The 44514-nt window shown below is 64.8% G+C and carries 34 protein-coding genes and 1 pseudogene (1 of these 35 cut by a window edge); 20 read left to right on the top strand and 15 right to left on the bottom strand.

The features are described from left to right. The first annotated feature begins 80 nt into the window (after window positions 1-80). The 3 genes from PARJ55_RS0113255 (at window position 81) to PARJ55_RS24770 (ending at window position 2709) form a co-directional block, all read left to right on the top strand. Entirely contained in the window at window positions 81-1109 is a 1029-nt protein-coding gene (locus tag PARJ55_RS0113255; RefSeq protein WP_028710856.1) for an IS110 family transposase, read from the top strand. Window positions 1110-1423: 314 nt separating this feature from the next. Beyond that, entirely contained in the window at window positions 1424-2356 is a 933-nt protein-coding gene (locus PARJ55_RS0113250) for an IS5-like element ISPpa8 family transposase (RefSeq protein WP_028713484.1), read from the top strand. Further along, complete coding sequence (locus PARJ55_RS24770) at window positions 2353-2709, top strand: fumarylacetoacetate hydrolase family protein (RefSeq protein WP_256380869.1); 357 nt, start codon at window positions 2353-2355, stop codon at window positions 2707-2709. The genes PARJ55_RS0113250 and PARJ55_RS24770 overlap by 4 nt, the downstream gene beginning before the upstream one ends. Window positions 2710-3058: 349 nt before the next feature. Here PARJ55_RS24770 and PARJ55_RS0113245 read toward each other — a convergent pair whose 3' ends face one another. Further along, on the bottom strand, window positions 3059-4918 hold the full coding sequence (locus PARJ55_RS0113245) for a DUF927 domain-containing protein (RefSeq protein ID WP_232215707.1): 1860 nt from the start codon (window positions 4916-4918) through the stop codon (window positions 3059-3061). 825 nt (window positions 4919-5743) lie between these two features. Then, window positions 5744-5923 (bottom strand): ribbon-helix-helix domain-containing protein, encoded by a 180-nt coding sequence (locus PARJ55_RS23365; protein ID WP_081614940.1) that lies wholly within the window; start codon window positions 5921-5923, stop codon window positions 5744-5746. 115 nt (window positions 5924-6038) lie between these two features. Between PARJ55_RS23365 and PARJ55_RS22065 the strand changes: the two genes are divergently transcribed. The 6 genes and pseudogenes from PARJ55_RS22065 to PARJ55_RS22060 form a co-directional block, all read left to right on the top strand. Continuing rightward, entirely contained in the window at window positions 6039-6575 is a 537-nt protein-coding gene (locus PARJ55_RS22065) for a hypothetical protein (RefSeq protein ID WP_051416271.1), read from the top strand. Window positions 6576-6733: 158 nt separating this feature from the next. Then, window positions 6734-7900 (top strand): hypothetical protein, encoded by a 1167-nt coding sequence (locus PARJ55_RS23360; protein WP_084637859.1) that lies wholly within the window; start codon window positions 6734-6736, stop codon window positions 7898-7900. Window positions 7901-8233: 333 nt separating this feature from the next. Beyond that, on the top strand, window positions 8234-10498 hold the full coding sequence (locus PARJ55_RS0113230; protein WP_232215706.1) for an AAA family ATPase: 2265 nt from the start codon (window positions 8234-8236) through the stop codon (window positions 10496-10498). A 442-nt stretch (window positions 10499-10940) separates the two neighbouring features. After that, window positions 10941-11819, top strand: a complete 879-nt coding sequence (locus tag PARJ55_RS0113225) for a hypothetical protein (RefSeq protein WP_232215705.1) — start codon at window positions 10941-10943, stop codon at window positions 11817-11819. Between the two features lie 608 nt (window positions 11820-12427). Beyond that, complete coding sequence (locus PARJ55_RS0113220) at window positions 12428-14125, top strand: recombinase family protein (RefSeq protein WP_028713479.1); 1698 nt, start codon at window positions 12428-12430, stop codon at window positions 14123-14125. Window positions 14126-14325: 200 nt separating this feature from the next. Then, window positions 14326-14787: pseudogene (locus PARJ55_RS22060) on the top strand (integrase core domain-containing protein); the annotation flags it as partial. A gap of 302 nt (window positions 14788-15089) precedes the next feature. Here the strand turns inward: PARJ55_RS22060 and PARJ55_RS0113205 are convergent. From PARJ55_RS0113205 to dctP, 3 genes are all read right to left on the bottom strand, one after another. Then, a complete protein-coding gene (locus tag PARJ55_RS0113205; protein ID WP_028713478.1) occupies window positions 15090-16286 on the bottom strand; it encodes a DcaP family trimeric outer membrane transporter in 1197 nt (398 codons plus the stop codon). A gap of 461 nt (window positions 16287-16747) precedes the next feature. After that, complete coding sequence (locus tag PARJ55_RS0113200) at window positions 16748-17977, bottom strand: NAD(P)/FAD-dependent oxidoreductase (RefSeq protein WP_028713477.1); 1230 nt, start codon at window positions 17975-17977, stop codon at window positions 16748-16750. Window positions 17978-18067: 90 nt separating this feature from the next. Further along, window positions 18068-19105 carry a TRAP transporter substrate-binding protein DctP gene (gene dctP, locus PARJ55_RS0113195; RefSeq protein WP_028713476.1) on the bottom strand — a complete coding sequence of 346 codons (1038 nt, stop codon included), beginning with the start codon at window positions 19103-19105 and terminating at the stop codon, window positions 18068-18070. Between the two features lie 228 nt (window positions 19106-19333). On the opposite strand from dctP, the gene fdxA reads away from it, so the two are divergent. Further along, on the top strand, window positions 19334-19672 hold the full coding sequence (fdxA, locus tag PARJ55_RS0113190; protein ID WP_028713475.1) for a ferredoxin FdxA: 339 nt from the start codon (window positions 19334-19336) through the stop codon (window positions 19670-19672). Window positions 19673-19689: 17 nt separating this feature from the next. On the opposite strand, the gene PARJ55_RS0113185 is transcribed toward fdxA, so the two are convergent. Both PARJ55_RS0113185 and PARJ55_RS0113180 read right to left on the bottom strand, forming a co-directional pair. Further along, complete coding sequence (locus PARJ55_RS0113185) at window positions 19690-21000, bottom strand: TRAP transporter large permease (protein ID WP_028713474.1); 1311 nt, start codon at window positions 20998-21000, stop codon at window positions 19690-19692. Window positions 21001-21054: 54 nt separating this feature from the next. Beyond that, the gene (locus tag PARJ55_RS0113180) at window positions 21055-21609 is read right to left on the bottom strand and encodes a TRAP transporter small permease (RefSeq protein ID WP_028713473.1); all 555 of its coding nucleotides are present in this window, start codon (window positions 21607-21609) and stop codon (window positions 21055-21057) included. Between the two features lie 366 nt (window positions 21610-21975). Here PARJ55_RS0113180 and PARJ55_RS0113175 point away from each other — a divergent pair, with 366 nt between their 5' ends. Then, window positions 21976-22746 (top strand): FadR/GntR family transcriptional regulator, encoded by a 771-nt coding sequence (locus tag PARJ55_RS0113175; protein WP_028713472.1) that lies wholly within the window; start codon window positions 21976-21978, stop codon window positions 22744-22746. 179 nt (window positions 22747-22925) lie between these two features. On the opposite strand, the gene PARJ55_RS22055 is transcribed toward PARJ55_RS0113175, so the two are convergent. After that, window positions 22926-23942: a nitronate monooxygenase family protein gene (locus PARJ55_RS22055; protein WP_330950223.1), complete on the bottom strand. Its 1017-nt coding sequence runs from the start codon at window positions 23940-23942 to the stop codon at window positions 22926-22928. A 137-nt stretch (window positions 23943-24079) separates the two neighbouring features. On the opposite strand from PARJ55_RS22055, the gene PARJ55_RS0113165 reads away from it, so the two are divergent. Further along, window positions 24080-25591 carry a class I adenylate-forming enzyme family protein gene (locus PARJ55_RS0113165; RefSeq protein WP_036714137.1) on the top strand — a complete coding sequence of 504 codons (1512 nt, stop codon included), beginning with the start codon at window positions 24080-24082 and terminating at the stop codon, window positions 25589-25591. A 204-nt stretch (window positions 25592-25795) separates the two neighbouring features. Here the strand turns inward: PARJ55_RS0113165 and PARJ55_RS22050 are convergent, their stop codons facing one another. Continuing rightward, window positions 25796-26581, bottom strand: coding sequence for an SDR family oxidoreductase (locus tag PARJ55_RS22050; RefSeq protein WP_084637857.1), 786 nt, complete (start codon window positions 26579-26581; stop codon window positions 25796-25798). Between the two features lie 193 nt (window positions 26582-26774). Between PARJ55_RS22050 and PARJ55_RS0113155 the strand changes: the two genes are divergently transcribed. Together PARJ55_RS0113155 and PARJ55_RS0113150 are read left to right on the top strand one after the other, a co-directional pair. Further along, window positions 26775-27824, top strand: a complete 1050-nt coding sequence (locus PARJ55_RS0113155) for a phosphotransferase family protein (RefSeq protein ID WP_051416268.1) — start codon at window positions 26775-26777, stop codon at window positions 27822-27824. A 23-nt stretch (window positions 27825-27847) separates the two neighbouring features. After that, window positions 27848-29149 (top strand): acyl-CoA dehydrogenase family protein, encoded by a 1302-nt coding sequence (locus PARJ55_RS0113150; RefSeq protein WP_028713469.1) that lies wholly within the window; start codon window positions 27848-27850, stop codon window positions 29147-29149. An 84-nt stretch (window positions 29150-29233) separates the two neighbouring features. Here PARJ55_RS0113150 and PARJ55_RS0113145 read toward each other — a convergent pair whose 3' ends face one another. Beyond that, the gene (locus tag PARJ55_RS0113145; protein ID WP_028713468.1) at window positions 29234-30739 is read right to left on the bottom strand and encodes a tripartite tricarboxylate transporter permease; all 1506 of its coding nucleotides are present in this window, start codon (window positions 30737-30739) and stop codon (window positions 29234-29236) included. A gap of 3 nt (window positions 30740-30742) precedes the next feature. Further along, entirely contained in the window at window positions 30743-31147 is a 405-nt protein-coding gene (locus PARJ55_RS22045; RefSeq protein WP_051416267.1) for a tripartite tricarboxylate transporter TctB family protein, read from the bottom strand. Between the two features lie 323 nt (window positions 31148-31470). On the opposite strand from PARJ55_RS22045, the gene PARJ55_RS22040 reads away from it, so the two are divergent. After that, on the top strand, window positions 31471-33654 hold the full coding sequence (locus PARJ55_RS22040) for an acetate--CoA ligase family protein (RefSeq protein WP_051416266.1): 2184 nt from the start codon (window positions 31471-31473) through the stop codon (window positions 33652-33654). Here the strand turns inward: PARJ55_RS22040 and PARJ55_RS0113130 are convergent. Continuing rightward, a complete protein-coding gene (locus tag PARJ55_RS0113130) occupies window positions 33649-35244 on the bottom strand; it encodes an AMP-binding protein (RefSeq protein ID WP_028713467.1) in 1596 nt (531 codons plus the stop codon). The two genes, PARJ55_RS22040 and PARJ55_RS0113130, sit on opposite strands and share 6 nt — an antisense overlap. A gap of 257 nt (window positions 35245-35501) precedes the next feature. On the opposite strand from PARJ55_RS0113130, the gene PARJ55_RS22035 reads away from it, so the two are divergent. From PARJ55_RS22035 to PARJ55_RS0113115, 3 genes are read left to right on the top strand one after another with little or no spacing between them, the layout of a single operon-like run. After that, window positions 35502-36488: a tripartite tricarboxylate transporter substrate binding protein gene (locus tag PARJ55_RS22035; RefSeq protein WP_156929481.1), complete on the top strand. Its 987-nt coding sequence runs from the start codon at window positions 35502-35504 to the stop codon at window positions 36486-36488. A 4-nt stretch (window positions 36489-36492) separates the two neighbouring features. After that, complete coding sequence (locus tag PARJ55_RS0113120; protein ID WP_028713466.1) at window positions 36493-37257, top strand: enoyl-CoA hydratase/isomerase family protein; 765 nt, start codon at window positions 36493-36495, stop codon at window positions 37255-37257. Between the two features lie 26 nt (window positions 37258-37283). Next, window positions 37284-38240 carry a tripartite tricarboxylate transporter substrate binding protein gene (locus PARJ55_RS0113115; RefSeq protein ID WP_028713465.1) on the top strand — a complete coding sequence of 319 codons (957 nt, stop codon included), beginning with the start codon at window positions 37284-37286 and terminating at the stop codon, window positions 38238-38240. Window positions 38241-38379: 139 nt separating this feature from the next. Here PARJ55_RS0113115 and PARJ55_RS0113110 read toward each other — a convergent pair whose 3' ends face one another. From PARJ55_RS0113110 to PARJ55_RS0113100, 3 genes are all read right to left on the bottom strand, one after another. Continuing rightward, window positions 38380-39543, bottom strand: a complete 1164-nt coding sequence (locus PARJ55_RS0113110) for an acyl-CoA dehydrogenase family protein (protein WP_028713464.1) — start codon at window positions 39541-39543, stop codon at window positions 38380-38382. Between the two features lie 28 nt (window positions 39544-39571). After that, on the bottom strand, window positions 39572-41173 hold the full coding sequence (locus PARJ55_RS0113105; protein ID WP_036714132.1) for an AMP-binding protein: 1602 nt from the start codon (window positions 41171-41173) through the stop codon (window positions 39572-39574). Window positions 41174-41392: 219 nt separating this feature from the next. Then, a complete protein-coding gene (locus PARJ55_RS0113100; RefSeq protein WP_028713462.1) occupies window positions 41393-42619 on the bottom strand; it encodes a cytochrome P450 in 1227 nt (408 codons plus the stop codon). 267 nt (window positions 42620-42886) lie between these two features. Here PARJ55_RS0113100 and PARJ55_RS0113095 point away from each other — a divergent pair, with 267 nt between their 5' ends. Both PARJ55_RS0113095 and PARJ55_RS0113090 read left to right on the top strand, forming a co-directional pair. Beyond that, window positions 42887-44461, top strand: coding sequence for a CoA transferase (locus PARJ55_RS0113095; protein ID WP_028713461.1), 1575 nt, complete (start codon window positions 42887-42889; stop codon window positions 44459-44461). Window positions 44462-44485: 24 nt separating this feature from the next. Further along, window positions 44486-44514 carry the start of a hypothetical protein gene (locus PARJ55_RS0113090; protein ID WP_028713460.1) on the top strand. 1090 nt of this gene lie beyond the right edge of the window, so only the first 29 of its 1119 coding nucleotides appear in the window; its start codon is at window positions 44486-44488; its stop codon lies beyond the right edge, outside the window.

Here is a 44514-nt window from a genome sequence, read left to right as displayed (position 1 = left end):
CGGCTCTGATGCTGTAACCGCCCCCCGACGGCATCGACGTGCCAAGGTGGGATCGCAACAATCCGTATTGGGAGGCGGTCATGTCGGAGATTATCACGGTCGGACTGGATCTGGCGAAGAATGTGTTCCAGGTCCACGGTGCTGACAGCAAAGGCAGTGCTGTCTTACGCAAGAAGCTCAGACGGGCTCAGGTGTTTGAGTTCTTCGCCAAGTTGCCGCCCTGCCTGGTGGCGATGGAGGCCTGCGGTGGCGCGCATTTCTGGGGTCGGGAGCTGGCCAAGCTCGGCCACGACATCAAGCTCATCCCGCCCGCCTATGTGAAGCCCTTCATCAAGCGGCAAAAAAATGATGCGGCGGATGCCGAGGCGATCTGCGAGGCGGCGCAAAGACCGAACATGCGCTTTGTTCCCGTGAAGAGCGAGGAAACGCAAGGAGCGGCCAGCGTCTTCCGCGTCCGGGAGTTGCTCATCCGGCAGCGTACCCAGGCCATCAACGCGCTCCGCGGACATCTCACCGAGTATGGCTGGGTGGTGCCACAGGGTGCGACGAATGCCCGGCGCCTGGTTGCCCTCGTCGCGGATGAAGAATCGGGCCTGCCCGCCACGGCGCGGGCATCCCTGACGGTCCTGACTGAAACGCTTGTCCAGCTCGACGGTCAGATCGAGACCTTGGATGCCGAGATCGACCGGCGCGCCAAGACCGATGAAGTCGCCCGGCGCCTAATGACGATCCCGGGCATCGGCCCGTTGATCGCCACGGCCATCGCCACACTGGCTCCGCCGCTGGAAGCGTTCCGGAAGGGCCGAGACTTCGCGGCATGGCTTGGGCTCACGCCCAGGCAGCATTCGACGGGCGGAAAGCAACGGCTGGGAGCCACGACGAAGATGGGTGAGCGTTCCCTACGCCGGTTGCTGATCATCGGCGCCAACAGTGTCATCATCAAGCGCCATAGTCATGCGTCAGCGCGCGCCGGCACCTGGCTGGCAAGGATGCTGGAGCGCAAGCCGCCGATGCTGGTGCGCGTGGCCTTGGCCAACAAGATGGCGCGGATCGTCTGGGCGTTGATGAAGAGCGGAGAGGTCTACCGGGCTCCGGCCATGGCGGCGTAAAGTCCGTCAGCGGTCGCGAGGTCGTCGGAGCGGAGGAGGGCTGAGAGCAACTTGGCGCAACGGTCGCAAGACAAGGTCGGAAAACCAGAGCGCAACAGAGTGCCATCGAGCACGCGGCTTTGATTTGGTTCCGACCCGCGAACACCATGCGGGCCCGCGGCATGACTATGGCCGCATCACGAGGCCGGATACATGTCAGCACCCGACACCGCGCCAAATTGCTCCAAAACCCTCTTGCGCAAGGGGCGGTTATACATGTTGCACAAATCCTGTGAGGGATTCATCTTGTGAATCCAGTATGGTAGCTGGAGGGCATGAGCAGACCCACACCCCCCGCATACAAGACCAGGAACTGGCCCACATATAACGAAGCGCTCAAGCGCCGCGGCTCGCTGACGATCTGGTTTGATCCCTCCATGATCTGGGAGGCTGCGCCGACCGGCAAACGGGGGCGACAGCCCGACTACAGTGACGCAGCCATCCAAACCTGCCTGACGATGAAGGTGTTGTTCGGGATGGCGCTGCGGCAGACGACTGGGTTCGTCGAGAGCTTGCTTCGACTGATCGACCTGAACTGGGCTGTGCCGAACTTCAGCACCCTCAGCCGCCGCCAGAAGACCCTGAAGGTCAACATCCCGTTTCGCGGATCACAAGGGCCGCTGCACCTCTTGATCGACAGCACCGGGATCAAGGTCGAGGGCGAAGGGGAGTGGAACGCGCGCAAGCACGGCGGCACCAAACGCCGCGTCTGGCGCAAGATCCACATCGGAATTGACGAGCAAACGCTGGAAATTAGGGCGGCGGAGTTCACGACCAGCGATGTGGGCGATGCGCCCATGCTGCCCGAATTGCTCGACCAGATTCCGCCTGATCAAGAGATCGCCAGCGTCACCGCTGATGGCGCCTTCGACACGCGCAAATGCCATGACGCCATCGCCGCCCGGGGTGCCGCTGCAATCATTCCACCCCGCAAAAACGCCAAGCCATGGAAGCCCGACTCTGCCGGAGCAATCGCACGGAACGAAGCCCTGCGCGCATCGAAGCGCTTCGGTAGGACGATCTGGCGACGATGGAGCGGCTATCACCGCCGAAGCCGCGTCGAAACGAAGATGCACTGTGTGAAACTGCTGGGTCAGCGCCTCATGGCGCGGGACTTCGACCGCCAGGTCGCGGAGTTCCAGATCCGTGTCGCCGTCCTGAACGGCTTCACCGCACTCGGCATACCCGAAACTCAAGCCGTGGGATGACTCCGTCGGGGGAAAGGGGAACTCTGACCGTCAGTCAATTTGTGCAACAGAGTCTCTGCGTATCACCGAGGGAGAATTCATCTGTATCGTCGGTCCTTCGCATCCAGCAAGGATCAACCTCCGACATGCTGTGGCCGGTCGCGGAACTGATCGCGCATATGTCGGACTATATGGCGCTGGAACCCGGAGACGTGATCCAGACCGGAACTCCCGCCGGCATTGGTGTCGCGCAGAAACCACCGTGCTTTCTGCGCGAAGACAATCTGGTCAGTTTGGGCGGGACCGGGCTTGGGGCGCAGAGGTGCAGGGTGGTGCGGGCATCGTCACCCGACCAACGCTGCCATCGAAGCTGAGATGCGAGGTCAAAAGTGGCTCCTTGAATGGCGGCGCCCTCAAAATCATCGCCTGCCGTAGGTCAGATCAGAACTCAACTGCCTGACTTCGTGTTGCTCGATAACATGGCGAGACAAGCCTCACCCCATATTACCGAGCTTTGTAAAATGGCCTTTTTCTTCCCCGTGGCATCCGCCGGGCAAGGAAAGGGCTGAGAAGAACATCATCCCAAACCCTCCTACCTGATCGGCTGAGAACAGATTAACGGTATTTATCCGCTACCGAATGATGCCGTCGCGCCTGCTTGCGGCGGCTCGGAAACCGCCACAGTAAATGTCTGAACCCTCAGCAGAGTGCAGCCCCGCAGCATTACCCGCCCTCGATCCTCTGCCTGTCGAAGCGATAGACCCGTGCCCGGTCGGGATCGACATGCCGAGGCAGGCGATACTGAAACGACCTCTGCTCACCACCCGGAACCAGCAGCCCCGCATCGCCCAGCAGCTTCACCGCCAGGCCTGCCGGCATGCCGGAGGCGACTTCCGTCCGGAACGCATCGATGCCGAGATAGATCCAGCGCTCATCACACCAGCCGATGGCATCCGGATCCGGCTCGGCTCCCGGCGGGCACAAGCGGTGGCGGTTGCGGCGCAAGTATCCGGCCAGACGTTCCGCCATGGCCTCGGCGGTCGACGGCGGACGCGCCGCATGGGCCCTGTGCCAGATCACCGCGATCTCGACTAGGGCGTCGGTCGCCATGCCCTTCCGCCAGGGCAGGACGCCCAGCCGGCTGCCGATTTCGCCAGCCGCGGCGATCAGGGCCAGACGGTTCAGAACCCGCAGCACCGGCCCTTCTTTCGCATTCGGAGGCAACCCGATCGCCACCAGCATCTTGCTGCGCAGGCGCGAGATCATCGGGCGCAGGGTCTCCTTCATCAGGTCATGTTGTGCGATGATCCTGTCCACGAATGCCGGCAGGACATGCCCGTAATGCTCCCTGGCAGCATTCTGGAGCGTCTCGGCGAAGACGTGGCCCGAGCCATGTCCATGTAACGTCTTGAAGAGGCCGAACTCCCATGACGGTGCAGGAATGTCGATCAGCCGGACGCCGATCCCTTCGGGCATCAGGATCCCGGCAGCAGCCAGGATCCGCTCAATCGGTTTCTCCGAGGTCGAGAGCAGGACGGTTTCCCAGTGCGCCGTCGCTTCCAGGATCAGTTTGTGGTTGCCGCGCCCCCGGCCCGTGCCATTGCCGATCATGTAGATGGCCTCGAGGATCGCGGGCGAGGGTCGGGCCGGGAATTCATCCAGCATCAGCGTGCCGTCATGGGCCAGGCGGCATGCGAGTTCCAGCGCGGTGTTGGTGGCGTTCCAGCGGTCAAGTTTGGGCGGCCCCATGCAGCTCTGCGCGGCGAGCAGGGCGGTGGTCTTTCCCGAACTGGTCGAGGCGTAAAGATTTACCCCCACGGTCTCGATCCCGGCATGTTTCAAAAGCGGTCCCGCCAGCACCGCCGAAATGGCGCAGATCAGCGCCGGATTGCCGACGGCCAGACGACCAACGGTGTCTTTCCAGCCGTCCAGCGAACCCGAAGACGGCACGGCGCTACGGGCATGGAGCAGTTCGACGGCCTCACCCCGCTGCGGATCCGCCGAGAGCAGCTTGCCGTCAGGCAGCAGATAGGCAGGTGCCGCATCCGTCCCTGCCATCCAGCCGGGACGCGAGACCGACAGGATCCGGGCTTCCACCGGCCAGCGGCGGATCAGGTCGATGATGTCATTCCGGTTGCCCTCGATCGCCAACCCTGCCGAGATCAGCTGCGCACAGACGCTGCGTGGCTTGTCGAGGATATCGGCCTCGGGGATGGTTTCCCGACGCAAATTTCCATCGCGATCGAGAAAGCAAACCCGGCGGCTCCAGTTCCTGCCGCTGTCATCGCGGGTCAAGGCTTCGACGCGCAGAGGTCCGCACATCGGCACCCATTCATCGTCGATACCGCCATAGCCCAGCATCTGTTCACGCGGAAGATGGGTCCAGAACGGGGGCAATTCCTGACGCATGGCGACCAGGAAGGCGGCGATTTCCGGATCGTGATGAAGAGCGCGCAACCGGGCCTCGGACGTCTCCTCAGCGGCATCATCCGGCAGAATGGTCTGTCCGGCATCGGTGGGGGCGGGCGGGGTTTCGGGAAGCGCGCTGTGCTGCTGTGCGTCGATAGGGTTATTGTCCGGCATCGTTTTTTCCATGCAAGGCGCGGGGTTGCGCCATCCCCATCATGATGTGCCGGGTCGGCATGCAAGTCAGCGGCAGGGATGCGCGATATTGTGGACAATGGCACCAGATGCCCGAATTTTGGGGATAACCCGGATGGGAACGGACAATGATCCGATGGAGAAGGAAGCGGCAGACCCCACACATGCGGAAAATCCGGATAAATCGCCCATGCCCATCTGCCGGTCCGTTGGATTTGTTGGACCATTGGACCGGACCGAGCACTACAAGGCTGCGCAGGTTGAAGCCCGCGGTGCGGCGGCTGTCCAACAGTCCAACCGGTCCGGCGGACCAAAACAAAGAGAGGCCTTGAACCGGTGTCAGGCGGGAGTCCCCCGCAGCACCGCCTTGCCTGCCCTACGCAAGATTATGGAAGCCCTGTTGCCATTCAGGCCACCATCATTGCCAGGAACTCGCCAAGGCATTGTGCGTGATCCGCGCCGATTTGGTCAGGCCGCCGCAAGCTGATCCTACGATCCGCTGTCAGGTCGCACCGGGGGTTCAACGCATTCCCTCTTGACGAGTTTGGGCCACAATTCCTGATCTTGGCAATCTCGGCATCGCAGAACGGATGTCTCATCCTTTTCCCAGTTCAGGTGACACCGCCCGAATGAAGGATAACCTGAACCCATTCCGATGATCTGGGACACTCTGAAGACACCCGTCAGGGAACCCGTTTGACCCGGGACGCACTGGCGCCATCTGATCGCCTGCCCGGATTGACGAACCTATTGTGGGTTGCCCGCTGATCTCAGGCTTCAACAATCCAACCGCGACGTCCGCACCCTTCAATCTCCCGGGCCTGTCATCTCCAGCCACTGGGCCAGTGCGCGTCGGATCATCTCGGGCCGCGTTGGCAGATCCCTCTCATCACGACGTCGATTGTCTATCGCTTCTATCAGTTCGCGAGGAAGCCGAAGATTGACCGCCTCCGAATCCACAGGAGGGCGTCCGCGTTTTTTTTCCATTTTCCCGAATCTATGCTTGATTTACGGTTTAATGGTGTCATATAATGCAGGCACAGGCAAGGGCTCCTACCCCCTTGCCCGGCCCTAACCACAACTGATCCTCAGGAGATCACTCATGGCTATTCACACGTCTATCATTTCGCCGCGCCATTCGGAAGCGGTGCCGTCGTTCCGCCCGACGCCTGTCACCATCCAGTTTGGCGCTGTGATGCGCGATCTTTCGGCCTACATCGAGGCTGAGCGCGATCTCGAGCATTGCGACAGCTGGGACCCGGCCTGCGACGCGTGGATCCGCGACGCCGAACGGGCCCGGGCGCATGTGCTGGACGCGATCACCGCCCTGCGCGGAACACCGGTCTGTCGCTGCGAGGATCAGCCATTGAAGCGCCTCGGTCAAATGGCACAGATGTTGATCGAGAGCGACAGCCCGGAACAGGTCCGGGACATTCTCGCCCTGCCCGACCGCTTTCCCGATGCCTTCCGCTGCGCCAGTGACAGCCCTGTTGCACGGCGCGTCAACATGATGGTCGCGGGTTTCCAGCAGCATCTGCATGCCCTCGCGACCCTTGAGGATGTCGCGGATATGGTCGAAGCAGACTGTTTTGTGGTCGAGCCGGACACGCCCGCGACCATGCTGGCCCCCACAGCGTAAGCGCCCCGCATATCTGACGGCATCAGCCTGGTGACCATCGGGCAAGCCAGCCGCACCCACACCATTCCTTTTGCCAGCGGTATCCGGTCGCACACCCCGCGTGCGCCAGCTCTGCCCTTTGGCTTCCTATCATCCTGCTTTTTTCGGGAGGACTTCCTATGTCCACGACCATCCTGTCTTCGCACGACACTCAAGACCTGCTTTCGGTCTCCGACCTTCCGCTCACCATCCATCCCGGCCCAATCCATGCCCATTGGGCTGAGGCCGCCCGCGCCAAGGGCTTCGATCTGATCGCCCGCGTCCGCGACCGCCTGCATGTCGCCCTGCGCTGCCAGAGCTGCGGCGGCATCCATGTGAACCGGCACTATGTGGTGATGAATGCGCAGCCGCTGTGCCCGCACTGCATGGAGACCCGTTGGCGCGAGACGGCCCTCGTCGCTGGCCTGACCTGGCTCGGTCGGGATAGCACGCATCGCCATTACGGCCGCTACGGCCTGCCGTGTGGTCATGAATCACGACGGCAGTTCACCTTCGTTGAGCGTGTCGCGTCCGGTGTGGTTTCGGCACGCTGCGAGACTTGCCTGATCCATCGCGAGGAAGAGGAGGCACTGCGGTTCGGCTGGACGCGCCTCGGGCGCGATCCCAAAGGCAACGCGTCCTACCGGCTCTATCGCCACCATTGCGGGCACGAACAACGCGTAGCAGTGGCGAACATGCGCTGGGGCCAGTGCGACTGCGCCGGTTGCGGCCAAAGCTGGACCGCCAAACCCTCGTTCATCTACCTGCTCGACATCCGTCATCCACGGACTGAGAGACACTATCTCAAACTTGGATACTCGTCGCATCCGGTAAAGCGTCACAAACATCAACTTGGGCTGCCCAAAAATGCTCACGTCGAGGTTCTCCGGGTCGTAGCCATGCCGACCGGCCATGCGGCCTGTGCCCGCGAGAAGGCCGCGCATGCGGAACTTCGTCGTCTCCATCCGGAAGCCCTCGTCCCTCACCCGGAATTCAGTGATCTCATGAACGTGGTTTCCGAGATCTACAGGCCTGAGTCGCTTGCCATCCTCCACGAGACCCTTGATCGGATCGAGGTGGAGATCGCAGATGCAGACCGCACCCGGAACCCTGATGCCATCTCCACGCCGCGCCACACCACGGCCCGCCACAATCCGGACAGCGCGCATGATGACCCGGAATCGCCAGCCCCCGCCGCATCGGCCATCCGGACTCCGGCATCCCAACCGCACCGCAAACCCCATCCCACGGCAGCCCCACGTGATCGCCATCCGATCCTGCTTCGCCATTGGGGCCTGACCGGATAACGCGTTCCGGGCGAGGCGTTCCGGATCACACCAGGAGACCATTTCTCTGATCCGGATGCCTCCAGCGGCAAGGGGGCTGCTGCCCGCCTCCTTGCTCTCAGGAAGCCATGCCGCACCGAAGCAATGCTAAGGCTTTCTGCTGCCCGCATCCCGGAGTCCGGATCCAAACAGGTCAGGCTATCCTGAAGCCGGAAGGCTTCCGGATCTCCGCGCGCCCTCGGCCCGACACCACCACCGCATCTCGCCCCCTGCGGGACCGCGCCCCTCTGCAACCGACCCTGTCGCCATCCGGAATGCCGGACGGCCCACCCTCTTCATACCTGGAACCCTGCCATGACCCAGACAATCGCAACCAGCCCCAGCAATCCCAATCCCGAATCCGGAACTCATAATCACCCATCCTGGGCTTCCCTGGCCCGTCACGCCATCCGTCGCCTGCAGGCTGATCTCGCACAAAAGCTTACCCCCGCGTGGGATCCGGCGCTCGATCCGGAAGACATGGACCTGCCCGAACTCCTGGAGGCCGCCATGTCGCCTCAGGGGTCCACCGCGATCGATACCCTGAACTCCAGCCCGGCCGCGCAGAACGTCTCCCCGGAAGAACACGACGCCATTGCGGAGGCTGGCGGCGATCCTGCCGCGACTGCAAGCGATGGCACATCGCAGCCGCGCATCCGCCTGCCGGCGGGCAAGCTGCTGCCTTTGCTGCGCCTCGCCGCAAGCATCGGCGGCATCCCGGATCGCGATGCCATGCTGGTGCCCGGCGCCATCACTGTGATCGAGGATATTCCGAACGATCTGGTCGATACGATCAGGAAGCTGCTGCCGCACGTCCTGCCGGACAGCTGGTCACTCGCGACATCCATGGGCCGGCTGCCGCGTGAGAAGCCTTATCTGATGGTGCTCGGCCCGGAGCTTATGAACGGCAAGGTCTCAGAACGTGCCGAGCGTGCTTTTGCCGAGGACCTCGCTTGGGCGGTCGACATGCGGGTCCCGATCCTGGTTCTGCTGCCCGAGATGGCAAAGGCGCCGACGGTGCTGCATCATCCCCCGGTAAAACGCCACAAACTCGTCCCGTTGTCAGCGGAGATCCTGATCACCGCGTTGCGCGCCACCCATAGCGCCACTGGCCGCATCGACGAGGCGGCGGTCCGCGCCGCCCTGCCGGACGATATCTTGCTCTCGGACCTTGACTCTCTGACCCTTGGTCTGGCCATGCGTGCACCAACCGCAAAGGCCGTAGCGGAACAGATCGCGGCGCTGGCAGGGAAACCCCGGCCTGCCGCCAATGACAGCCCCCGGCTCGAGGACATCCACGGCGACAGCCCTGCGCTCCGGGCCGCACGCCAGATCGTGCGCGACCTGCGCGCATGGAAGACCGGTGAGGTCGGCTGGCAGGATCTGACTCGCACGTTGCTGCTCTACGGCCCACCGGGAACCGGCAAGAGCTGGATCGCCCGGGCCATGGGCAACTCGACAGGCTTTTCGGTGGTGACGGGGACCTTCGGCGAATGGCAGGCGGCGGGGCATCTTGGCGACATGCTGCGCGAGATGCGCAGGACTTTCCGCGAGGCGCGCGCGAAGGCCCCGACCGTGCTGATCATCGACGAGATCGACGCTGTCGGTTCCCGCGAAGATCGCGAACAGCACAACCGGTCCTACCGCACCCAGGTCATCAATGCCTTTCTGGCCGAGATGGACGGCATTTCGCGGGAAGAGGGCGTCATCGTCGTCGGCACCTGCAACCACCCGGAGCTGATCGATCCGGCGGTTCTCAGGGCCGGACGTTTTGACATGAAGGTCGCCTTGCCGCTGCCGGATGCCAAGGGCCTCTTCGGTATCTTCCGCCACTGCCTGCCGGGCTGGCGCGAGGCCGATCTGCGCGATCTCGCCGCGCGGGCCGTCGGCAGTTCCGCAGCAGAGATCGACGCCGCCATCCGGCAGACGCGGGCGATGGCACGGGCGCAGAAGCGCGACATGACCCTCGACGATCTGCGCCAGGTCTTCATCATCGACCACGACCCTGACATCGACCGTCGGGTGGCGCTGCACGAATGCGGCCACGCCATTACTTGCGCCGCCCTGAACCTCGGCCCGGTCCGCCGCGTTTTTCTGGGCCGCGATGGCAGCGGCGGCACCGTGTTTGCCGCCAGAGAGAAGCCCGGACTGCTCAGCGACCTGCAAGACCGGCTGACCCAGATTCTCGCTGGACGCGCGGCAGAACGCCTGATCCTCGGGGAAATCTCGGCCGGTGCAGGCGGCAGTGCGGACTCAGACCTGGCACAGGCAACGGTGATCGCCACCTCGATCCAGACGCGCTACGGCCTTGGCGCTCAAGGTCCGGTCTGGACCGCAGATCCCGAGACCCTGCTCGCCCTCGACTCTGACATGCTGTTCCGCGTGAGGCGCGAACTCGAAGCGGCAGAGAAACGCGCCGCCCAGATCCTCAGCACCCACCGCAACCTGCTCGAGGAGATGGCCGAGGCGCTGGCGGCATCGCGCGACATGGACCGCGCGGAAGCGGAGGGCTGGCTTGCGCGGGTGCGCAATGCAGCTCCGGATGAGTTTCATGACGCGCGCCCCGCACAGCAACCGTAATAGAATTCAGCGGGGTGGCGCCCGCCTCACGCGATCACGCGTCACCCTGTCGAATCGCACCCTCGCGAAGAAAGAGACCACAACAAAAAACAAAAGAGAGCGGCAACGCCGCCAGTCAAAAATCCAAAACCCAAAACGGCGCTCCCTGCGGCGGGCACCGCCCGCCGCCCACTCCATTCCCACGGGATAAAAAAGAAAGAGAGCAAAGAACCAAAAGACAAAAGATCCAGGAAAGCTCGGGTAATTCGGCCCACAGCGCAACCAGTTCAAGAAAGAGAAAGATCAGGCACAAAAGAACAAAGAGATACGGCGCGCCAGAAGCAAATCGTCGGCATCCCCACAGAATTCGAGAATCCCGGTTCGTCATACGCAACCCATCCCGCAATAGACGAGGAAACCAGCCATGATCCACCATCCAAATCCAGCCACATGGATCCCTCGGGTGATCCACCTCATCGAAGCCCACCTGCCTGTCCTTGATCGCAAGGGCGAGGAATGGGACCACATGTTCACCACCGCATATCAGTGCGGCTGCGAGGCGCTGATCGCCCTCGGACAGGCCGAGGAGACCGGGCGCGGCGCGCGACCACTGGCCCATCCCCGGCTGCCGGACAGTCTTCCCAGATGGGACGATATCTGCGTCACCGTGCTCAGCCTCGCCCATCAACGCGGGCAATTATCCTACCGGCTGCCGGACGGGTGCGAATCCCCCGAGGCTGCCGCTTGGTGGGACCGGCGCGCGGGCGAGACCATGCCGCCGCCGAATATCATGGCTGCGCATGGGCTTGGCCCGGCCTGGGCTGCCCCGGAGGTGCTGCCGGTCTTGGACGCGCTCGGCCTGATCGGGGACAACTGCTGGACTCCTGCCGCGGAACCGGTGCTCTGGCGCGAGGACCCACCGGAATGGCGCCTCGACATCACCGCCGATCCGCGCTTCCGGCAGGCGCTGGACCGGGCCGTCAACAAAATGCCTGAGGACATCCGCCGCAGGCTGGGCAGGATGGTCACGATCACCGAGGCGGACGTGACCGAGGGGCTGATCCGGCGCGAGGCCCATCAGGAGGGGCTGCGCGCAGAGCACGGCGCCAACCGGGTGATCAGTCTGCCGCTCACCCGCGACTCCGTGCGTCAGGCCCTGACCTTCCTCCGCATCCATGATCTGGATTGGCTGTTCTTTTCGAACTGGCGCCTTGCGGATGGCTGGCTCTCCCCGACAGAGCGGCAACGGGCGATGGAGATCTGGCACGACAGCCTCGCCATCCGCATGCGCAGGGCCGTCGTTGCGCAACTCTACCCGGACAGGCCGGAGTTTTCCAAATGAGGCCTCAAGGCGATCCGGAAGCCGGGTCATACGTCCTGTCCTGTAAAATCCGGATAACTCGCGCCCGCTGTTCCGTTGCGCCCCGGCTCGCTCCGCGCCCGACCCAAGATGGGACAGTTCGCCCCCATGGCGGGCTCCTGCCATCTCCGGCTCACCCCCCTTGAGAGTGAGATTTCCGTATTTTCAGGTGGTTATCCACATTCACGAGACAGGAGACCCGTGGTTTCCGCTGAGAGAGCCGTTCCCATCCCTTATGATCATCTGAACAGCAGCGGGGTCATCCCCGCACAGGATCATCATCAGCGAACGCCGACGGGACATGTCCCGCGGCGCAGGGAGCAGCTCGGCCCATGGCACGAGACCGGAGAGATATTGCCGACAGGGAAGGCGCCGCGCGGACGGCGACCTCCACTTCGGCCTCTTCCGACCCCTCCGTTTCGACGCCTCCGCCCGGCAAGGCCCTTGCCGGAACACGACCAAACGCGCAGCATCACGACCAGCTACTTGCCCTCATCCGGGCCTTGGCCCGCGATGCCGCCCGCGCCGATCACGTCGCCGAACGCGGCGCCCCTGACGATTGACCTGCCACTCCGCACGGAGATCCGCCCATGACCCTGCGCGCCGTCATCTACGCCCGCTATTCCTCCGACCTGCAATCGGCCTCGTCGATCGAGGACCAGTTTCGGCTCTGCCGCGAGCGCGCCACCCGCGCCGGCTGGCAGATCGTGGGCAGCTACGAGGATGCCGCCACCTCCGGCGCCTCGCTGATGCGCCCCGGCATCCAGCGCCTGCAGCAGGATGCCCGCGAGCGGCGCTTCGACATCGTGATCTCCGAAGCCCTCGACCGCCTCAGCCGCAACCAGGCCGATATCGCGGCGCTTTACCAGAACCTGACCTTCGCCGGCACCGCCATCGAGACCCTGGCCGAGGGCCGCATCGACGAGATGCATATCGGCCTCAAGGGCACGATGAACGCGCTGTTCCTGAAGGACCTCGCCGCCAAGACCCGGCGCGGATTGCGCGGCCGCGTCGAGGCCGGCAAATCCGGCGGCGGCAACGCCTATGGCTATACGGTCCTGCGCCACATGGGCGAGGACGGCGAGATCAGGCGCGGCGACCGGCAGATCAATGAGGACGAGGCCGCCATCGTGCGGCGGATCTTCACCGCCTATGCCGATGGGATGTCGCCGAACCGGATTGCCGACCAGTTGAACCGCGAGGGCATCCCCGGCCCGCGCGCGGGCAAGTGGGACAAATCCACCATCCACGGCAATCCCAAGCGCGGCACCGGCGTGCTCAACAACGAGATTTATGTTGGGCGTTTGGTGTGGAACCGGCAGAGCTTCGTCAAGGACCCCGCTACCGGCAAGCGCCAGGCCCGACCGAACCCGGAATCCGAATGGATCGTCACCGAAGTGCCGGAACTGCGCATCATCGACCAGGCCCTCTGGGACCGGGTCAAGACCCGCCAGGAGGGCCGCAAGATCGAACAGACCGACCGAGAGGCCTGGGAACGGCGCAAGCCGCGCTTCCTGCTCACCGGCCTGGTCAAATGCGGCTGCTGTGGTGGAGGTTTCTCGACTATCGGCAAGGATCGTTTCGGCTGCAGCAATTCCCGCAACAAGGGCACCTCGGTCTGCACCAACCGCACCGGCATCACCCGGCAGGAGCTGGAGGGCCGGATCCTGACCATCCTCTCCGAGCGGCTGATGGATCCCGAACTGGTGAAGGTCTTCGTCGCCGAATACATCGCCGAGCGCAACCGCCTGGCCGCCAGCCATGTCGATGACCGCGCGGTCAAGCAGAAGGAACTGGCGAAAGTCATCAAGGACCAGGACATTCTGGTGAACGCCCTGCTCGTCGGCACGCCGCCCGAGCGGATCAAGGCGAAGATGGAACAGCTGGAGACCCGTCAGAAGCAGCTGGAGCGCGAACTGGCCACCGCCCCGGCCCCTGCGGCATTGACCCGGATCCACCCCAGGATGGCGGACAACTGGCAGGAGCGGATCCGTGCGCTGATCGCGGGGCTGACAGAGCCGGACCGGGAAGGCGAGGCCCGCGAGGCGATCCGGGGCCTGATCGAGAAGATCGTGGCGACACCGGTGCCGACCAAGGGCAGGCGGATGAGCCTCGAACTGACGCTTCACGGCGATCTGGCGGGGATTCTTTCGCTGAGCCTGAATGTGGACCAGTTGGCCGGACAGCAAAAAACCTCCTGCGAACAGGAGGTTGAAGAAAGTGTAGGATTTCTGGTTGCGGGGGCCCGCAACCGCCGGAACCTACCCGAACTTAAATGTGCAGTCTGACCGTCTAGAGCGCTCGATCAGCTCGAGGGGTTTAATTTATATGCCACCCCGATCGGGCTGCGATGTCGTATGTTTCCACCCACAACGTGCTCAGCGGTGTCTGTAACGTTTCCAATTAGGCGCACCATCACCGGACGTCTGTCGACCGTCAAGTTACAAAAATGCCGCTGGACATGTAAATGTCAACCTGACGCTGCCGGTTCCGGCTGCTGAACGTGCTGGACGATTTCAACCGCGAAGGCTTGGGCATCGAGGTCGATTTCTCGCTGCCAGCGGCGTGGGTCGTCCGGTCCCTGAACCCGTCGTCGGGGAAACGGTCCACTGGACCATTTCCTGATCCTCCTCCATATCGAATGGCGCGGCAAGCCTCTGGCGATCAGAGTCGACAACGGCCCCGAATACGTCAGCTCCACGCTGATGACCTGGGCTGAAAAGCAAGGCATCGCCCTGACCTACATCCAGCCCGGCAAGCCCCAGCAGATGCCTATGTCGAGCGCTACAACCGGACGGTCCGCTATGAATGGCTGGATCTCTACATCTTTGAAACCATCCGGGAGGTGCAGCAGATCGCCACCGAATGGCTATGGGCCCACAACAACGAACGCCCCAACATGGGTATCGGCGCCATCACACCCGCCATGAAGCTGAAAATGCCCGCGTGAATTCTACGGCCGCGCCCCGTTAAAACGGGGAGGATTACCAGAACGCCGCAGACAGCCCCGACGGCCCGCCGCCGACGATCACCACGTCGTATCCATGGATTCGCGTTCGATATGAGACACGGCAAAGAAGCCCCTGATGGGTGATACGAGCGCGGAAATCGGGTTTCGCCCGAGGTATCCGGCAAATCAAAGCGGCTTGCAGCGCTATCCAATATCATCCGCAGCCGCGCCCAGTTTTGCCGCATCACAGCAAAGATATGGTGCGGCCACGGCGGCCGCACCGGTTTGCAGGTCACCCAGCCTCAGAATGTAAACTGCACCGAGGTTTGCAGGCGCGTGTTGTCGAAACTGTCGCCGTCGAACTCGGTCCGCTTGAAAAAGCCGGCCTCTACCCCGACCATCACGCTTTTTGTGGGGAAATGCCGCAATGTCAGGAATGCGCCCTCCAGTTGCTCCGTGTCGTCTGCTCGGAAGCCGGCGAACTCATCCAGGATCGTGGTGCCATAGGAGAAGGAGATGTCACTCTCGCGCGGCAATTTCTGCGTGATCGCAAACTTGTAGCCGTGCGCCTTCACGCCCTCCCCGTTGGCGTCGAGGTCAAAGAAGGTCCGGCTCGGGTCGGTTATCGGACTCCAACCGGCGCCGCCAGCATTGGCCTTGAACGTCGTGCCGGCCTTCGACTGCCCGTATTGAACGCCCACCTGGCCTGAACTCCACTTGTAGCTTGCCGCGGCGGAAACGGCATAACCATTGGTGGTGCCGCCACCCAAGGCGTCCGGCCGCTCGAGTTGACGGTGAACACCGCCAAAGCCAAAGCCGAATTGCGGCCCGTTGTAGGCGATCTGGAAGGCGGGCGCGACGCGCTTGGCGTTGGAACTGGGATCTTCCTCGAGGCCGATCATCCCCGTGACCGTGTCACTGAACTTGTGTGTGTAACGGATTTGCGGCGTGCGGTAATGCGAAGACGAGGCGAGGCCATTGAAATCCAGGTGGCGGGACGGAACAAAGCCCTGCGGGTTCCACAGGTTCCATGTCTGGCCGACCAGCAGGCTGCCCCATTCGCCATAGGCATGCCGCAACCGGAAGGTACCGCCACCGCCGCCGTAGAAGTCGCCTTCCAGGTTGAATTTCACATCGCCCGCGTCAGTCGCAAGCAAGCCCTTGATCCCAAGGCGCGATTCATAGGCGTGAATGTGGCTGGCGCTCCCTTCCTTGGCGCCGGAAGCGGTGCCCATGCCAATGAAGCCGCCCGTGGTATATCCCAGGTCATAGTTGTTGTCGTAAACAGCATCACCCTTGACGAATCCGTAAAAGGTCAGGCCATAGCCACCCCCCGAAACCGTCAGGGGTTGCTTCTGTTGCGCGTCGGCCTTGCTTTCCAGCGCCGCGACCCGAGCCGACAGCTCGGCCACGGTTTCTGCTGCGGCCGGCATGGCGATCACGGCAGCGGCTGCAGCAGCGGCCAGACCCGTGCAGCATTGTTTTCCGGTACGTTTCATTTTTCCTCCCTTGCGATATTCCAAGGCATCCCCCAGCGGACACCCTTGCCGTTGAACTTGATGCGAGTCCCCTGCCCACGTACCTGATGCCGCTTCTCAACAGCAACGCAGGAACGGGTTGAAAGAGTTACCTGAAGCCCCCCTATAGGCATTTCCGCGGCTCCTCCCAAACCCGCAGGATCCCGAGCACTACGCTCGGTTTTTCTGAACGCCCGCATTGGGCGCTCAGGGAATCATTGTCTAATCAAATGAAGGAATGCAAGCAATAGAGTAATTTCTTTATAGGTTTTGGCCGGCGACTGATGCAAATCCGCCAAAAGATCCCCGGCGAGCGACCGCCGTGCCCGTCCTGCCTTCCCGTGGCGGCCTGGCGCCAACGCATGAAGGCTTCGGCCAGAATGGCTACAGCCTGAACCTTCATCCGGCGATGCAGCGGAATTTGGCCCTCCGCCCAGCGGGGCTCAGGCGATTTCCTGCACCAGTTCCTTGAGAAGCACCGATGTATCGGCCAGCCTGCGCGCGTCGAACCGCGCGCCGGATTGGATCAGCATCCGGCCTTGGGCATAGTCCTTGACCGCGTTCACGCAATCCAGCGCGATCACCTGTCCGTCCTTGAGATATAGCACCGAGAAGCTCCCCTCCTCGGGCTTGCCGCGCAGCACTGTCGCGTCATGGCCGACAGACAGGCCCAGGGTCTGCAGCTTCAGTGAAAACTGGTTCGACCAGAAGGTGGGAAGCACCGGCTCGGGCAACGACTTGCCGGTTAGCAGCTTTGCCACGATCGCCGCCTGGTCGTTGGCATTCTGGATCGATTCGATTCGCAGGCGCATTCCGCCTGCGAAGGGGCTTTCCTGCGCAGCGCAGTCGCCGATCGCAAAGACATCCGGCAAAGTCGTCCGGCAGTTGGCGTCGACATGCACGCCATTGCCGCCCTTGGCACCCGCGGCAAGCAGCGGCTCGACCGCGGGGACGATACCGATACCAATGATGACCATGTCCGCGGGCAGCACCTCGCCTTCTGCCAATTGGACGCCCGTGGCCCAGCTTTCGCCCAGAATGCAGTCCACGCGGGCGCCGAAACGCAGTTTGACTCCGGCGGCACGGTGCACATCGTGATAGAAAGCGGAAAGGTCGGGGCCGGCCACGCGGGACAGAACCCGATCCGTCGCTTCCAGAAGCGTCACGTCCTTGCCCTGCTTGACCAGGACGGCGGAGGCCTCGAGCCCGATATAGCCACCGCCGATGACGACGATGCGCTGCGCACCCGGCAGTTCCTCGCGCAGGCGGTCCACGTCCTGCCTGGTGCGGATCGCATGAATCCCTTGCAAGTCATGGCCGCCACAGGTCAGCCGGCGCGGCCCGCCGCCGGCCGCCCAGATCAGCCGGCCATAGCCGACCTCGGTGCCGTCCGCCAGCCGGACGACATGGGCCGGCGCGTCCACTGCGACGGCCCGGCCGAACTGGCGCTCTATCTGCTTGTCGTCCCAGAATGTTTCCTTGCGCAGCAGCATCTTTTCGGGTTCGCGTTCCCCGGCAAGATATTCCTTGGACAGCGGGGGCCGCTCGTAGGGCGCGTCGGCCTCGTCGCTGATCAGGCGGATGGTCCCCGCAAAGCCGTTCTGCCGCAACAATGCGGCAGCCTGCACACCGGCATGGCCGGCGCCTACAATGACGACATCACGTCGTTCCATGCTTCACCCTGTATAAGACGTTTCGTGGAAAAGGCCCGGTCCGCGGGCGGATGGGAGGCAGCGGCGCCGGACGACGCTGCCCGCCAGTTCCTACTCCACGGCGATCTTGCCGTAGATCTCGTCCTGGATGCGCTCGGCGTATCTGGCTTTCTGCTCTTCGTTCCAGGGCCGGTTGGTGCCGATCTCGTCGACGATGGCCGTCCACTTGGAGATCGCGGCGCTGAAGTTCTCGACGATGGCCTCGGGATTTTCCACGCCTTGGGTCTTGGCGCGTTCGACCAGCTTGGGAAGCTCGCGGGCCCGGAACTCCTCGATGTCCTCCTGCAGGCCCGGCGCGGGTTCAAGGAAGGCGACGTCGCGCTCGGTCGTCGCGCGCTCGCGGACGCGGGCGTATTCCTCGGGATAGATGCTCTGCAACTCGGCCAGCGCCTTGGCGGCGCTGTCCAGCCAGACCCGCCGATGCTCGGGCGTCAGGCTTTCCCACACCGACTTGTTGAACACGACCATCCCGAGGCCGTTCGAAGTGCCCAGCGACACGTTGGTGATCGACTTCGCGACCTCCCACAGCTGGAAATCCTCGAGATTGGCGGTTACGTTGATGGTGCAGTCCACCTGGCCGCGCTGCATCGCGCCGTAGATTTCGGCCGTGCTGATATTGACCGGAGTGCCGCCGGCCTCGGCGATCAGCGCGCCGGCGCTGGACGCGGAACGGACGCGCTTGCCCTTCAGGTCCTCCATCTTGGTGATGCCCTCGGCGTCGGCGCAGATGAAGGTCAGCGGCTCGGTCGTGACGTTGCTGATGATCCTGATGTTGTTGCGCTCTTGCTCGGCCTCGCATTGCGGGCAGTTCAGCAGCACCGTTTCAGCTGCGGCGGGGCCGGCGACCAGTGGGTCGCGGACATACATCGCATTGATCAGGCCCAGGGTCGGCAGATTGCTTTCGGCGAAAGCATAGACGATATAGTTCACGTCCAGCGCACCGCTGGAGGCCGCGGAAAGGGCGTCGCCAAAGCCCGCCAGCGCACCGCCGGTGTTGAATTGAACGGTGAGTTCGCCCTTGGTCTGCTCCTCGATGCGCGAAATCATGTTCTCCATGACAGGCTTGTTGAACACGCTGTCCGGCGGCATCAGACTGTTGTAGATCAGCTCGCGCCCTTGTGCCGCTGCGCCTCCCATTGCGATACAGCTAACCAGGCAGGCAGTACGGAATACCCAAGTCATAAGCAGAGACCTCCCTTCTCTCTTGCCAATAGAAATAACTCTATATAGCACTGTGCGGTATGTCCACGAGTAGTTTGATTTCTGGAGGCGAAGGCTGCGCCCGCGCGAACCGGCCTGGAAAAAGGGAGAGTCAAGATGACCTACGTTGTCACCGACAACTGTATCGCGTGCAAATACACCGACTGCGTCGAGGTCTGCCCGGTCGATTGCTTCTACGAAGGGGAGAACATGCTTGTCATCAACCCCGACGAATGCATCGACTGCGGCGTGTGCGAACCGGAATGCCCCGCCAATGCGATCGTTCCCGATTCGGAAGATGACGTCGAAACCTGGATCGACCTGGCCCGCAAGTTCGCGGTGCAATGGCCGGTGCTGACGTCCCGTCGCAGCCCCCTACCCGAGGCGGCGGAACGCGACGGCGAAACCGGCAAACTTGCCAAATACTTCTTGGAGGCTGCGGGCAGGGGCGAATAACCCCCCGCCCTTTCCGATCAGCCGTCGATCAATGAGGGCAGATAGGTGATGAAGCCGGGGAAGAAGATCAGCAGCGTCATCACGACAACCTCGGCGAGAAGGAACCAGAGCGCACCTTTGAAGATTGTTGGCAGCGACACTGCATTGCCGACTACGCCCTTCACTACGAAAACATTCATGCCCAGAGGCGGGGTAATCAACCCGATCTCCAGGAACTTGACCACGATCACACCGGCCCAAATCGGATCAACGCCAGCGGCCTTGAACACTGGCAGGATCACCGGAAGGGTGAGCATGAGCACCCCGAGAGAGTCGAGAAAGCATCCAAGAACCAAGTATAGCAGGCCGACTGCCAGAACTATAGTAACAGGATCCAAACCCAGATCCGCGATATAGCCGGTCAGGAAGTTCGCGATCCCTGCAAAAGCTAGGAAACGGGTAAACAGCAGCGCGCCGATTGAAACGAAAAAGATCGCCGCCGTGCTGATCAGCGTTTCCTGCACCGAGCGGGTTATCGTGTGCATGTTCAGCCGGCCGCGGAAGGCCGCGATCAGTGCTGTCATGGCAGCGCCAATAGCCGCAGCTTCGGTCGCGGTTGCGATGCCGCCATAGATCGTGCCTACAACCCCCAGCACCAGAATCGGCACCGGCCAGATTTCCAGCAGGATGGCGAATCTTGCCCGCCAGGACGGCCGCTCGTTCAGACGCGGCCCCATGTGCGGCCAGATCATGCAGATGGCGATGATCAGCGCGGCATAGGCCACTGCCGTCAGCAGGCCAGGAATGATCCCCGCCACCAGCAGCTTGCCGATCGAGGTCTGGCTGTACCAGCCATAGATCACGAAGATGATGCTGGGCGGGATCAGCGCGCCAAGCGTCCCGGCGGCGGCGACGCTGCCGCAGGCCAGGGCGGGGCTGTATCCGCGTTTCAGCATCTCGGGGATGCCGAGCCGGCCCATGGCGGCGCAGGTTGCCAGCGATGATCCCGAAGCGGCGGCAAAGCCGGCCGAGGCAAAGTTGGTTGCCACCGCAAGCCCGCCCGGCAACCGGCTGAGCCACAGCCGTGCTGCGTCGAACAGGCTGGAGGTCAGACCGCTATGAAACGCGAGAGAGCCCATCAGAAGGAACATGGGGATGGCGGTCAGCGTCCAGTTGGCCCCGAACTCCATGGGCAGTTCGGAGAAGATCGAGAAGGCGGCCTGCGGGCCGCGGATCAACGCCAGGCCAATAATCGATACCCCGCCGAGGGCAAGGGCGATGGGAACGCGCAACCCCATCAGCACGAGCATGATGAGAATACCGGAAAACCCGATGGTCAGGTTGGACATGTGTCAGGGTCCTTTGGAAAACTGGTTTGCCGCGGGCAGCGGCACTATCGCATTTCAGGCGGTAGCCGCGCCGCGCCGGCTTTCGACGTCGGGGGAAAGGCCCGGGACCACCTCGCCCGTCAACGCGAAGCGCAGGTTGGCCAGGAGTTGCAGGACGATCATCGGCATCATCGCGATGAGCGAGATCGGCAGGATCCAGCGCGCCGGCCATATCGGCAGATCGAAATAGACGACGTTGATGATTTCGCCCCGATGCGTCGCCTCGATGGCCTTGGCCGCAACCAGCCAGCCCAGCAGCCCGATATAGGCCAGCACCGCCACGCAGACCAGCGCGTCAAGCGCGGCCAGCCGCCGCGCCGAAAGGCCGGTGGTGAACACCTCGACCACCAGGTGGTGCGAATGCAGCTGGACATAGGCCAGGGGGAAGAAGGCGATGGCGATCATGTAATACCAGGATGCCAGCTCGATCGTGCCCACCAGCGGATAGTGGAATGCGTATTTCGACAAGACATCCGCGACGACATGCAGCATCAGCACGACGACGGCGATGCCGCTGAGAGCCAGCAGCGCATTCGCTATCCAGCGGTTGATCGTGTAGAGTGTATTCATCTGCTCTCTCCCTATTCACGCTTGCGCAAGCGCTCCTCCGCCTCGCATTAAGATAACTCTATAAGGGAAAGATGATGTGTTCGGCTAGCGATTTCGGATAGGTTCCGAGAGAAAGATCGAAAAGCGCCGCCTCTATCCAAGCTGTCGAGCTGGCCCGGCAGTGGAACGCCCGCTCCACCGGTCATGGACGGCGGCGGCAGGCCTGCTTGCGCGATGAAGGCCGCGATCACCCGTTCCTCGGAACATGGGCCGGTGCAACCAGGTCAAGGCAGGGTGGCCGGAATTCGTCATTCAGGTTGCGCCGGACTGCCATTACGTTTACCTCAATTGCGGGTAGAGTGATGTGAGGCAAAGGACCCATTTTCCATGGCAAAGCCGAAATCAGCCGTCAATGCCGTTGCCGATGCGATGCGCAACAAGATCCTGACCATGGGGGATGGCCAGCTTCTGGGCTCGGAGGAAGCTTTGCTGGCCGAGTTCGGCGTCAGCCGCCCCACCCTGCGCCAAGCGGCAAGCCTGGTAGCCGAGCAGCAGTTGCTGACGGTCAAGCGCGGCGTTGGCGGCGGATATTTCGCGCGATTCCCCGATGCCCGCGCCGTCAGCCGCAGTGCCGCGCTTTACCTCAAGATCCACCGGGCCGAGGTCCAGCAGATCGTCCTGGCCTTCATGCCGATCCGGGTCGAGATCGCCCGGCTGGCCGCGCATTGCGAGGACATCGAGCTGCGGCGCAAGCTCGCGCAATTTGTCGAGGGCGAGGAGGCACTGGCCGACGGCGTGCATCTGCGCGACTTCCTGTCTGCCGAGCGCCGCTTCAACGCCCTGATCGGAGAAATGAGCGGGAACAAGGCGCTGTCGTTGTTTCTCGAAATCCTTCTGGATCTTGCCGCCATGGTCGACCGGCAGCAGGACATGTATACGGGACGCCCCGAGCGCGTCAGGGCATACCGGGCCGGTCGCAACCGCCTTGCCCAGGAGATCCTGGCGGGCGATGCCGAGATGGCGGCACTGGCGGCGCGGCGCTGCGCCGAGATGTCGCGCGACTGGCTGCTTCAGGACATTGCCGAACGGGGCGAAAGCGAACTGGGGGAACTTGTCGAAAGCGACTGGTCCAAGCTGCCCCTGCCCAGCAACGACTAGCCGGCGCCGGCGGCCGGTCGTGGCAGCCCGGTCATATCGACGGAATTGTCATGCAAAGACGCGCAGCCTGGTTGGCGCGCGTCGTTGATCGGGGCACAGGCCGGAATTCCGGGCAGGCCCGTTGCTTGCGCAAGGCGGCCGATCCGCCGCCTTGCAGAAGTCCGTTCAGCGCCGTGCCGTCAGACATGCGCACCGACGCGGGCCGGCTGGCCGACCGCGGCCGAGCCCGCCTCAAAGACCCGGACCTTAGCCCTGAGCGAGACGACGGCTTCGTCGAACTGTTCCTTCAACCGCTGGACCAGCTCTGCGGTGGTCGGCGCATCCTCGATGGTGCCGATGCCTTGGCCGCTGCCCCAGACCTCCTTCCAGGCCTTGGGCCGGGGCGAGCCGTCCTGCCAGTCCATGGTGTCGGCGGTCCGATGGGCGAGATTTTCGGGATCCAGCCCCACGCGGCTGATCGAGGCCTTGAGATAATTGGCCGGAACGCCGGAAAACAGCGGCGTATAGACCACGTCCTCGGCATTGCCCTCGATGATGAAGCCCTTGTATTCGTCGCGGGCATTCGCCTCGGCCGTGGCGATGAAGCGGGTGCCGATATAGGCAATGTCCGCCCCCAGCGCCAGGGCGCCCAGGATGCCGGCGCCGTCGCTGATGGCACCGGACAGGGCGATCAGCCCGTCATACTCCTGGCGCAGCTCGCGCACCAGCGCGATGGGGTTCAGCGTCCCGGCATGGCCGCCGGCGCCGTTGCAGACGGCGATGATGCCGTCCATCCCCGCGCCGATCGCCTTGCGGGCATGTTTCATGTTGGTGATGTCGTGCAGCACGATGCCGCCATAGGCGTGGACCCTTTCGATCAGCGACTCGCTGACGCCCAGCGAGGTGATGATGATCGGAACCTTGTGCTTGATGCAGATCTCCAGATCGGGCTCCAGCCGCACATTGGTGCGATGCGCGATCAGATTCACGCCGAAGGGCGCCGTGGACCCCGGCGCCGCCGCCTCGGCTTCGGCCAGACGCTGCTGGATTTCCGTGACAATCGCCTCGAACTCCTCCACGGTGCGGCCGTTCAGCGAGGGAATTGTTCCGACGACCCCCGCCTTGCATTGGGCGACGACCAGCGTTGGGTTTGATACGATGAACATGGGGGACGCGATCACGGGAAGGCGAAGCCGCCCTTGCAAGATCGTCGGCATGGACATGGGCCGGACTCCTTGATTGCCTAATAGAGATATATCTTATCTTACCGCCTCGACCATATCGGCCGCAATAGCCATTTGACACCCGTTTTGCACGCATATAAAGATAACTGTATTGGCCAGATGGGGGAGCAATGGATCTGAACGCGCACATCAATGGAGTGCTGGCGCTGGCACCCTCGGAAGAGGCCGTCGAGTTCGAGGGCCGCTGGCACCCCTGGGGCGAGCTTTCGGCCGCCAAGACCCAAGTCGAGAAACTTCTCGACGAAGCCGAAATCAGCGCGGGCGGGCGCGTGGCAATCCTTTTGCGCAACCGGCCCGAGATCGTGCCGGCGGTGCTGGCCGTGGTCGCCACCGGCCGCTGCCTGGTGACGCTGAACCCTTCGCTGCCGGACGAGGCGCTGGCAGCCGACCTGGCCCGCAGCGAGGTTCCGGTCCTGATCGGCACCGGCGCCGACCTTGTCCGCCCCGGAATCGCCGAGGCCGCGCGCGAGGCCGGGGCGCTGTGCCTGCGGGTCGAGGGCGGGCAGTCGCTTGGCGTCAGCCTGGTTGCGGGCCCGCACAGGACGCTGTGGAAGCGCCCGGCCGCCGAAGGGGTCGCGGTCGAGATGCTGTCCAGCGGCACCACCGGCGCGCCCAAGCGCATCCCGCTGTCGGTGCAGAACTTCCAGAAAAGCATGGAAGACTATCAAAGCTATGAAAGCGACGGCGGGGGCGAACCGAAGCTGCGTTCCGGGGTGCAGATCCTCAACTCGCCCTTCTCGCATATCGGCGGGCTGGGGCGGCTGATGATGGCCGTCGTCTCGGGGCGCAAGATGTGCCTGCTGGAGCGGCTGAAGCTGGAACCCTTCGTCGATGCCATCAGCCGGCACAAGCCCAAGGTGACCTCGGGTCCGCCGGCCGTGCTGAAGATGATCCTGGACGCCGATGTCCCGGCCGAGGCGCTGGAAAGCCTGCGGGCCTTTCGGGTCGGGACCGCGCCGCTGGACCCCGATCTGGCAGATGCCTTCTTTGACCGCTACGGCATCGCCGTGCTGCAGAACTATGGCGCGACCGAATTCGGCGGCGGCGTGGCCGGCTGGTCCATGCCCGACTACAAGAAATACCGCGTCGAAAAGCGCGGCTCGGTCGGCCGCATCAGCCCCTCTTTCGAGGGGCGGATCGTGGACGAAACGAGCTTCGAGGTGCTGCCGGCGGGGGAAACCGGGCTGCTGGAACTGCGCAGCGACAACATCAACAACGGCGCCTGGGTCCGGACCACGGATCTGGCGGTGATCGATTCGGACGGGTTCCTGTTCATCCGCGGCCGGGCCGATGGCGCGATCATCCGCGGCGGCTTCAAGGTGCTGCCCGAAGAGATCATTCGCGTGCTGGACGCCCTGCCCGCCGTCAAGGAAGCGACGGTGATCGGCCGCAAGGACGACCGGCTGGGGCAGGTTCCCGTGGCGCTGGTGGTCCCGCACGACAGCTGTTCAGAGGACGGGCTCCGCGCCGCCGTCAAGGAAAAGCTGCTGCCCTATCAGGTTCCGACGCGGTTCCACATCGTCGAGCAGCTGCCGCGCACGGCGTCCATGAAGGTGGACCAGCGCGCCGTCCATGCCCTGCTGGACCGGCTGGAGGCGGCGCAGCCCTCGGTCGCGGGCTGAACCGGTCAGCAGCATCCAGGCTTGCATTCCTGCACCCGGTCCGATGGCCGGGTGCTTTCGTCTGTCCGGCATAAAGCGCAGGGCCGGGACCGGCGGAGGTCTGCAACGGCTGGCGCCGGGGCCGCGGCATGACGGGGCGGGCAGAAGCCGAAGGCCCAGCCCGCCCTGTCGCGCATCGTCCATGATGCGGGCCGCGCGCCGCCCTCAGGCGGGGGTGGCGGAAAGGCCGGCCAGCGCCTGACGCTCCCATGCCTCGTCGTCCAGCGACAGGCGCTGGTCGATCAGCGGCCGCGCATCGTCGCTGGCATAGATGCGCATCGGCAGCGGCCGCGCCATGGCGTCGGCAATGCGGCGCGCCACCTCCTCGGGCGAGGCGGCGGTGCTGCGGCTGCGGGCGATGCGGGCGCGCACGGCGTCGGTGATCGCCTTGTAGGCCGGCAGGTCCACCTCCTTGCGGTTCGCCCCGAACGAGGTCTCGACCGCTCCCAGCACCACCAGAGACACGCCGATGCCAAAGCCCGCGACCTCGATTCGCAGCGCCTCGGAATAGGCGTCGAGCGCCGCCTTGCTGGCGGCATAATGGCCCAGCATCGCGGTGGACCGCCTGGCCGCGGCTGAGGAGATCTGCACGATCCCGCCCGCCCCGCGCTGGCGCATCTGCGGCAGGACCGCCTGCACCATCCGCATAGCGCCAAAGACATTCGTGTCGAAAAGCTGCTGCATCTGGGCGGGGGCCACGGCCTCGATCGGGCCCCAGATGCTGAAACCGGCGTTGTTCACCAGGAAATCGACCTGTCCGGCCTGCGCCATCACCGCGTCGATCGAGACCTGGTCGGTCACGTCCAGCGCCAGCTTCATCGCCACCGGCAGATCGGCCAGCGTTTCGGGTCGGCGGGCGGTCGCAATGACCTCGTGCCCGCGATCGTGCAGTTCAAGTGCAAGTGCGCGGCCGATCCCGCTGGAACATCCGGTCAATAGTGTTCGCGTCATTCATTCCTCCCCTCGCGTTCCGGAATATATATAACTGTATTGCCCGCGCCGGCAAGCCAGGCGGCCAGCATACCCGGCATTTCGCGGTAGATCACAAGACTTGCCTTAATTGAGATATCTTTTTAGAACAGGGAAAGCATTTGCCGAAGCGGTCGGATGCAGTCGTTTCACGATGGGAGGGAGGCCCGTCCGTATGACGTTCACCGAAGATATGGACAAGACTCAAGCCCTTGCGGATTGGCTGGATTGCAATTGCGCGAATCCCGGCGCGGGCGCGCTCACGCTGTTGCCCCTGTCCGGCGGCTCCAGCGGCACCGTGCTGCGGCTGCGGCGGGGCGCGCTGCGGGCCGTCCTGCGGACCGTGGGCACCCCGCCGCGCGCCGACAGCCTCAAGGCGCTGACGCGCGAGGCGCAGGTTCTGCGCGCGCTGGCGCCGACGCCCGTGCCGCATCCGCGCTTCATCGCCTTTTGCGAGGACCCCGCCGTGCTGGGCAGCCCCTTCCTGCTGATGGCGGAGGTGCAGGGCTGGACCGGTTCGGAAAACCCGCCCAACACCCTAGGCGACCCCGAGGGGCTGAAGCGCGAGACCAGCTTTGCACTGATCGACGGCTTGGCGGCGCTGGCGCAACAGGACCCGCAGGCCCTGGGACTGGGCGGATTCGGCCATCCCGAAGGCTTTCTGGAACGGCAGGCGGATCGCTGGAAGACGCTGATGGACCGCCACCGCGCCCATCCCGACTATGGCGACCGCGCCCTGCCCGGCTTCGACCGCATCGGCGCATGGCTGAAGCAGAAGCGTCCCGAGATGCAGCGCGTGTCGCTGATCCATGGCGACATGAGCTTTTCCAACGTGATGTTCTCGAACACCGCCCGCCCGGTCCGGCTGGCCGCGATCATCGACTGGGAGATCTCGACCCTGGGCGATCCCCTGCTGGATCTCGGCCGCGCGCTCTATCCGTTTCCGTCCCAGGATGGAACGCCGGGCGTCAGCCTGCAGATCGACCATAGCGGCTACCCCCCGCGCGAGGAACTGGCGGCCCGCTATGCCGAGAAGGTCGGGCTCGGCGTGGCGAGCCTCGACTATTACATGGTTCTGTCCATGTACAAGCTGGCCGCGCTGATCGAATTCAACCATGTGAAAAGCATGAACGAGCCCGAGGGCTCGATGGCGCATCGGATCGCCGGTTTCGTCCCCCAACTCATCGACGGCGCCGAGCAGATCATCCGCCGTTCTGCCCTTTAAACCCTCACCCGGAGACTGAATGAATGATCGATTTCACCATTGAACCGGAGTTCCAGGAAAAGCTGGACTGGATCCGCAAGTTCATCGACGAGGAAGTCGAGCCGCTGGACGTGCTGACCGGCTACAACAGCAACGCCTCCTATGACCTGACCAACAAGGCCACGGTCGACATCGTCAAGATGCTGCAGGAAAAGGTCAAGGCGCAGGGTCTCTGGGCGCCGCACCTGGACCGCAAGCTGGGCGGCCAGGGCTTCGGGCAGGCGAAACTGGCCTTCATCAACGAGATCGTCGGCCGGTCCAACTGGGGGCCCCGCGTCTTTGGCGCCCAGGCGCCCGACAGCGGCAACTCGGAAATCCTGGCCCGTTTCGGCAGCGAGGAGCAGAAGGAGAAATACCTCAAGCCGCTGCTGAACGGCGATATCATTTCGTGCTATTCGATGACCGAACCAGACCAGGGTTCGGACCCGACGACCTTCAAGACCACCGCGGTGCGCGACGGCGACGACTGGGTGATCAACGGGGAGAAATGGTTCTCGTCCAACGCGAAATATGCCGCCTTCCTGATCACGCCGGTGATGACGCATCCCGATGCGGAACGTCATGACCGCATGACCATGTTCATCGTTCCCACCGACACGCCCGGCCTGCGGATCATCCGCAATGCCGGCATCTGGGGCGAGTCCGAGGAAGAAGCCTCGCACGGCTATGTCGAATACAAGAATGTGCGGGTGCCGGCCTCCTGCGTGCTGGGCGAACCGGGCAAGGGCTTCCAGGTGGCGCAATCGCGGTTGGGCGGCGGGCGCATCCACCATGCCATGCGCACGGTCGGCCTGTGCCAGAAGGCGCTGGAAATGGCGATGGAACGGGCCGTCAGCCGCAAAACCCGCGGCCAGCGCCTGGCCGACCTGGGCGTCGTGCAGGACCAGATCGGCGACTGGTGGGCCAAGTTGCAGATGTTCCGCCTGCTGGTGCTGCATTGCGCCTGGCTTTACGACCAGGAGCGCGAGCGCGAGGCCTATATCGAGACGGCGGCGGTCAAGGTGATGACGGCCGACATCTCGAAAGAGATCATCTGGGGCTGCGCGCACCTGCACGGCTCGCTGGGTGCCTCGAACGAGATGCGCTTCGGCCAGATGGTGTCCTCGGCCTTCCGCATGGCCATCGTGGACGGCCCGACCGAGGCGCATCGCGCCGTGCTGGGCCGGCAGTTGCTCAAGCGGGTGGAACCCGCGCCGGGCGACGGTCGCTGGCCCTCGACCCACATCCCGCCGATGAAGGAAAAGGCGTGGGAGAAATACGGCGCCTATTTCGAGAAATACGCCTGAACCACCTGCGGCGCGCTTCGGCGCGCCGCATCGTTTCCGCCGGCCCTCTCCTTCCCGTGCCGGCGGACAGGCGCGCGGGCGGGGTCAGTCCTCCTGGAATGCCTGCTCGCGCGCCTTGCGGATGCCCGGCACCGCGATGATCAGCGCCAGCGCCAGCGCCGCGATCAGGAAGCCCAGGCTGAGCGGGCTTTTCACGAACACGTCGAAATCGCCGCGCGACAGCACCATGGCCCGGCGGAAATTCTCCTCCATCATCGGACCCAGGATGAAGCCGAGCGCCAGCGGCGCCGCGGAACATTCGAACAGGATGAACAGGAAACCCAGCAGGGCCATGGCCGCGGCCAGGAACACGTCCATTGCGCTCAGCCCCACGCTGTAGGCGCCGATGCAGCAGAACAGCACGATGCTGGGGAACAGGATCGAATAGGGCACCCGCAGCAGCGCCACCCAGACCCCGACCAGCGGCAGGTTGATGATGACCAGCATGATATTGCCCACCCACATCGAGGCGATCAGACCCCAGATCAGTTCCGGCCGCTGCGCCATCACCTGCGGGCCGGGGGCGATGCCCTGGATCATCAGCGCGCCAATCATCACCGCCATGATGGCATTCGACGGGATGCCCAGCGTCAGCATGGGGATGAACGAGGTCTGCGCGCCGGCATTGTTGGCCGCCTCGGGTCCCGCGACGCCTTCGACAGCGCCGCGGCCAAAGCGCTCGGGGGTTTTCGACAGCCGTTTCTCGGCCGCATAGGAGGCGAAGGAGGCCAGCAGCGCCCCGCCCCCCGGCAGCACGCCCAGGATCGAGCCGATGGCTGTGCCGCGGATCGCGGCGGGCCAGGCCTGCCCGAACTCCTCCCGCGTCGGCCACAGCTCGCGCAGCGGCGTCGAGATGATCTGCGGCTTGCCCTCGTCGCGCATCAGATTCCACAGGATGTCGGCAAGGCCGAACAGCCCGATCGCCAGCGGCACGAAATCCAGCCCGTCCAGCAGGTCGGGGATGCCCAGCGTGAACCGGGGGTTTCCGCTGTTGATGTCGATGCCGATCATGCCCAGCAGGATGCCCAGCAGCACCATCCCCAGCGATTTCAGGGTCGAGCCCGACGATATCATCACCGCGCCCACCAGGCCAAAGACCATCAGCGCGAAATAGTCCTGCGGCCGGAACAGCAGCGCCAGCGCGGACAGCGGTGCCGCCAGCAGCGCCACGACCAGCGTGGCGACCGTACCGGCGAAGAACGACCCCAGCGCCGCGATGGCCAGCGCCGACCCGGCCCGGCCCTTCAGCGCCATCTGGTGCCCGTCGATGCAGGTGACGGCCGCCGAACTCTCGCCCGGCAGGTTGACCAGGATCGCCGTGGTCGAGCCGCCGTATTGCGCGCCGTAATAGATGCCCGCCAGCATGATGAGGGCGGATTCGGGCGGAAAGTAATAGGTCAGCGGCAGCAGCATCGCCATCGCCGCCAGCGGTCCCAGCCCCGGCAGGATTCCGATCAGCGTGCCGATGATGCAGCCCAGAAAGGCCAGCATGACGTTGTGCGGACTCAGTGCGGTGCCCAGTCCGATGGCAAGATTGTTCAGCAGATCCATGGTTCAGAAACTCGGCCAGAGGGGAAGCGCAAGGTTCAGGAGCTTGACGAAGATCAGCGCCGAGAACGCGGACAGGGCGGCGGCCAGCAACGGCAGGCTCCACCAGGTCCGGCGGCGCGAGGCGAGGCCCGCGATCACCACGCTGCCGAAAGCCGTCAGGACAAGGCCCAGCCGCTCGGCCGCGACGCCGAAAAAGACGATGGCGGCCAGCACCAGCAGCAGCGGCAGAAGCCGGATGGCCGGCAGCGCGCTGCCGGATTGCCGCAGGCTGCGCAGGACCAGGATCGCCCCGATCACGCCCAGGACGCCCGCGATCCAGCGCGGGAAATAGCCCGGCCCCATGGCCGCGGCCGTCCCGTGCGGCAGTTCCTGCCCTGCAAGAAGAAATGCGCTGGCGACGACGACCATGAGAACGCCGGCTCCGAAGTCCGACGGATTGCCGATCCTTAGCAAGTATAATCCTCCCATTGCGGCCGCTGCTCTCTGCACGCCCCGGCGCGATCCTAGGAGCAGCGGAGCGGGATGTCACGTCGAATCCCGTAATAGAGGAAGCTGAATAGGGAACGCATCCTCCTGCGACTGCCCTCGGCCCATCGGCCCGCGCGCCAGGGTTTGCTGCCGTGGCTACAATCCTCTTGGCGTTTCTCCCTGCGGGTGGATATACGGGCAGGCGCGGCCGGCGCGAAAAGAGTGCTCTGAACAAGCGGCCGCCGGCTGCATGGAGGAACCCGATGAAGGCGCTGAACCCGGCAAATCACCCCGCCCCGTCGCTTGGCGAAAGCGACCTGCGTGCCTTGGTCGAGCCGCGCCGCATCGCCGTCATCGGCGCCTCGCCGAAAGAGGGCGCCTTCGGCAACCGCCTGCTGACGAACCTGCTGGACCAGTCCGGGACACCCGTCGATCTGGTCAACGGCCGCTATGACCGCATCGGCGACGCGCCCTGCTTTCCCGGCATCGCCGCCCTGCCCGAGGTGCCCGACCTGGCCATCCTCGCCACCGCGCAATCCGCGGTCGAGGAGGTTCTTGTCGAATGCGCCGAGGCCGGGGTGCGGGGCGCGCTGCTGTTCGCGGCGGGCTATGCGGAAACCGGCCGCCCCGACCGGATCGCCGCCCAGCAGCGCCTGACCGCGCTGGCGCGGCGGACCGGGATGCGGATCGTGGGGCCGAACTGCATCGGCCTATACAACTTTCGCCGCGACCTGCGAATGACCTTCACCGTGCAGGAGCCGCTGGAGCAGCCCGGTTCCCATGCCATCGGGCTGGTCAGCCAGTCCGGGGCGCTTGGCGCGGCGGTTTCGGCGGCGCGCTATCGGGGCGTCTCGTTCAGCCACATGCTGAGCGTCGGCAATGCCTGCGACGTGGATGTGGCCGACTGGATCTCGTATCTGGCGGGGGACGAGGATTGCCGCGTCATCGCCTGCATCGTCGAGGGGCTGAACGCGCCCGGGCGGTTCCGCGCCGCCGCCTTGCAGGCCCGCCGGGCCGGCAAGCCGCTGGTCCTGTGCCGCATGGGCAAGTCCGAGGCGGGCGGAGAGGCCGCCGCCTCGCATACCGGCGCCATCGCCGGATGGGCGGCGGGCTACGAGGCGCTGTTCCACGACGTCGGCGCGATCGAGACCGACCGTTTCGAGGCGCTGCTGGAAATCTCGCAATATCTCGCAAAGGCCGGCCGGCCCCGCGCGCGCGGCGTGGGCGTGGTCTCCACCTCGGGCGGGGCGGCGGTGCTGGCCGCGGACAAGGCGTTCCTCCATGGCGTCGATCTGCCGCAGCCCGCCGCCGAGACCCAGGCGGAACTTGAAGCGGCGATTCCCGATTTCGGGGTGGCGCGGAACCCCTGCGACGTGACCGCCCAAGTGGTGACGGATCCGGCTTCGCTGCGCCGGGCCAGCCTCGCCATGCTGCACGATCCGGGTTACGGCGCGATGGTGTTTCCTTATGCCCATGCCGCCGAACGCGCCCGCTGGCGCATCCCCGCCCTGTCCGAGGCCGCGGCCACCGCCGGCAAGCCCATTGCCCTGGTCTGGATCAGCGGCTGGCTGGAGGGGCCGGGCGCGCGCGACGCGGTGCGCGATCCGCGGATCGGCTTCTTTTCCTCGATGGACAGCTGTTTCGAGGCCATCGCGGCATGGCATCGCTGGCATCTCGACAAGCCCGAGGCTGCCGAAGCGCCTCCGCCCGAACCTGCCGCCGTCGAGGCCGCAAAGGCGATCCTGGAAACAGCCGGTCCCGCCCTGACCGAGCGCGAAGCCGCCGGGCTGGTCGCGGCCTTCGGCCTGTCCACCACGCGCTCGGTCCTTGCGACCTCGGCCGAGGAGGCGGTGCAGGTGGCGGCCGGCATCGGCGTGCCCGTGGCCCTGAAGGTCGAATCGCCCGACATCGCCCACAAGACCGAGGCCGGCGGCGTGCTGCTGGGCCTGGCCGATGCGGATGCCGTGCGTGAGGGGTTCGGTCGCATCCTGCGCACGGTCAAGGGCAGGCTGCCGCAGGCGCGGATCGCCGGCGTGCTGGTGCAGCGCATGGCGCCGAGAGGGGTCGAGATTCTGGTCGGCGGCCGGGTCGATCCGGTCTTTGGCCCGCTGGTGACGCTGGCGGTCGGCGGGGTCTTTGTCGAATTGCTCAAGGACAGCGTGACACGCCTTGCCCCGGTGGACCATGGCACGGCGCTGGGGATGATCGCGGCGCTGCGCAGCCAGTCGCTGCTGGACGGTTTTCGCGACCTGCCCGCCATCGACCGCGCCGCGCTGGCCGATACCGTCTGCCGCTTTTCGCAAATGATGGCGGCGCTGCGCGACGACATCGCCGAGGCCGAGGTCAACCCGCTGATCTGCGCCGGCGGCGACATCGTGGCCGTGGATGCGCTGGTGCGCCGGCCTGCCGCCGTTCCCGGCCAGGCACCGCCGGCGGCCGGATCATGAGAAACTGTCACGCTTGACGATGATCCCCGCCGCGCTGCGATCCCATGCCCCGGCAACCAGCCCCTGCGCGCGCAATTCCAGCTTTCGGACCTTGCCCGACTGCGTGCGGGGCAGGTCGGGGACAATGGCCAGGTATTGCGGCACCATGTAGTGCGGCAGCCGCTCCATCAGGAAAAGCAGGAACTCGGGCTCGTCTATGCGGCAATTCTCGCGCGGCTGGATGTAAAGCAGCACCTCCTGGTCGCCCAGCTCGCTTTCCACCCCCACGGCTGCCGCGTCGGCAACGCCCTGGTGGCCCAGCGCCTCGCGTTCGATTTCCAGCGACGAGATGTTTTCGCCCCGGCGCCGGATGGTGTCCGACATGCGATCGACATGGTAGAGATTGCCGTCCTGATCCATGCGCATCGCGTCGCCGGTATGGAACCAGCCATTGCGCCAGGCCGCGGCGGTCGCCTCGGGGTTGCGCCAATAGCCGGCGTTGACGGTCCAGGGCAGCCGCGGGCGAAAGATCAGCTGGCCGACCTGCCCGCGCGGAACCTCGATGTCATGCTCGTCGACCAGCCTGACCTCGATGCCGTCGCGGGCGCGGCCGCACTGGCCCAGCGGCGGCGGGCTGAACCCGCCCACGGCGATGCAGGAGGCCTCGGTCATGGAATAGCTGGGCACATAGTCCAGATCGAAGCGCCTGCAGAACTGCGCGATGGCCGGGCTGGCCTGCCGCACCACGGCCACGCGCAGGGGGTTCTGCACGTCTTCGGGGCCCGGCGCGGCCTTGTTCAGGAACTCGATCATCGCGGGCGTCAGGCCGGGCAGTGCGGTCGCGCCCAGCCGCCGCACCGAATCCCAGAAGGTCTGGGTGCGGAAGGCGGGGGTCTGGATGATGGCCGCGCCCTGCACCAGCGCCGACATGACGCCGCCGATCGCGGCGATATGAAACAGCGGATAGATGTTCATCAGCCGATCGTCCGGGCGCATGAACCAGTACATCGCCCGCGCCAGGGTCCAGATCTGGCCAAGGGGCACCTGCACCAGCTTGGAATTCCCGGTCGTCCCCGAGGTCAGCAGCAGGCAGGCGGTGTCCCAGGGCTGCATCTCGGGCAGGTCCTGCGACAACAGCGGCGCGGCCCCGGCCACGGAGGAAAAGGCGTGCCGGGCCAGCCCCGGCGCCAGCGGCTGGTTCAGCCGGTCCTGGATCACCACTACGTCCGAGAGGCCTGCCAAATTGTCCGCCTCCAGCCGCGCGCACAGGTCGGCATGGGCGACCATCAGCCGCGCCCCCGACAGGCGGATGGCATCGGCCAGCATCGCGCCCTTGAAGGCGGTGTTCATCGGGAAATGGATCGCCCCCAGGCTGGACAGGGCGAACCAGGTCACCAGCATCTCGCCCGAGTTCGGCTGCCAGTTGATCACCACATCGCCGCGCGCGACCCCCAGCCGGCGCAAGCCGGCGGCGGCCCGCAGGACCTTCTCGTGGAACTCGTGCCAGGTCCAGGTGCTGCCGTCGTCTTGGATCACCGCCGGCTGGTCCGGGCGCGCCGCCGCGTGCCGGGCCAGGATCCGCGAGATCGAACATTCCCCGTCCGCGGGCATCCGGTCCTCGAATCCGGGGGGATGACTGCATCCACCGCCCTCGACCCTCTTGTCCATGCGCCACCCCCTTTGCCCTCCGTCACACCCCTCTGATTAGGAAGGAGCTCGGCGCAGATCAACAATAGAGTTTACTTTATTGTCAGTTCAGCTAGCCTGCGCCACGGAGAATGGGAGGAAAGCAAGGAGTCGCTTTGACGCCTGCCGCCACATTGAGTTGAACGAAATTGCCACCGGGAGGGTGGAAGGGAGTGATCAAGATGAACAACTGGTTGAAAGCCGGTCTCATGGCTGCGGCTTGCCTGGCGGGCCCGGCGGTGGCGCAGGCGGATTTCCCCGAACGGGCGGTCACGCTGGTGGTCGCGCAGCCGGCGGGCGGGCCGTCGGACGTCTTTGCCCGCATCGTGGCCGAAAAGGCCGGCGCCATCCTCGGTCAGCCGATCGTGGTCGAGAACCGTCCCGGCGCCAACAGCATGGCCGCCTATGTGTCCATGTCGAATGCGCGGCCGGACGGCTATTCCGTCCTGCTGTCCACCTCGGGGGCGAATGCGTTCCCGGCCCTGTTCAAAAGCTTCACGCTGGATCTGGGCAAGGACCTGACGCCGGTGGCGCTGCTCTCCTCGGGTCCGCTGGCGGTCTTTGCCAATCCGAAAACGCCCTTCGACACGCTGGACGACCTGGTCGCCCATGCCAAGGCCCATCCCGGAGAGCTGAATTATGCCAATATCAGCGCCGGCTCGCTGCTGCCGGCCGAGATGCTGAAGCAGGCGACGGGCATCGATTTCGTGACCGTGAACTATAACGGCGGCGCCCCGTCCTATCAGGCGGTGATGACCGGAGAGGCGGATTTCCTGCTGACCACGCTGGGCGCGGGCAAGCCCATGGTTGATTCGGGACAGCTCAAGGCGATCTCGGTCAATACCGCGAAGCGCAGCGATCTGGCGCCCGACATTCCTGCGCTGGGGGAAAGCAAGGACCCGCAGATCGCCGCGATGGCCGAGTTCGGCGGCTTTGCCGAGGTCTGGTTCGCCATCGTCGGACCCAAGGGGCTGGACCCGGAAAACGCGCGCATCCTTGGCGAGGCGTTCCGCAAGGCGGTCGAGGATCCCCAGGTCTCCGAAAAGATCCGCACCGTGTCGCAGATGGTGCCGGCGCCTGCGGATGCCGCCGAGCTTGGCAAGCGCATCGAGGCCGAGCAGGCGCAATGGCTCGAGATCGCCAAGACGGCCGGCATCATGCCGCAATAGCGCGATGCTCCGCGAGGACCGCCCCAGCCCGGAAATCCTGCGCCTGACCCTGGACCGGCCCGATGCGCTGAATGCCATCGACAGCGAGACGGCGCAGCGGTTCGAGGCGGTCTTGCATCGCGCCGAGGCGGATGCGGCGACCAGGGTGGTGATCCTGACCGGCGCGAGCGAGCGGGCCTTTTGCAGCGGCGCCGACCTGAAAGAGGCGCATCAGCGCAAGGCGCGCCACTCGACCGGGCCGGGCGGGTTCTGCGGCCTGGTCTTTGCGCCGCGCACGAAGCCCTGGATCGCGGCGGTGAACGGCATCGCCGCCGGGGGCGGGTGCGAATTGGCCCTGGCCTGCGACGTCATCCTGGCCGCGGACAGCGCCCGCTTCTCGCTGCCCGAGGCGCAGCGCGGCATATTGGCGGCGGGCGGCGGCGCCTTCCGGATCGCGCGTCGCCTGCCGCCGGGTCTGGCCCTGGAGTTCCTGCTTTCGGGCGACGCCATGTCGGCTCCGGATGCGCTGGCTTACGGGCTGGTGGACCGCCTGGTCCCGGCGCCCGACCTGGCCGGCGCCGCCGTTGCCCTTGCCGAGCGGCTGGCCTCGGCCGCGCCGATGGCAGCGGCGGCCGCGCTTCGGTTGGTCCATGCCGCGACCCGCATGGACGAAGAGGCGCTGATCGCCATGACCCGAGAGGAGAGGCGGCGCCTGTTCCGCTCGCAGGACTGCCGCGAGGGGATCGCCGCCTTTGTCCAGCGCCGCAAGCCGCGCTGGACCGGAACCTAGACACCGATGACATGGGAGGAATGAACATGCACAAAGGTCTGCTCGTTGCCGCAGCCCTGTGGGCCGGCATGGCGTCAGCCGCGCTTGCAGAATATCCCGAGAAGCCCGTCCGCATCATCGTCGGATATGCCGCGGGCGGAGGAACCGACCTGACGGCGCGGCTGGTCGCGGAACACCTGTCCAGGCAGCTGGGCCAGCCGGTGGTGATCGAGAATCGGCCGGGCGGCGGCGGCGTGGTGGGCCGGCAATATGTCGCGGCCTCCAAGCCGGACGGCTATACGCTGCTGATCGATTCGTCGTCCTTTGCCGGCTATCCGGTGTTCACGGCATCGCCCCTGGTCGATGTGCAGCGCGACTTCGAACCGCTGTCCCTGCTGAACACCAACGAGGTGGTCCTGGTCGCCGATGCCAATTCCCCGTTCCGCAACCTGGCCGAACTGGCGCAATACGCCAAGGAGCATCCGGGAGAGCTGAACTTCGCCTCGAACGGGCCCGGCGTCACCCTGCTGTCGCTGGAGGCGATCAAGGACCGTTTCGACATCGACATCGTCAAGGTCGAATACAAAAGCTCGTCCGAGGCCTATGTCGCGCTGCTGGCGGGCGAGGTGGATCTGGGGATCTGGAACCTCAGCCGCATCAGGAACGATGTTGCCGCCGGCAAAGCCATTCCGGTCGCCGTCAGCGGCCGGATTGCGGACGACGCGCTGAAGGGGATCGAGAACGCCTCCGAGGTTTACGGCCCTGGGCTGGTCATCGCGTCCTACAACGCACTCTATGGTCCCGCCGGACTGCCGGATGAGGTGGAATCGCGGCTGGCGGAAGCCTTGCAGGCGATCAAGGCCGAGCCGGAGTTGCAAAGCCAGCTTGCCGCATTGGATCAGGAGCCGGTGTTTTCCGACGCCGCCACTCTGGCGGAACGGCGCGACGCCGATATTGCGAACTGGAGCGCCATCGCGCAAAAGGCCGGCATCGCCAAGCAATAGCCCTTCCGACGGGCACGGGGGGCCGGCGGCCCCTGCCCGTCAACCGCATAGCGCCGGTAGCAGACTGATGGGGGACCGCCGCGATGCCCCGTCTACACCCGGCCGGGACATGTGGTCCCGCCCGACCGGGTCTATCGGGTCAATAGGACTTGGGCAGGCCCAGCACCTTTTCCGAGATGAACGACAGGATCATCTGTTCGCTGACCGGGGCAAGGCGGTTGATCAGCACCTCGCGCAGCAGCCGCTCGACCTGGTATTCCTTGGCGTAGCCCATGCCGCCATGCGTCATCACCGCCTGCTGGCAGGCGGCATGTCCGGCGCGCCCGCCCAGCAGCTTGGCCGCATTGGCCTCGGCGCCGCAGGGTTTGCCATTGTCGTAAAGCCAGGCGGCCCGCTGCGCCATCAGATAGGCCGCTTCCAGATTGGCCCAGCATTCCGCCAACGGGTGCTGGATCCCCTGGTTCATGCCGATCGGCCGGCCGAACACCACCCGATCCACGGCATATTTGGCGGCGCGTTGCAGCGCGTCCTGGCCGATGCCGATGGCCTCCAGCGCGATCAGGATGCGTTCGGGGTTCAGGCTGTCCAGAAGATAGCGGAAGCCCTTGCCTTCCTCGCCGATGCGCTCGCCTTCGGGGATGAACACATTGTCGATGAAGGTCATGTTGGAATCGACCGCCGCGCGCCCGTGCTTGGGGATGCGCGTTACCTCGAAGCCCTCACGCTTCAGATCGGTGTAGAAGATCGTGATGCCGTCTGTGGGACGGGCGCAATCCTCCTTGCGGGCGGTGCGGGTCAGCAGCAGGATCTTGGTCGCTTCCTGCGCGGTCGAGGTCCAGATCTTGCGCCCCGAGACGCGATAGCCGCCCTCGACCTTCGTGGCGAAGGTCTTGATCGAGGTGGTGTCAAGCCCGGCGTCGGGCTCGGTCACGCCGAAGCACACCTTGTCCCTGCCCTCGACCAGGGCCGGGATCCAGGCGGACTTCTGTTCGTCGGTGCCATGCACCACGATCGGATGCGGGCCGAACATGTTGATGTGGATCGAGGAGGCGGCGGCCATGCCGCCCCCGCCGCGCGCAACCTCGTGCATGACCGTCGCCGCGGCGGTGACGCCCAGTCCGGCGCCGCCATATTCCTCGGGCATGGTCACGCCCAGCCAGCCGCCTTCGGCCATGGCCCGGTGGAATTCCTCGGGGAAACGGGCGTCGCGGTCACAGGCCGACCAGTATTCGTCATCGAAACGCGAGCAGACCGCCGCCACGCCGTCGCGGATGGCCGCGAGATCCTCGGTTGCATCTTCCATGCGGTAATTTTCCATCGCTCTGTTGCGCTCAGCGGGCGATCTTGAAGGACGAGTGTTCGCGGTCCCAGGTCTTTTCCGTCACGCCCCGGTCGCGCAGCGGCTCCTTGGTGATGCGGCCGTGCTGGTTGCGGGGGATTTCATCCACGAATTCGATATAACGCGGCACGAAGAAGTAAGGCGCCTTTTCGTTGATGAAGCGCGCAAGCGTCTCTTCGCACAGCGTGGCGTTGGGACGGCGGACGACCGCGACCATCAGTTCCGATTCGCTGTCGAGTTCCTCGGACTGGATGCCGAAGGCGGCGACATCCGCAACCTCGGGGTGCTGATCGCAGACCGCCTCGACCTCGAACATGGACAGGCTGCGGCCCTTGTAGCGGATATAGTCCTTCTTGCGGTCGGCGAAGTAGTAAAGCCCGTCCTCTTTCTTCACCGCCATGTCGCCGGTGTGGTGCCAAAGCGAGGACCAGGCTTCCAGCGTACGCTGCGGATCCTTGTAATAGCCCAGGAACAGGCAGCCCGGCTCCTTGGGGCGCACGCAGATTTCGCCCGCGGTGCCGTCGGGCACCCGGCAGTCGTCCTTGTCCAGCAGCGCGACCTCGTAACGGTCCACCGGCGTGCCCAGGATCGCGCCGGTGCGGTCTTCGCCCTTGTCGGGGGCGTTGAAGACGCGGAAGGTTTCCGAGGTGCCATAGCCCTGGCTCATGTCGTCGATGCCGAAACGCTTCTTGAACTTGGGGATCAGCTCGGCCGGCATCGGGATCGCCAGGAACCGTTTCAGCGGGTTGTCGGCGTCATCCTCGCGCGGGGGCTGCTTCCACAGGTAAATGTGCATGGCGCCCAGGGTAAAGGCGTGGGTCGCGCCATAGTGCCGGATGCGGTCCCAGAACTTCGAGACCGAGAAGCGCGCATCGATGGCGCAGCCGAGGCCATAGATCAGCGAGGTGTAGATGATGCCGGACCAGGCGCTGCCGAGGTAAAGCGGGGTGCAGGCATAAAGCACCTCGCCCGCCGTATAGCCGCGGTCCCAAGCCACGGCCTGCATCAGGATCGAGCTGTGGCTGTGCAGGATGCCCTTGGGCGTGCCGGTCGTGCCCGAGGACCACCAGCACTGCACCGGGTCAAGCCATTCGGCGCATTCCTCGATGGGGTCATTGGGACCATCCAGCCAGTCGGACACCGGCTTGCAAGCCACCTTGCCGGGCTTTTCGAGTTCGCCAAGGACGAACACCTTGGTCGCGCCGCCGGTGGTCGGCAGCGGCTCCAGCCGGTCGTAATAGGCGGCGTCCACGATCAGGACATCGGCCTCGGTCTTGCGCAGGGCGTCTTCCAGGAAGTCGGTGTGGAAATCGGTGTTGATGGTTGTGAACACCCCGCCCAGCCGAGCCGTGGCGAAAGCCAGCAGGACCGAGTCGATCGACGGGTCCACCAGCAACGTCACCGGATCGCCCTGCTTCACGCCCGCGGCGCGCAAGCCATGGGCATAGCGGTTCACGATGTCGTTCGATTCGGCAAAGGTCAGCTTGCGGTCGTCCGACATCAGCCAGACCTGATCGCCGATATGCTTGGCCTGGTCCGCCAGAACCTTGCCCACCACCCGGTTCTCACGTGGGCCCAGATCGTATTTTCTCATAAGCTCTCTCCCCCTTGAGAAAAGGAAGTGGCCCAACAGTCCATCGTCCGCTTCCTATAGATTTACAGGTATCGTGTATATCTCCTGCCCATGCAAGGGCAAGAGCCGGTCTTTACCCAAAAAGAGATATCTGTATTCAGGACCGCCATTAAGCAGCCGGCACCCGCAACGGCAAAGCCGGCGCACTGGGCGCCGGCCTGGTCGTTAGCAGGTGGCGGATCACCACTCCAGGTGCAGCTTCTCCACGTCGAGCAGCAGCGCGGAATGGACCTTGCTGCCGCCCTTGCCGATGCGGAACGGCGGCACGCGGCGCAGCCAGCTGGCCCAGGCGGTGTTCATCTCCTGCCGCGCCAGATGCATCCCGACGCAGAAATGCGGGCCGAAACCGAAGGCGACGTGGCGGTTGTTCGCCCGGCACAGGTTCAGCTCCTCGGGGTTGGAGAACTCGGCGGGGTCATAGTTCGCAACCGGCAGCGTATTGCGCACCCAGTCTCCGGCCTTCAGTTCCGCCCCGCCCAGCGTCGTGTCCTTCACCACGCGGCGGAAAGAATGCACGACCGTAAAGGCGCGCATCGTTTCCTCGATGGCGGCGGTGATGCTCTCGGGGTTGGCGCGCAGATTCGCCTGAATCTCGGGGTTCTCGGCCATATACTTGAACTGGAAGCCCAGCGTCGCGGTCGCCGTGTGGATGCCGCCCCCGAACAGCAGGAAGGACATGCCCATGATTTCCTGGTCGTTCATCGGCCTGCCGTCGATCTCGGTCTGGATCAGGCGCGAGATCACGTCTTCCTTGGGCGTCTTCTGCTTCTCGCGGATGTGGGCCCACATGATCTTGCCCAGATCCGACGCACCCGTCATCCGATCCTCGATCGTGGCGCCGTTGAACAGGCCATGCGCGCCTTTCAGCGTCTCGGGAAACAGGGCGCGGTCGATGCCCAGAAGGTCCATCACGATCAGGACCGGGAACGGCGCCGCGAACTCCTCGACGAACTCGCACGCGCCCCGGTCAATGAACTTGTCCATCAGCGCGTTGCAATGCTCGTCGATCCAGCCCTGCATCCCGCGCACCTGGCCCGGCCCGAACATCTTGTTCAGAACGCTACGGTATTTCTGGTGATCCGGCGGATCGACCTCGACCGGCAGCAGATCCCAGGTCTCGCCCATCAGGCGCGAGAACTGCGCGATCTTGCGGTTCGAGAACACGTCCGTGCTGTTGAGCAGCGTACGGATATCCTCGGCGCGGGTGGGAACCCAGTATCCGTTCGACCCGTCCGGACAGCGGTCGTTCGGGTTGAAGAAGATGCGCGGCCCCTGATGCAGCTTCGCCATCATCGCATGCGGGCAGACGTCCATCTCGGGATCGTTGGTCCAGTCGATGGGCTTGACCAGGTGCGGCGGCACGTGATCGGGAATCGTGGGCCTTTCGACCGCGATGGTACTATTCATGTTCCCCCCTGTAATTGCTAATGGTCGCCATGCTGCCACTCCTCCGAGGCCGCGCTTGGCTGCCGATTAGAGTAATCTAATTCCGACGGCCGGGCAAGCGCGTCCTTGTGCGACGATCTGCAGAACTCCGGGAACCAAGCGGGTATCGGCCGTTTGGTTTTCCATGTAGAAGGTGGAATTACGCCTTGCACCGCGCCGAGGGATGGCTATTGAAATAACTCAAATGCCGTCACAGACTAGACGCGGTTGCGCTCAGAGGGAGGAGTCATGGCACCCCAATCGAATTCCGGCGGACAGGCCTATCTTCCCCTCAAGGGGCTGCGGGTCATCGATCTCACCCTGCTTATTCCGGGCGATCTTGCAACCCGCAAGCTTGCCGATCTGGGGGCCGAGGTCGTCAAGATCGAGCCGCCCGGACCCGGCGACTATCTGCGCCACATTCCCCCGGCGACCGACGGGATGGGCGTCCACTTCTGGAACCTGAACCGCGGAAAGCGCAGCGTGGCGCTGGACCTGCGCGCGCCCGCCGATCGCGCCGTCTTCGACAGCCTCGCCGATGTGGCCGACGTCATCGTCGAGGTCTCGACCCCCGGCAAATACGATCGGCTGGGCATCGACTTCAAAGCCATGCGGGCCAAGCGCCCCGAGCTGGTGGTCTGCTCGATCAGCGGTTTCGGCCAGACCGGGCCCTGGGCGCTGCTGCCCTCGCACGGCATGAACATGGATGCGCTTGGCGGCAACGTCATCACCATCCCGCACAAGGGCGCGGTGGCGATGGACTATCGGCTCTCGACCAGCCTCGCCAGCGAGATGGGGGCGATGAACGCCGCCTTCTCGATCCTTGCCGCCGTGCATGGCGCCAGAACCGGCAAGGGCGGCGCCTGGATCGACGTGAGCTGCTGGGACGCAGGTTTCGAAATCCACCGCAGCGGGCTGGTGAAATCCATCAGCGGCCTCGACAAGACCATGCCCGACCTGCGGGATTCGGTGCTGTATGCGCCTTATGAATGCGCCGACGGCCGGCTGTTCATCTTTTGCGCCATCGAGCGGAAATTCTGGGAATCCTTCTGCCGCCTCGTCGGGCGCGAGGATCTGATGGCCCGCTGGCAAGGTCCCGAAGGCGGCGTGGACTACCGGATGGGCGACACCGAACTGCGCGCCGAGATGGAGCGCATCATGGCCGCCGAAACCAGCGAAGCCTGGTTCGAGAAATTCCTGGAACACCGCATCCCGGGCTGCCCGCTGTATGAAGAGCAGGATCTGCCACAACTGAACCACACCGCCTCGCGCGGGCTGATCCGGCACCAGGAGGGGGCGCCGCTGCCGATCATCGGCGACCCCGTGCGCTATCACTCGCACGACTGGCGTCCGGGGCTGGACCAGTCCCGGGCCCCCGCGCTGGATGCAGACCGCGAGGACGTGATCGCGGAATGGCTGGGCCAGGGCGATTCGGACAAGGCCGCCATCCGGGCGCTGCAACTGGGCTATGCGCACAGTTTCGACAGCCGAAACGCGGATGCCTTTGCGGCACTCTATACGCCCGACGCGGAAATCACGCAGCACACCGGCCATGTCTTCGCCGGCCATGACAAGCTGCGCAAGGCGGTCGAGCGGATGCCGCCTGCGAACGGCGGCTATCACCGGATCGGCGCGACCGAGATCGAGATCTCGGGCGAGACCGCCCAGGCCCGTTGCGCATATCTGGCGCGGACCGCCGACGGCCGCCTGGCCGAAGGTCACTATCAGGACACCTATCGCAAGACCGATCAGGGCTGGAAGATCGCCACGCGCGCCGTCTTCATCGACAGGTGGCTCGAAACCGGAGAGACCGGCCAGGCCTGAGCGCCAGCAAAGGAGGAGAGAACCATGTATATGAGCGACGCCAGCGACAGTCC

The organism is Paracoccus sp. J55 (assembly GCF_000513975.1).
GTDB lineage: Bacteria > Pseudomonadota > Alphaproteobacteria > Rhodobacterales > Rhodobacteraceae > Paracoccus.
Note: the sequence above shows the minus strand (reverse complement) of the source record. Positions and strands in the feature narration are given on the sequence as shown.

What these genes read in the sequence shown, in the direction of transcription:
- PARJ55_RS0113155 (WP_051416268.1), top strand. Translation starts at nt 26,775, where the DNA reads ATGACGTTCACCGAAGATATGGACAAGACTCAAGCCCTTGCGGATTGG.
- PARJ55_RS23360 (WP_084637859.1), top strand. Translation starts at nt 6,734, where the DNA reads ATGTCCACGACCATCCTGTCTTCGCACGACACTCAAGACCTGCTTTCG.
- PARJ55_RS0113120 (WP_028713466.1), top strand. Translation starts at nt 36,493, where the DNA reads ATGCTCCGCGAGGACCGCCCCAGCCCGGAAATCCTGCGCCTGACCCTG.
- PARJ55_RS0113150 (WP_028713469.1), top strand. Translation starts at nt 27,848, where the DNA reads ATGATCGATTTCACCATTGAACCGGAGTTCCAGGAAAAGCTGGACTGG.
- PARJ55_RS0113095 (WP_028713461.1), top strand. Translation starts at nt 42,887, where the DNA reads ATGGCACCCCAATCGAATTCCGGCGGACAGGCCTATCTTCCCCTCAAG.
- PARJ55_RS0113100 (WP_028713462.1), bottom strand. Translation starts at nt 42,619, where the DNA reads ATGAATAGTACCATCGCGGTCGAAAGGCCCACGATTCCCGATCACGTG.
- PARJ55_RS22040 (WP_051416266.1), top strand. Translation starts at nt 31,471, where the DNA reads ATGAAGGCGCTGAACCCGGCAAATCACCCCGCCCCGTCGCTTGGCGAA.
- PARJ55_RS22065 (WP_051416271.1), top strand. Translation starts at nt 6,039, where the DNA reads ATGGCTATTCACACGTCTATCATTTCGCCGCGCCATTCGGAAGCGGTG.
- PARJ55_RS0113230 (WP_232215706.1), top strand. Translation starts at nt 8,234, where the DNA reads ATGACCCAGACAATCGCAACCAGCCCCAGCAATCCCAATCCCGAATCC.
- PARJ55_RS0113245 (WP_232215707.1), bottom strand. Translation starts at nt 4,918, where the DNA reads ATGCCGGACAATAACCCTATCGACGCACAGCAGCACAGCGCGCTTCCC.
- PARJ55_RS0113250 (WP_028713484.1), top strand. Translation starts at nt 1,424, where the DNA reads ATGAGCAGACCCACACCCCCCGCATACAAGACCAGGAACTGGCCCACA.
- PARJ55_RS0113145 (WP_028713468.1), bottom strand. Translation starts at nt 30,739, where the DNA reads ATGGATCTGCTGAACAATCTTGCCATCGGACTGGGCACCGCACTGAGT.
- PARJ55_RS0113200 (WP_028713477.1), bottom strand. Translation starts at nt 17,977, where the DNA reads ATGGAACGACGTGATGTCGTCATTGTAGGCGCCGGCCATGCCGGTGTG.
- PARJ55_RS0113115 (WP_028713465.1), top strand. Translation starts at nt 37,284, where the DNA reads ATGCACAAAGGTCTGCTCGTTGCCGCAGCCCTGTGGGCCGGCATGGCG.
- PARJ55_RS24770 (WP_256380869.1), top strand. Translation starts at nt 2,353, where the DNA reads ATGACTCCGTCGGGGGAAAGGGGAACTCTGACCGTCAGTCAATTTGTG.
- PARJ55_RS0113110 (WP_028713464.1), bottom strand. Translation starts at nt 39,543, where the DNA reads ATGGAAGATGCAACCGAGGATCTCGCGGCCATCCGCGACGGCGTGGCG.
- PARJ55_RS0113205 (WP_028713478.1), bottom strand. Translation starts at nt 16,286, where the DNA reads ATGAAACGTACCGGAAAACAATGCTGCACGGGTCTGGCCGCTGCTGCA.
- PARJ55_RS0113165 (WP_036714137.1), top strand. Translation starts at nt 24,080, where the DNA reads ATGGATCTGAACGCGCACATCAATGGAGTGCTGGCGCTGGCACCCTCG.
- PARJ55_RS22045 (WP_051416267.1), bottom strand. Translation starts at nt 31,147, where the DNA reads ATGGTCGTCGTCGCCAGCGCATTTCTTCTTGCAGGGCAGGAACTGCCG.
- dctP (WP_028713476.1), bottom strand. Translation starts at nt 19,105, where the DNA reads ATGCCGCCGGACAGCGTGTTCAACAAGCCTGTCATGGAGAACATGATT.
- PARJ55_RS0113220 (WP_028713479.1), top strand. Translation starts at nt 12,428, where the DNA reads ATGACCCTGCGCGCCGTCATCTACGCCCGCTATTCCTCCGACCTGCAA.
- PARJ55_RS0113105 (WP_036714132.1), bottom strand. Translation starts at nt 41,173, where the DNA reads ATGAGAAAATACGATCTGGGCCCACGTGAGAACCGGGTGGTGGGCAAG.
- PARJ55_RS0113255 (WP_028710856.1), top strand. Translation starts at nt 81, where the DNA reads ATGTCGGAGATTATCACGGTCGGACTGGATCTGGCGAAGAATGTGTTC.
- PARJ55_RS0113180 (WP_028713473.1), bottom strand. Translation starts at nt 21,609, where the DNA reads ATGAATACACTCTACACGATCAACCGCTGGATAGCGAATGCGCTGCTG.
- PARJ55_RS23365 (WP_081614940.1), bottom strand. Translation starts at nt 5,923, where the DNA reads ATGGAAAAAAAACGCGGACGCCCTCCTGTGGATTCGGAGGCGGTCAAT.
- PARJ55_RS0113130 (WP_028713467.1), bottom strand. Translation starts at nt 35,244, where the DNA reads ATGCCCGCGGACGGGGAATGTTCGATCTCGCGGATCCTGGCCCGGCAC.
- PARJ55_RS22035 (WP_156929481.1), top strand. Translation starts at nt 35,502, where the DNA reads ATGAACAACTGGTTGAAAGCCGGTCTCATGGCTGCGGCTTGCCTGGCG.
- PARJ55_RS22050 (WP_084637857.1), bottom strand. Translation starts at nt 26,581, where the DNA reads ATGACGCGAACACTATTGACCGGATGTTCCAGCGGGATCGGCCGCGCA.
- PARJ55_RS22055 (WP_330950223.1), bottom strand. Translation starts at nt 23,942, where the DNA reads ATGCCGACGATCTTGCAAGGGCGGCTTCGCCTTCCCGTGATCGCGTCC.
- PARJ55_RS0113185 (WP_028713474.1), bottom strand. Translation starts at nt 21,000, where the DNA reads ATGTCCAACCTGACCATCGGGTTTTCCGGTATTCTCATCATGCTCGTG.
- PARJ55_RS0113175 (WP_028713472.1), top strand. Translation starts at nt 21,976, where the DNA reads ATGGCAAAGCCGAAATCAGCCGTCAATGCCGTTGCCGATGCGATGCGC.
- fdxA (WP_028713475.1), top strand. Translation starts at nt 19,334, where the DNA reads ATGACCTACGTTGTCACCGACAACTGTATCGCGTGCAAATACACCGAC.